General features: G+C 56.5%; 39 protein-coding genes and 1 pseudogene (1 of these 40 running past the window's edge). 23 read left to right on the top strand and 17 right to left on the bottom strand.

The features are described 5' to 3' along the window. Positions 1-677 carry the 3' portion of an NADPH:quinone oxidoreductase family protein gene (locus tag B4U49_RS16275; protein WP_078085661.1) on the top strand. It extends 307 nt beyond the left edge of the window, so the window shows 677 of its 984 coding nt (coding positions 308-984); its start codon lies off the left edge, out of view; it ends in the stop codon at positions 675-677. A 126-nt stretch (positions 678-803) separates the two neighbouring features. On the opposite strand, the gene B4U49_RS16270 is transcribed toward B4U49_RS16275, so the two are convergent. From B4U49_RS16270 to dinB, 4 genes are all read right to left on the bottom strand, one after another. Continuing rightward, positions 804-1265, bottom strand: coding sequence for a hypothetical protein (locus B4U49_RS16270; RefSeq protein WP_078085660.1), 462 nt, complete (start codon positions 1263-1265; stop codon positions 804-806). A gap of 2 nt (positions 1266-1267) precedes the next feature. After that, on the bottom strand, positions 1268-2038 hold the full coding sequence (locus tag B4U49_RS16265) for an RNA polymerase sigma factor (protein WP_078085659.1): 771 nt from the start codon (positions 2036-2038) through the stop codon (positions 1268-1270). A gap of 128 nt (positions 2039-2166) precedes the next feature. Next, positions 2167-2664, bottom strand: coding sequence for a DUF6116 family protein (locus tag B4U49_RS19295; protein ID WP_204903067.1), 498 nt, complete (start codon positions 2662-2664; stop codon positions 2167-2169). 21 nt (positions 2665-2685) lie between these two features. Beyond that, positions 2686-3768 carry a DNA polymerase IV gene (dinB, locus tag B4U49_RS16255; RefSeq protein ID WP_078085658.1) on the bottom strand — a complete coding sequence of 361 codons (1083 nt, stop codon included), beginning with the start codon at positions 3766-3768 and terminating at the stop codon, positions 2686-2688. An 83-nt stretch (positions 3769-3851) separates the two neighbouring features. On the opposite strand from dinB, the gene B4U49_RS16250 reads away from it, so the two are divergent. Further along, the gene (locus tag B4U49_RS16250; protein ID WP_078085657.1) at positions 3852-4376 is read left to right on the top strand and encodes a carboxymuconolactone decarboxylase family protein; all 525 of its coding nucleotides are present in this window, start codon (positions 3852-3854) and stop codon (positions 4374-4376) included. Between the two features lie 230 nt (positions 4377-4606). Here the strand turns inward: B4U49_RS16250 and B4U49_RS16245 are convergent, their stop codons facing one another. From B4U49_RS16245 to mutS, 3 genes are all read right to left on the bottom strand, one after another. Beyond that, on the bottom strand, positions 4607-7255 hold the full coding sequence (locus B4U49_RS16245; protein WP_078085656.1) for a TonB-dependent receptor: 2649 nt from the start codon (positions 7253-7255) through the stop codon (positions 4607-4609). A gap of 317 nt (positions 7256-7572) precedes the next feature. Next, the gene (gene fdxA / locus B4U49_RS16240) at positions 7573-7896 is read right to left on the bottom strand and encodes a ferredoxin FdxA (RefSeq protein ID WP_078085655.1); all 324 of its coding nucleotides are present in this window, start codon (positions 7894-7896) and stop codon (positions 7573-7575) included. Between the two features lie 142 nt (positions 7897-8038). After that, a complete protein-coding gene (gene mutS / locus B4U49_RS16235) occupies positions 8039-10693 on the bottom strand; it encodes a DNA mismatch repair protein MutS (protein ID WP_078085654.1) in 2655 nt (884 codons plus the stop codon). A gap of 331 nt (positions 10694-11024) precedes the next feature. Here mutS and B4U49_RS16230 point away from each other — a divergent pair, with 331 nt between their 5' ends. Beyond that, on the top strand, positions 11025-11270 hold the full coding sequence (locus B4U49_RS16230; RefSeq protein WP_078085683.1) for a DUF6482 family protein: 246 nt from the start codon (positions 11025-11027) through the stop codon (positions 11268-11270). 64 nt (positions 11271-11334) lie between these two features. On the opposite strand, the gene B4U49_RS16225 is transcribed toward B4U49_RS16230, so the two are convergent. Then, a complete protein-coding gene (locus B4U49_RS16225) occupies positions 11335-12252 on the bottom strand; it encodes a LysR family transcriptional regulator (RefSeq protein ID WP_078085653.1) in 918 nt (305 codons plus the stop codon). A 418-nt stretch (positions 12253-12670) separates the two neighbouring features. Between B4U49_RS16225 and B4U49_RS16220 the strand changes: the two genes are divergently transcribed. Continuing rightward, positions 12671-14572 carry a glycoside hydrolase family 3 N-terminal domain-containing protein gene (locus tag B4U49_RS16220; protein WP_158078644.1) on the top strand — a complete coding sequence of 634 codons (1902 nt, stop codon included), beginning with the start codon at positions 12671-12673 and terminating at the stop codon, positions 14570-14572. Between the two features lie 345 nt (positions 14573-14917). Here the strand turns inward: B4U49_RS16220 and B4U49_RS16215 are convergent, their stop codons facing one another. Beyond that, positions 14918-15901 (bottom strand): N-acetylmuramoyl-L-alanine amidase, encoded by a 984-nt coding sequence (locus tag B4U49_RS16215; RefSeq protein ID WP_078085651.1) that lies wholly within the window; start codon positions 15899-15901, stop codon positions 14918-14920. A gap of 742 nt (positions 15902-16643) precedes the next feature. On the opposite strand from B4U49_RS16215, the gene B4U49_RS16210 reads away from it, so the two are divergent. From B4U49_RS16210 to B4U49_RS16195, 4 genes are all read left to right on the top strand, one after another. Continuing rightward, positions 16644-19640 carry an outer membrane beta-barrel protein gene (locus B4U49_RS16210; RefSeq protein WP_193432857.1) on the top strand — a complete coding sequence of 999 codons (2997 nt, stop codon included), beginning with the start codon at positions 16644-16646 and terminating at the stop codon, positions 19638-19640. Between the two features lie 274 nt (positions 19641-19914). Beyond that, positions 19915-21321, top strand: coding sequence for an SH3 domain-containing protein (locus tag B4U49_RS16205; RefSeq protein ID WP_078085682.1), 1407 nt, complete (start codon positions 19915-19917; stop codon positions 21319-21321). A gap of 11 nt (positions 21322-21332) precedes the next feature. Beyond that, positions 21333-22427 carry a dipeptide epimerase gene (locus B4U49_RS16200; RefSeq protein WP_078085649.1) on the top strand — a complete coding sequence of 365 codons (1095 nt, stop codon included), beginning with the start codon at positions 21333-21335 and terminating at the stop codon, positions 22425-22427. A 33-nt stretch (positions 22428-22460) separates the two neighbouring features. Further along, positions 22461-23246: a MurR/RpiR family transcriptional regulator gene (locus tag B4U49_RS16195; protein ID WP_078085648.1), complete on the top strand. Its 786-nt coding sequence runs from the start codon at positions 22461-22463 to the stop codon at positions 23244-23246. Positions 23247-23330: 84 nt separating this feature from the next. Here the strand turns inward: B4U49_RS16195 and B4U49_RS16190 are convergent, their stop codons facing one another. Further along, the gene (locus B4U49_RS16190) at positions 23331-24734 is read right to left on the bottom strand and encodes a transglutaminase-like domain-containing protein (RefSeq protein WP_078085647.1); all 1404 of its coding nucleotides are present in this window, start codon (positions 24732-24734) and stop codon (positions 23331-23333) included. A 280-nt stretch (positions 24735-25014) separates the two neighbouring features. Between B4U49_RS16190 and B4U49_RS16185 the strand changes: the two genes are divergently transcribed. From B4U49_RS16185 to glcF, 10 genes and pseudogenes are all read left to right on the top strand, one after another. Continuing rightward, entirely contained in the window at positions 25015-26607 is a 1593-nt protein-coding gene (locus tag B4U49_RS16185) for a serine hydrolase (RefSeq protein ID WP_078085646.1), read from the top strand. 51 nt (positions 26608-26658) lie between these two features. Next, positions 26659-27729, top strand: coding sequence for a S66 peptidase family protein (locus B4U49_RS16180; protein ID WP_078085645.1), 1071 nt, complete (start codon positions 26659-26661; stop codon positions 27727-27729). A gap of 150 nt (positions 27730-27879) precedes the next feature. Continuing rightward, on the top strand, positions 27880-29274 hold the full coding sequence (locus tag B4U49_RS16175; RefSeq protein ID WP_078085644.1) for a Na+/H+ antiporter NhaC family protein: 1395 nt from the start codon (positions 27880-27882) through the stop codon (positions 29272-29274). Between the two features lie 57 nt (positions 29275-29331). Next, positions 29332-31392 (top strand): aminotransferase class I/II-fold pyridoxal phosphate-dependent enzyme, encoded by a 2061-nt coding sequence (locus tag B4U49_RS16170; RefSeq protein ID WP_078085643.1) that lies wholly within the window; start codon positions 29332-29334, stop codon positions 31390-31392. Between the two features lie 32 nt (positions 31393-31424). Then, a pseudogene (locus B4U49_RS19580) lies at positions 31425-32120 on the top strand (M15 family metallopeptidase); the annotation flags it as partial. Then, positions 32109-33257: an exo-beta-N-acetylmuramidase NamZ family protein gene (locus B4U49_RS19575; RefSeq protein ID WP_420811474.1), complete on the top strand. Its 1149-nt coding sequence runs from the start codon at positions 32109-32111 to the stop codon at positions 33255-33257. The pseudogene B4U49_RS19580 and the gene B4U49_RS19575, both read left to right, overlap by 12 nt. A 2-nt stretch (positions 33258-33259) precedes the next feature. Beyond that, a complete protein-coding gene (locus B4U49_RS16160) occupies positions 33260-34447 on the top strand; it encodes an acyltransferase family protein (protein WP_204903066.1) in 1188 nt (395 codons plus the stop codon). A gap of 37 nt (positions 34448-34484) precedes the next feature. After that, positions 34485-35939: an FAD-linked oxidase C-terminal domain-containing protein gene (locus B4U49_RS16155; protein ID WP_239692669.1), complete on the top strand. Its 1455-nt coding sequence runs from the start codon at positions 34485-34487 to the stop codon at positions 35937-35939. Continuing rightward, positions 35932-37059: an FAD-binding protein gene (locus B4U49_RS16150; protein WP_078085642.1), complete on the top strand. Its 1128-nt coding sequence runs from the start codon at positions 35932-35934 to the stop codon at positions 37057-37059. Before B4U49_RS16155 ends, B4U49_RS16150 begins: the two co-directional genes overlap by 8 nt. Further along, positions 37059-38342: a glycolate oxidase subunit GlcF gene (gene glcF, locus B4U49_RS16145; protein WP_078085641.1), complete on the top strand. Its 1284-nt coding sequence runs from the start codon at positions 37059-37061 to the stop codon at positions 38340-38342. The genes B4U49_RS16150 and glcF overlap by 1 nt, the downstream gene beginning before the upstream one ends. 138 nt (positions 38343-38480) lie before the next feature. Here glcF and murQ read toward each other — a convergent pair whose 3' ends face one another. The 3 genes from murQ to B4U49_RS16130 form a co-directional block, all read right to left on the bottom strand. Continuing rightward, positions 38481-39467 (bottom strand): N-acetylmuramic acid 6-phosphate etherase, encoded by a 987-nt coding sequence (murQ, locus tag B4U49_RS16140; protein WP_078085640.1) that lies wholly within the window; start codon positions 39465-39467, stop codon positions 38481-38483. A gap of 80 nt (positions 39468-39547) precedes the next feature. Next, positions 39548-40435, bottom strand: a complete 888-nt coding sequence (locus B4U49_RS16135; RefSeq protein WP_078085639.1) for a glucosamine kinase nucleotide-binding domain-containing protein — start codon at positions 40433-40435, stop codon at positions 39548-39550. Positions 40436-40450: 15 nt separating this feature from the next. Further along, complete coding sequence (locus tag B4U49_RS16130) at positions 40451-42043, bottom strand: sodium:solute symporter (RefSeq protein WP_239692668.1); 1593 nt, start codon at positions 42041-42043, stop codon at positions 40451-40453. A 229-nt stretch (positions 42044-42272) separates the two neighbouring features. Here B4U49_RS16130 and B4U49_RS16125 point away from each other — a divergent pair, with 229 nt between their 5' ends. Next, entirely contained in the window at positions 42273-43121 is an 849-nt protein-coding gene (locus tag B4U49_RS16125) for an SIS domain-containing protein (protein ID WP_078085638.1), read from the top strand. A 432-nt stretch (positions 43122-43553) separates the two neighbouring features. On the opposite strand, the gene B4U49_RS16120 is transcribed toward B4U49_RS16125, so the two are convergent. From B4U49_RS16120 to B4U49_RS16105, 4 genes are all read right to left on the bottom strand, one after another. Beyond that, positions 43554-46706 (bottom strand): efflux RND transporter permease subunit, encoded by a 3153-nt coding sequence (locus tag B4U49_RS16120; RefSeq protein ID WP_078085637.1) that lies wholly within the window; start codon positions 46704-46706, stop codon positions 43554-43556. A 12-nt stretch (positions 46707-46718) separates the two neighbouring features. Next, entirely contained in the window at positions 46719-47894 is a 1176-nt protein-coding gene (locus tag B4U49_RS16115; protein ID WP_078085636.1) for an efflux RND transporter periplasmic adaptor subunit, read from the bottom strand. Between the two features lie 342 nt (positions 47895-48236). Beyond that, positions 48237-49904 carry a GMC family oxidoreductase gene (locus B4U49_RS16110; protein WP_078085635.1) on the bottom strand — a complete coding sequence of 556 codons (1668 nt, stop codon included), beginning with the start codon at positions 49902-49904 and terminating at the stop codon, positions 48237-48239. A 107-nt stretch (positions 49905-50011) separates the two neighbouring features. After that, a complete protein-coding gene (locus tag B4U49_RS16105) occupies positions 50012-50638 on the bottom strand; it encodes a TetR/AcrR family transcriptional regulator (protein WP_143735711.1) in 627 nt (208 codons plus the stop codon). Between the two features lie 218 nt (positions 50639-50856). On the opposite strand from B4U49_RS16105, the gene B4U49_RS16100 reads away from it, so the two are divergent. From B4U49_RS16100 to B4U49_RS16085, 4 genes are all read left to right on the top strand, one after another. Then, positions 50857-52017, top strand: coding sequence for an acyl-CoA dehydrogenase family protein (locus tag B4U49_RS16100; RefSeq protein WP_078085633.1), 1161 nt, complete (start codon positions 50857-50859; stop codon positions 52015-52017). 43 nt (positions 52018-52060) lie between these two features. Then, positions 52061-53035 carry an NAD(P)H-dependent flavin oxidoreductase gene (locus B4U49_RS16095; protein WP_078085632.1) on the top strand — a complete coding sequence of 325 codons (975 nt, stop codon included), beginning with the start codon at positions 52061-52063 and terminating at the stop codon, positions 53033-53035. A 295-nt stretch (positions 53036-53330) separates the two neighbouring features. Then, positions 53331-56078: a winged helix-turn-helix domain-containing protein gene (locus tag B4U49_RS16090; RefSeq protein ID WP_078085631.1), complete on the top strand. Its 2748-nt coding sequence runs from the start codon at positions 53331-53333 to the stop codon at positions 56076-56078. A 228-nt stretch (positions 56079-56306) separates the two neighbouring features. Next, positions 56307-57671 (top strand): TonB-dependent receptor (locus B4U49_RS16085; protein ID WP_143735710.1); only part of this gene is annotated, 1365 nt, incomplete at its 3' end.

Raw genomic sequence — 57671 nt, 5'->3', positions numbered from 1 at the left:
AGCTCCTGATGCCAATGCCTGCAGAACTGGATTTTCCGCAGGCGGCGGGTTTCTGCATCACCTATGCCACGTCGTACTATGCATTCAAGCAGCGCGCACGTTTGCAGCCCGGAGAAACCCTGGTCGTGCTGGGCGCTGCGGGTGGTGTGGGCGTGACGGCGATCCAGCTGGGCAAGCTGATGGGCGCGCGGGTGATCGCTTGTGCGTCCACCGATGAAAAACTCGCTTTCTGTCGAGACCTGGGAGCGGATGAAACCATCAACTACAGCCGCGAAAACCTCAAGGATCGTATTCGTGAACTGACCGATGGCAAGGGCGCGGATGTCATTTACGACCCGGTGGGTGGTGGATTTACCGAGCAGGCCTACCGCTCCATCGCCTGGGGTGGCCGCTATCTGGTGATTGGTTTCGCCGCCGGGGATATTCCAAACCTACCCCTGAACCTTCCTCTCCTGAAAGCCGGTGATATTCTCGGTATTTACTGGGGGGGCTGGGCAGCGCGTGATCCCAAGGGCAATATGCAGAATTTTAGCGAGTTGCTGGGTTTTGTGCAGGAGGGGCGACTGCAGCCGTTGACCACTGAGATATATGACCTGGATGACTTTTCTGAGGCATTTGCGGCGATTGGCGAACGCAGGGCCCGGGGCAAGGTTGTTTTGACCATGAATCGGGGCTAGTACCGCAATCACACCCCGTATTTCTCAGGATCTAACAAGACGTAAGTGAACAGTATTAAAAAAGGGAGTAGCACCATGGGCGCTACTCCCTTTTTTAATACTGTGTTGATTTTTTATCGTGGGCACTTACGGTAGGAGTCGGCAGTGCTGTCTCGCTTTCGCCTGCAGGTCGGCCGGTAGCTTCTCCTCTGCGGGCGACTGCTGTTGTCGCCGCCACTGGGAACACAGCTGGATATAACTGCCGGCTTCTACTTCGGCACGCAGCGTATGCCAGCCATCGGCTGTAGCTCGTATTCTGCCGGGCTTGGGGCGGTAGCGTTCCAGCCCTTGTTCGCGGTTATTGCCCTGGGGAGCGATCTGCCCGGGGGTGGCGCCAAGGTACTGGGCCGGGTGCAACAGGGCAATGGCTATGGCGATGGCGCTGAAGCCCGATGCGGCTTTGGAGAGCAGTCGGCTGTCGCGCGCGTTGAACTTTTTCACCGGTTTGATGGCGCGGGCACTGGCGAGTAATTTCTCGTCGATGGTACGTGGAGAGTGGAGTTTGTCCGCGGCCCGCCGATAGGACGATTCCCACTGATTACTAGACATGTTCAAGCTACCTCTACAGAACGATCAGCAGTAGCGGGGGAGGCTGCTGCAACTTTCGATGTTTTCCCCCAGGGAAGTGTGACGCGGGGCTTTTGGGGCCCGGTTTGCTTCTTGTCGACCCGCTCCTCTGTGGCCTTGTTGTTGGCATTCTCTTCGGCTGCTCGCGCCTCGGCTTCCTTCGCCAGGGTAGCTGCAGATTTCCAAGGTTTACGGGCGCTGCCATAGAGAGCATGTTCGATACTGTTGCGGCTTTCTTCCAGTATCGCCCGGCAATGCGCAAGGGTAGTGCCTTCGATATCCGCGACCGTAGCCAGGGATAGGCCGCATTCGGTGAACAGCAGAAAAACATTGCGCTGCATTCTGGGGAGTTGCTGGATCGCCCTCAGTACATCGGATCCTTTCAGGGCGCTGTGCAGCGCATCGCCGTGAGCACGGGCGGAATCATCTGAACGGTTGTCTGTATCGGGGGTATCTTTGTCTGGTGTGCACAGTAATCGGTTCAGGCGGATATATAGCCAGTTTTTCAGGCGTCTCCGTTGCAGCTCAGGCGGCGTGTCCAGGAATACACTCCAGAACGCTTCCATCAGCTGTGTGCAGCGATGGGGCACCATCTGAGCGCAGTAGCGAAACAGCTCGTCTTTGTAGCGAAGGTAGATTTCCTGGAAAGCCTTGTGATCGCGCGTATCGCAATAGCGACTTACCAGTTCTTCGTCACTGAGAATGCACAACTTATCCGCAAACATGGGATTGGCCTCCTTGGCTTTATTTCCCATAGTCACTTACCCGGTTGTACATCTCCTGGGCACTTCCTTGCCAGGAGTACTTCGTTAAACGAGTAAATTATCCGTTAACGTCATTTCGCCCTGCCTATTACCGGCAAGGTGCGAACTTCCTATTTTGCTCAGTGTTTATCGTGTCCGTCGTGGGATGTCGAATTGTTTTCTTGGTCATTCATTTTTTCTGCGTGACCGGTTACGACTTTTTCCCTTCTATTTTCGCTACTTTGTGTTTCCGCAGCACTTTCGCTGGTATTTTCCGGTGCGTTACCGCGTTTCTTCCACGAGGCCAGAAAGAGTGTGGCCAGGCCCAACAGGATTTCGTCAACAAACGGGATCAGGTCGGGAATGATCAGGTCAATCAGGAACAGCGCGCAGATCCACTTGAATAATTGTGGATGTTTTAGCCTGCGGGCATAGTTCAGAAACCAGACCACCAGGGAACTCGGGACTACACGCTTCATATAGATAGTGACTGGAACTGCTTTCGAGACCGTGATGGGAGTATAGCCCGAGGCCGCATGACCAGCAGAACGCGCAAAGGTTCCGGGTGCAATATTGCGCATAATCTGGCGCAACAAGCTTCTGAACTGGTCAACGATTAACCCGCTTGGGCGCAACACTAGTCTCACAAGTGAGGAGTATCAGGTGGTCGGTGGGGGTTGCCCCCGGAATGGCAGTGGCAATTGCTCCGGTCCCAAATCGGCGCGTAAATCCTTGAGTTTTACGCCCACCCCGAGCAGACGAATGGGATCGCTGCGCTTGTCCCAACTTTGTTGCAACAGTTGTTTGAATTCGCTGATGCGTGCGGATCGACTGCTGCGCTCCTGGGTAGACTGGGTGAAGTCGTTGTACTTGACCTTGATGATGGCGGCACTGATTTCATAGCGGTCGCCCAGTTTTTCCATACGCTCCTGAAGTCGTCCGAAAAGATGGGTCATCTGTTCTTGCCAGTCGTCGAGATTTTTCAGGTCTTCAGTAAACGTGTGTTCCACACTGACGCTCTTGCGCGAGCCGTCGCCGCTAACCGCCCTGTCGTCGACACCCCGGCAGAGCTGATACAGACGATTGCCAAACTTGCCGTATTTCTGCACCAGTTCAACCAGGCTGTAGCGCCGCAAATCGCTGCAGTTGTGGATTCCCTGGCGGTGCATTTTTTCTGCGGTGACGCGGCCGACGCCGTGAATCTTCTTCACCGGTAAGCGCAGGACAAAGTCTTCCACCGAGTCGGGGTGAATGACTGTCAGTCCATCCGGTTTTTGCCAGTCACTGGCAATTTTTGCGAGAAACTTATTGGGGGCGACACCCGCAGAGATGGTAATTCCCAGTTCCCGATGGACGCGGGCGCGGATCTCTTGGGCGATCAGGGTTGCGCTGCCGTTGCAGTGAGCACTGTTGCTGACATCCAGATAGGCCTCATCCAGGGAAAGGGGTTCTATCAGATCGGTATAGGAAAGAAAAATTTCCCGAATTTGCGCGCTGACTTCCCGATATTTTTTCATGTTACCCGGCACTACAATCAGGTCAGGACAGAGCTTTTTGGCTTGGGAAGTCGGCATCGCCGAGCGTACACCAAAGCTGCGCGCCTCGTAGTTACAGGTGGATATCACCCCTCTGCGGTCGCTGGCGCCGCCCACGGCAACCGGGCGCCCCCGGAGATTGGGGTCGTCCCGCATTTCTACCGAGGCGTAGAAGCAGTCGCAGTCGCAATGGATGATTTTCCGCATGCTGTGATTATATCCAGTATTTGACCTCAGGCCACGCTCTAATCGATGAACTTGTGTAGGTCGCTCTATCTTGGAGGTGCACCATGAGCCATATGCCATTATTGGAAATGCCCGTGGAGGAGCGGGTTAGCGCAGTTTTGGATGACATCCGAACCACGCTGGGAATGGTACCGGGGATATTCCGGGCCTGTGCCAACAACCCGACGATACTGACCCTGCTGTGGGAGAGATACCAGCATGTGATGCTGACCGGTGCACTGTCGCCAAGGTTGAAGGAGGGGATCGCGCTTATGGTGGCGGCGGATGAGCATAGTGATTATGGAATTGCACTACACAGCGCGACGCTGGAGAAATTCGGCGTGGATCCGCGAGAAGTGTTGAAAATACGCACGGACCCGGATCACGCACACTTTGACCCCAAAAATCATGCACTGCTCGAAGTGGCTCGACATGCGAACAACCGCCCTCATGATCACGCAGGTGAGGTGATCGATATGGCGAGAAAAGAGGGAGCCAGCGATGCGGAAATCATCGAGGCGTTGGCAGTAGCGGGCCTGGCCTCTGAAGTAAGTCGGACCGCTGCATTCCTTTCGTTGCCCTCTGATTGATCAGAACTGACGACTGCTTCTGGCAAAAGGTAGCAATGTAGTTCTGTTTAAATACCCCCGCGATCGTATGCTCAAAACGACATGAAGTATTGGATTGAGGTAGCAACGATGGCACTTGACCAGCGTTGCTAAAAAAGGCCGGCACAAAGGTGCCGGCAAGAGAGACAGTGCGAGGACGAACATGGGGCGCCGGGCTGTAATTCAGCCCGTCGCCAAGAAGGGAAACATCCTTAGAACTTGTAATTGGCCCCGAGGAAGAATCGACGGCCATTTTCCCATTCGCTACCCTGCAGGGTGGGACCGCCATCCAGTTCGAAGATATCACTGACGGTCTCATTGGTGAGGTTGAGTGCCTCGGCGCGCAGGCTCAGCTTTTCATTAACGTAGTAGCTGAACTGGGCATCCAGTGAAGTTTGCTCGTCGCGATACAGACTGCCAAATGAAGTTTTCGCGCGGAAGAATTCCGAGCGGTAGTTGTACGCGAGACGCGCGCTGAACAGTTCGTTCTCGTAGAAACCACTGATGTTGAACATGTTCTCACTGTTGCCCGGAAGGGTAACGGGCCCACTCTGGGTTTCTGCGTCACTGACGTCGGTATAGGTATAGTTACCCACCAGACCAAAGCCATTATCGAAAGTGTACTGAAGCTGGGCTTCCAGACCGCTCAAGTCCACACTGGGGCCATTTTGTGGCCTGCGCATGGAATCGATCTGCACCACACCGTCAGGACTGATAACCTGCTCCGCCCGGATTTCATCGAAGATATAGTCGTCAATCTGTTTGGTGAACATTGTTGCCGCCACCATGGCGCCATCGGTGAAATACCACTCGGCACCGAAGTCGAACTGGGTAGCGCGATAAGGCTCCAGCTCCGGGTTGCCACCAGAGCCAGAACTTGTTTCTGGAGTCAGTGATACAGAGGAGGTCAGCTGGCTCGGGCTCGGTCGCGCGATTACTTTGGCCGCGGCGAATCGCAATACTACATCGTCGCTGGCATCCCAGGCCAGGTTCAGGCTTGGCAGTACGTCAGAGTACTCCGCTTTAACTTCATCGTAGGTATATTCTCCCTGATCTTCAGAGAAACTCCAGGCACCGGCAGTGGTGTCTGTGGTTACGTAACGCACGCCAACATTACCGCGCAGGCCTGTGGCATCATCGGCAAAGTCCGCTTTCACATACAGTGCATTTACTTTTTCATTGATATCGAAAATGGACGGGTACCAGGTCGTATCGCGGTTTGAGCAGATTTCCGTGCTGCCAGCTGCACAATTGGGCAGTGCATCGAAATACGCATTCAGCTTGCTGCGATCCGGGTCGAAGTAAGCCGATGGCCCAAAGCCGGTTTCACCGTGCAGGCCACTGACCAGGGCGCCGCTCCAGAAGTCCGCTGCAGTACCGAAGTACGCATCGTTACCGTCCGCGCCCAAATTGGAAGCGTAGGTGCGAATTCGGTCTTGCCCGGTGTCGCGGTCGCGGGTTTTGTAACCCACCTTGATCAGGTTGAATGGGCCCCCTTCAATGTCGAACTCGGCATCAATCTGGGCATAGGCCTCCTCGTCAGTCATGGTGATCTGCGACTCGAAGTAACCGTTTAACACCAGCTCGTCAGCGGGATTGGTAATCCAGGCACTATCATCGAAGCTGGCGCTGGGACGACCGTTGTTGGTATAGGTCCAGTCGACACGGCCATCATTTGCCTGATTGAACCACTCGTAGAACCAGTCATTGGCATTGCCCTCCGAGGTGGTGCGACCGGCTTGCCCATGCAGGCGAACAAAACCCAGATCGTAGTTGGCTTCGAGATCCAGAACATCTGTATCCATGCTGGAACCATCGCGATAAATCACATCGTATGCGACGTGACCACCGGCAAGTGCGCCATCGATATCGGACGATGTCACCACGTTGCTGTTAACCTGGGTGTTGGTGCCACCATCGCGTACCGCATTGCGGGACAGTGGTAGGAAATTCTGGTTCACATTGGAAGCGCCCAGTTCGGAGGCGAGGTAGTGGAGAGTCACGTCGAACTGCTCATTCGGCGCATATTGCAGATTCAAATCAATGCCTCGGCGCTCCCGCTGCTGCTGGAATAGGGCGGACCCCAGTCCCCAGGGCACGTACACTTCGTCACCGGTATCCTGTGCATTGGTGGGGATATAGTTCCCCAGTACCTCGGCACCATGACGCTCAACCGAGCGATCCTGAAATACCACCGCTCCCAGTACGCCGAATGTGCCAGCGTCGTTTTTCCACGAAGCAAATGCCGAACCGGAGGGATCCCAAACATCCGGTAACTCGCTGTACTGGTTTTCCAGGCTCACCGATGCGGTGCCGGAATCCAGGTCCAGTGGCTTGCGGGTACGCAGCATAACGGTACCGCCTACAGAGCCTTCATCGATATCTGCCTGGGGCGTCTTGTACACCTCGGCACTGGCGATCAGGTCGGATGGCAGCATGGCGTAATTAAAGCCGCGAGACAGTGCACTCAGCACCTTCCACTGGGAAGTGGCAACCGTCTGGCCATTCAGGAGGGTCATGTTCAGGGAAGAGTCGGTACCGCGAATGGAAACGTTCTCGCCTTCACCGAAATCGCGGTCGATGGATACGCCGGGTACACGTTGCAGCGCTTCGGCCACGTTTTTATCCGGGAACTTGCCGATATCCTCGGCAGTAATCGCATCCACCACTGAATCGGCGTCGCGTTTCATATCGATATTCTGTTCCAGGCTGGCCCGAATCCCGGTAACAACCACTTCCTCCAGGCCCTCATTGCTGCTTTGTGCCAGCGCTCCGGTGGAAGCAATGGCCAGAGCGCTCAATGAGCCCAGGCGAATAAGAGAATGGTTAGCAGATTGAATGGCTCGACTGAGCTTGAGCATCTTTATCCCTCGCGCATTTGTTATTGAGTTATTGACGACTGAAAGACAGCGTTGTCGCGAGGAATAAAATATTTATTGATTTTCCTATCGTCAAGAATTATTCATGCTAGATGCTAAATATTGAATAATATTCGTCTATTTGGCGCGCTATTTATCGTTTTCGGCGGACAAGTGTTGGGGCGTTGGCCATGCGCAAGTCTCTTAGCTCTTAGTCTGGTGTTTGGGCAACACCGTATAGATGAAAAGCGACCACACATAAAAAAACCGCCCAGGAGGGCGGTTTTTCAATTTCTTCTGTGGGGCGTGCAAAGACTCGCTCAGCGTTCCAGCATCTCCAGCTTGCCGGTTTTCCCATCCCATTCCTCTGCATCCGGCAGGGGATCTTTCTTCTCGGTGATATTCGGCCATACCTCCGACAGCTCCGCGTTCAGCTCGATATATTCCTGCTGATCGTCCGGTACCTCATCTTCCGAGAAGATGGCATTGGCAGGGCACTCAGGCTCGCACAGTGCACAGTCGATACACTCGTCCGGGTGGATCACCAGGAAGTTGGGGCCTTCGTAGAAGCAGTCTACCGGGCAAACTTCCACACAGTCGGTGTATTTGCACTTGATGCAGTTTTCCCCAATTACGAATGTCATGCTTGTCCCTCGATAATGCTGATGCGTTTCCGCTGCCCGGTCGGCTCCGTATGCCGGAACCTGACCTCATTCTTGAAAGCTGCGGATTTTAGCAATAACTGGCGCGAATTGTAGTGGCTTTTGAGTCGAATTGGTTGGGTGCTTATAACAGTTTGCGCAGAGCGTAGAGCTGTTCCAGTGCCTGGCGCGGTGTCATATCGTCCGGGTCCAGAGATTCCAGGGCCTCCACTGCCGGATGTGGTGCGCTGCCGAACAGGTCCACCTGTGCCGGAGCCGCGGTCTTTGTTTGCGTAGCTGGGGCCTTTACTGGCGGAACGGGTTGAGGGGGCGGCTCGTTTGCCGACGGCTGCGCGGGTGCGCCCGGGCCCGAGTCGCGGGTGGTGTTTCCCGCTTCCAGCGCGGCCAGGCGGGCCTTGGCTTCTTCCAGCACTTCCTGCGGGATCCCGGCCAGCTTGGCCACCTGCAGGCCGTAACTCTTGGATGCGGGACCTTCCTGAATACGATGCAGGAACACGATGGAATCCCCGTGCTCGGTGGCATTCAGGTGGATATTGGCTGCGTCGGGACACTGGTCGGGCAGCTCCGTCAGCTCGAAATAGTGGGTGGCGAACAGGGTAAAAGCGCGCACCCGGTCGGCCAGGAAGTGGGCGCATGCCCAGGCCAGGGAAAGGCCGTCGTAGGTACTGGTACCGCGGCCGATCTCATCCATCAGGATCAGGCTGTGCTCACTGGCGTTACGCAGGATATTCGCGGTCTCCGTCATCTCCACCATAAAAGTGGAGCGCCCACCGGCCAGGTCGTCGGCACTGCCGATACGGGTAAAGATCCGGTCCAGCAGGCCGATACGGGCACTGTCCGCGGGCACAAAACTGCCGCAATGGGCGAGCAGGGCAATCAGCGCGGTCTGTCGCATATAGGTCGACTTACCGCCCATATTCGGGCCGGTAATGACGAGCATGCGACGGGACTCGTGCAGATCGATGTCGTTGGCCACAAACGGGTCGTCCAGAACCTGCTCCACCACCGGATGGCGACCGCCTTCCACGTGAATGCCGGGTTGTTCGGACAGTTCGGGTTGGCTGAGGCGCAGCTGGTCGGCGCGCTCGGCCATATTCGCCAGTACGTCCAACTGGGATACTGCGGCGGCGGCCGTCTGCAGTGCGGCCAGATGTTCATTGAGGGTGGTGATCAGCTCCTCGTAGAGGAATTTTTCCCGGGCCAGTGCGCGACTCTTGGCGGAAAGCGCCTTGTCTTCAAACTCTTTCAGTTCCGGGGTAATAAAGCGCTCGGCATTTTTTAGAGTCTGGCGACGGATATAGTCGGCCGGTGCCTTGTCACTCTGTCCGCGGCTGATTTCAATAAAGTAGCCGTGCACCCGGTTGTAGCCGACCTTCAGGGTGGGGATACCGGTGCGCTCTTTCTCCCGCAACTCCAGCTGTACCAGATAATCCCCGGCGTTCTCACTGATCCCGCGCAGCTCATCCAGTTCCTCGTCAAAGCCCTCCGCAATCACACCGCCTTCGCGGATTACCACCGGCGGATTTTCTACCAGCGCGCGCTGGAGCAGCTCCACGGTTTCCGGCCACTGCCCCATCTCGCTGCTCAATTGGCCGAGCAGGGCGGCATCGGTTTCGCTGAGCTGGCGCTGCAGTTCCGGGAACTGGGCCAGCGACATACCCAGACGCGACAGGTCTCGCGGGCGTGCGGAGCGCAGCGCCAGGCGGCCGAGAATCCGCTCCATATCGCCGATGGGCTTGAGTGCTTCGCGCAGAGGCTCGAAGCGGTAGTCGCTAATCAACGCGGCAATCGCCTGCTGGCGTTGCTGCAGCGTATTCAAGTTGCGCAGGGGATTGTTCAGCCAGCGGCGCAGCAGGCGGCTGCCCATGGCGGTCTTACAGGCGTCGAAAACTGACAGCAGCGTATTGTCGTCGCCGCCGTTCAGGTTGGTATCGATTTCCAGGTTGCGGCGGCTGGCGGGGTCCAGGGCCACGGTATCTTCGCTGCGCTCGGTGCGCAGGGTGCGGATATGGGGCAGGTCTGTGCGCTGGGTATCGCGCGCATACTGCAACAGGCAGCCAGCGGCGGATAGCGCCGCGTGCATATGGCTGCAGCCGAATGCCTCCAGGTCCAGGGTGCCAAACTGGCGATTGAGCAGACGCAGGGCGCTTTCCAGGTCGAACTCCCAGGGCGCACGGCGGCGCAGGCCCGCGCGGCGTTCGATTTCAGCGGGGAGGCTGAGGTCTTCCGATACCAGCAATTCGGTAGGGCTGAAGCGCTGGATCTGTTCTACCAGAGCTTCCAGGGTATCCACTTCCTGCACTGCGAAGTACCCGGTGCCCACATCCAGCAGGGCCAGGCCAAAGTGGTCGCCCACCAGCACCGCGGAGGCCAGCAGGTTGTCCCGACGCTCGTTCAGCAGCGCCTCGTCGGTGACGGTGCCTGGAGTCACGATACGCACTACCTTGCGCTCCACGGGCCCCTTGCTGGTGGCAGGATCGCCAATCTGTTCGACAATGGCCACGGAGACGCCGGCCTTGATCAGCCGCGCCAGATAGCCCTCGGCCGCGTGGTAGGGAATGCCGGCCATGGGAATCGGTTGCCCACCGGATTTGCCGCGGGCGGTCAGGGTCACATCCAGCAGCTCCGCCGCGCGCTTGGCATCGTCATAGAACAGCTCGTAGAAGTCTCCCATGCGGTAGAACACCAGCTCCTGGGGATGCTCCGCCTTGATACGCAAATATTGCTGCATCATCGGTGTGTGTTCGGGCTTGGCGGTTTTAGCTGCGGTTGCGGGCATGAATAAAAAATCTTTATAAAACAGTGGGTTATTTGTTTTTCTGTGCCGGCCTCCGGGGCCGGGGACGGGACAGGAGCCTCCCGTTGCGGGCGAATGGCACAAGCGCGCAAGGATACCAAAGCGGCCTGCAAACCACTATCGGCTACACCGCTAGACCGTATGGTCGGGTTCTAGATGATCGGGAGTACGGACGAGGATAGGCGGCTGGCAAGGCTCGTGCGCAGTTTGGGGAAATCCCGAGGAAACCGTTATTTCCCGTTCCACTGTTGCCATCTTAAGCTGGTAAGAGGTCATGCTGGCAGTGCGTGCCGTGAGCGCCGAAGGAGGTAACATGAACCTACATATTCTTTCCCTGGAGGGACAGTTTTATCTCGTTGAGGCCGTAGATGAGAATGGCAGGGAGCTCTTGACGGACAGAAAGGATAGGCCCCACCGGTTTCACTGCCTGGAAGAGATCCGCGATCATTTTCACAGTCACAAACTCGAGGAGGTTTGGCTGGAACAGCTGACCCCGTATGAGGAAATGTGCGGGCTCGAGGATGAGACTTCGCCGCTTAGAGTTCAGTTGCACTGGTAAGCTGGCACGATTTGCTGGGTTTCTACCTGGCACGCGCCAGATGATCGTTTGCATGCGAGCCTGCTCAGGCAGGTTCCATGGCCTCGCTTGATAATACGTGTGAGATTTCGTCGATCAAGCGCTCACCCGCTGTCCCCAGTGCTTTACGCCGCGACCAGATAATATCGGTGCAATAAGGGGGGGAGGTCAGCTGGAAATCTGTGTCGAGAATCTTGATTGCACCGCTGTCGATATGCGGCCGTGCAATATGCAGTGGGGTAGACGCCCAGCCCAGTCCGGCAGTAAGCATGGTCATTAACAGCGTACAGCTCTCCAGATACCAGATACGATCACCGAGATCGTTTTTCGGCATTGATGTCGTGTCACTGCTTGTGCTGATACGGAGATGCAGGTGGTTGTGCAGATCCTGAATGCGAACGGTGTCCAGCGTGCTAAGTGCATGACTCTTGCCAGCAACCAAAACAAACGAACCGTTGCCCACACCGCGGAAGTCGAAGTCTTCCGGGTAATCGCTCTGGCTGGGAACAATTCCGATATCTGCCTTTCCCTCGCGTACCAGTATTGCGGCGCTTTCGCCAGATGCATGTAATAACGTCACGCTGACGGTGCCGAACTCCTCGTAAAAAGATTTCAGGCTTTGAGTCAGTAATTTAAGCTCGATCGCGGATTCATCGACCGCAATGGTGAGAGCTTCCTCCAGCCCGGCATTGAGGCTGCGACTCTTGGCGTCAAAGCGAGAGTAAGAATTGAGTAGTGAGCGTACATCGTGCAGTAGCGAGCGCCCCTGTGCGGTAAGTTTTGGCTCGCGACCGGAGCGATCAAACAGGTTGAGGCCTGTGTCAATCTCCAGGTTGCTAATCAATCCCGAAACCGTGGACTGCGCCTTGCCCAAAGAACGCGCCGCTGCAGAAAAAGATCCGCTGCGTGCCGCGGCCTCAAATGCTTCCAGCTGTTCAGGAGCAATAAAAAAGCGCGATCCCATATATGACCCGATAGTTTCTCTAATTATCGTTATGTGGTGGTTAGTCGATATTGGACCTAGTGAGTGTCAGTGTTTGTAACGATCTGTCACTACAGGCTGCTGAACCTGAAGCCATGTTGGGGCAGGCCGTGGCCACACATTTTCGTTTGATGGAATTCACTGTATCAGGGCGCGCTGGGGGAAAAGCAGGCGTTGATCTGTTTTGGTTGGTGGTCTTGTGTTGAGCTTTAACTTGATCCTCATCCTGTGAACCACTTGGGAGCATTTTCGCTTCCTTTTACTTTGTGCAAACTTCCTGTTGCACCGTGGCGCTAAATGTGAAGAATAAAATATTCAATATTGAACTTACATTTGTAATTGGTTATTTGTTATGCGGGTTAAAGGCGTTCTGTCCAGGGTCGCAGGGTTTTGCGCAGTGATGTCCATTGCCTCCGGGATTGCCGGATGTGAGAAGACAAGCGCAGAGCTGACGCCTCACACGGACCATAAACTGGATCTGCGCCAGAAGGTGGCGCAAAAGCTGATGCTCGATATCCGGTATTTCTGTCCAGACGTGCAGCGGCCTATGGCGGGCAAGGAGGGTAACCGCCAGTGCGATAACCCGGTGACAGAGCTTCCGTCGGAACTTGCCAGCATGATTCGGGATACCGACCTCGGTGGCATTATTCTGTTTGCCGATAACCTGGAACATAGCGCGCAAATCGTAAGACTCAATAGAGCCCTGCAGCAGGCTGCCGCGCAGTCGCGCAGTGGTTTGCCGTTGTTGATTGGTATCGACCAGGAGGGCGGCCGTGTAAACCGCTTGCCGAGAGATGAAGCCGCGGCTTTTGCCGGTAACATGGCCATCGGTGCGACCTATGCCCGCGAAGGCGACCGTTTTGCCAGCGCTACGGCAGAAGTGATGGCGGATCAGCTGCGCGCGCTGGGGTTCAATGTGAATTTTGCCCCTACGCTGGATGTAAACAGCAACCCGGACAACCCGGTAATTAATGTGCGTTCCTATAGCGAGAACCCACAGGTGGTGGCGGATCTCGGATCGGCGAGTGTCGCGGCATTTCAGCGACGCGGTGTTGCTGCAACGGTAAAGCATTTTCCCGGCCACGGGGATACCAGCGTCGACAGCCACACAGGGCTACCGCGGGTGGAGCGCTCCATGGATCGGGCTCGCGCGGTGGATCTGTTGCCCTTTCAACAGGTCATCCATAACGCGCAACCGGCGCTGACGATGACCGCACATATCCAGTATCCGGCGTTGGACACTAAAACGCTTACCTCCCTCTCCGGTGAGCAGATGCTTGCACCCGCGACGCTGTCTCGCAAAATCCTCACTGGCATTCTGCGTGAACAGATGGGTTATCAGGGGGTGATTGTGACCGACTCCCTCAATATGGCCGGCATCAGCGACTACTTTACGCCGGAAGAGGCCGTGGTAAATACCTTCGCTGCGGGTGCGGACATCGCACTGATGCCGGTCAAAATTCGTTACCCGGAGGATTTGGTACAGCTGGATCGTCTGATCGGCCGGGTGGTTTCTGCGCTGCAGGCTGGTGAGCTATCACTGGATGAACTGGATACTTCTGTGGCTCGGGTGCAACGCTTGAAGCAGGTCTATGTGGACAAACAATGGGCCCAGCTTGAAGAGGCCGAGGCTGTCGACGGTGCGGCAAAGGTATTGGCCTCTGCTGAGCATCGCGCACTTGCGGACTCCCTGGCGAGTGCAGCGCTGACCCATATTTTTGAGCCGCGACTGTCTGCATTACCCGTGATTGACGCGAAAACTCAGCGGGTACAGATACTTGCGCCCAATCGTGCCATAGGCAAGGCATTCAGTATCGCACTGGCAGGGGTAAGTGATGCGGAAGTTTCGCTACTTGCGCCTAAGCAGGCAGTGACGGAAGTTGCCCGGTCGAATGCAGATACCCTGATCGTCGCGAGTATTGTGCCGGCGGAAAGCGCGGTTGAACTCGGCGGAATGGAAGACCTTCCAGCATTACAGGAGCGTACCATCGACTCTGAGGCTCTCTACGATATTTATCGTCGGTCACTGCAAGCGGCGAATGCACGCGGGGCGAAAACGGTGTTTATCAGCATGCGCTCGCCATACGAGGCTACGCGCTTCGAGACCCTTGCGGATGTGCACCTGGCAAGTTTCGACTACAAGGCTTATATCGGACCCAATCAGAGCCTGGAGGGACCGATATACCGAGCTCTGGCCAATGCGCTTGTCAGCACGGAACCAGCCTCAGGCCAAATGCCGGTGACGGTTTCCGTAACCAGCAGACTACATACGGACAACGCTTACACGAGCGATGAAGGGTGAGGATACTACAACGCCAGCGAATACTATTTGTTCCCCCTTTGGTTGGTCATTTAGTGATATCGGTATAGATCTTCACACTTGCAGGTGCCGAAATTAGAAAAATAGCAGGTGCGTTCGCAGTTACAGGACCTGCCTGTATCAGGCGCCCGCTTTTTGACGGCTTCGTATTATCCGACTGCCTCGAGGCATTGGTTGGCGTGGGTATGGTGGATGGCGTCACCGGTTGCGCGATAGCGACGGAAGACGGGCTCTCCCTGGCGCTCAGTGAATTGCTTTATAAGGGGGGAAGGCACTGTCATCCTCCCTGATTACACAGGGAGGAGTTTCGACTGTTCCTGCGAGTCTTCAGGAGTCCTTGGCAGCCAGCACCGCCTGATTGATATCGGGGTAACCACTGAGCTTTTGTGGGAAATACTTTTCCAGTAGCGCGAGCAAAATTGCTCGACTGTGATTATCTACCTCACCATCCACTTTCCAAGGGCGGAAGTGGTACTGGAAGGCGCGGGTATAGAGAGTGATTTCTTCATCCGTTGCCGTTTCCGGATCAATTCCGTACCCATAATCTCTGAGCCACTGGGCAAATCGCAAGCGCACGCTTTCCCGGTCACTGCTAGTGTTGCCATTCAGGTAATCCAGGTGACGCGTTACTGTTTCATCATCAAACCACGCACCAATACCCGCTTCTGCCAGCTGCTGCCAGGGAAACTTGGGACCGGGATCAATTTTCCAGTGAGGGATAATGTCTCCGTGGCCTACCACGCGGGTAGGTGAGATATCCGGATAGCGCGCGAGAATATCCTTCGAGAGTGCAATCACCAATTCCATTTGTTTGGAGTCGAAGTCCGGGAAGAAGCATACTGCCTCTGTCTCAGCTTCCGGTGTAGATTCAGCGGGCGGGTGACAGTGACTTTTGTTAACTATCTCAATACCAATGGAGTGGTCGTTCAACTGGCTGCGGTCTTCCCAGATACTTGTTCCCGCATGCCACGCCCGGCGGGTTTCGTCCACTAGCTGATACACCCGCAGATCGTCGTGCGGGTAACTGGGATCGTTGCTTTCTGGAATCAGGTAATGAGAACTTACCGGCGAAGAACTAGGTTGGGTGAGTACCCGCAATGAGGTATCGAAGTCGATTGTGGTGAAATGCATCACCAGGAACCGAACACGCTCACTCGCATTTTTTGATTCGACGACTTCGATTTTGTAGGCGTCACTCGTGTGATTGAGGCCGCTACTTGTGTTGGTGCAGCCTGAATTCAGTAAAGCTGCGGATACCGCAGAAGCGAGGAGGGCGGCGCGCCCCAGTGTTTGTATTATTTTGCCTGACATAGTGAATCCTTCAGCGCCTTGCCCCCAAAGCTAAGTATTTTGAAACGTTTGGCGAATCACCGTCGATCGATTAGAGCGATAGGTGAATGGTCTGCTATGAGCGATCCCCAGCTATTCTCTGGCTCAGCATAAGTCATTCCTGTTGGCGTATTAACGTTCACTAATATCGTTTTACGCGCCAGATTGTTGTTTGCTTTACTCATTCTACAAATAAAATATTCCGACTGTGTAGTATTTTTGGAATTTTATAAGTGGATATGTGGCTCGTTTTTGAGTTACATCGTCGCTATCAGGAACATCGCGCCATTAGCTGAATCCTCAATCCTTACCTGACAGTTTCCACTAAATGGCGTTTAAAGTGTTTTTTGGGGCTGCTATAGCACCTGCGTAATTATTCCTTTTGAGTGATTCTTAATCTTGTGGGACCTCAGCGCGAGAATTCCTAGTGTTGATACATACGTCTAACCAAGCTGTCTAAGCTGTCTTTTTTATAATTTGAAGAAATTTTATTGAATTTTTTATGATTTTCCTCTCGCCTGAAGGGAATTTTTTTCGCAGAATGCTCTTGGAATATCTTATTCCTTGCGTTGAGTGCTAAAGATATATTTTATCGGTTTGACCGATAGATGCTACTGACTGAGAACCAATAACTACGCACCACTACCGGCGCTGATGGGAAGTTGAGAACAGATCAACTCTTTCCCCATGGGGACAAACACAATAAATGCCTGGGAGGCCATCCATGTTCCAGAAAACGAAATTGAGCTCCTCGCTCCAGACAGCAACCTCGACAACACTTACACGTTCTGCGGCCGCTGTAGCAGGCGTGTTGTTTTCCATGTCTGTTGCTGCTCAGCAATCCGGAAGTATCCAGGGTACTGTCTATCTCGATGAAAATGTCGAAGCGGCGGGCGTAACCATTACAGCAAGTAGCCCAGTAATGCCGAAGAGCAGAACCGTAAAAACAGATGCGGACGGCGAATTCAGACTACCGGCGCTGATTCCCGGCACTTACGTGCTTGAACTTACCACTGCAGACGGCATTACCCGCGCTGTCACCACTCGCGTCTTACTCGATCAGAAGTCCAATGTAAGCGTGGTGATGGTCCCTGAGTCCGCAGGTAACCTGGAAGAGGTCGAAGTGACGGGCCAGCAAGTGGTCGTCGGCGGCAATGCTTCCCTGTCTGACGCGATTGGTGAGGATGTTATTAGTCGATTACCAGTGGGGCAGGACCTTCGCGATCTTCTCAAGTTGGCGCCTGGTGTTCAGTACACCCAGGATAGTATTCGTGGCCCAAGCGCTGGTGGTCACGGTCAAGACAATGTTTACAAATTCGATGGGGTAAACGTCACCTTGCCGTTATTTGGTACTCTGTCCGCAGAGCCCTCCAGTCAAGACGTAGAGCAGATTTCTATTGAGCGCGGTGGCGCTCGCGCAATCGGCTTTAACCGTGCCGGTGGTGTTTCTGTGAATACGAAGACCAAGTCCGGCACCAACGAGTACAAGGGCAGTGTCGAATACAGGCTTCAGAACGCAGGCATGCGGGGTGAAACCAAGGAGGGGACTCGTGCTGAAACCGACTACAGCTGGATGACGGCCAATGTTGGCGGCCCGATCATTGAGGATCAGTTGTTTTTCTATGGCTCCTACTATGGGCCGCGTGAATTCCGCGACAACAAGGAAACTGCATACGGCCCCACCAAGGATTACTCAAGTGAGCGCGATGAGTACTACGGCAAGCTGACTTGGGCCCCGATCGATAGCGTATTACTGAATGCTGCCTATCGTACTTCAGAACGTGTCAACGAGGGTGCATCGATCTCATTTGATGAGGCGGATTCCGTGTCCGTTGGTGAGATGTCTGGCATGGACATTCTGTCCGTGGACGGCTCCTGGGTAATCAATGACAGCACCACCGTGAGCTTCCAATACAGTGATTACGCTCTGGAAACCATTGCGGTTCCGGATACTCGTCTAGCGGTCCAGCCCGCCGTGGGGCAGGCGCTGGATATCGCTAACCTAGATCAGATGGGCTACTTCTACGTACCCGACCTGAGCACTGATGATCCCGCGTGGAATGCACTTGTACAGCCGTTTGTCGACCAGTATGGCTACATTGAGGATGGGGTGGCGACAGGCGGTGGTGGTGTCGGTGGTTATTACCAGAATGACGAGATTAGCTTCTATCGCGAGAGTTTCGAGGTTGCTCTGGATCACACCATGGAAATAGGTTCCACTTCCCATGATTTGCATGTCGGTTACCAGTGGTCCGAGGGGCAAGAGCGCCTGCTGCGCACATCTAATGGCTGGGGTAGCATTCGTGTCATCGATGGTGCAGAGGATACTAATGCGCCGGATAATGCGCGTTTTTACGGCTTGACTGAGCAAATGAGTTTGGCTCAGGCTGATGGTAGTCGAGTCCCGCCGATTGATTCCTTTGTCGTGACTCAGAATTTTGAGGTCAACGATTCTATTTCCTGGGGTGATTTCATTTTCGACGTCGGTTTTCTGATGAGTCAGGACACTCTTTATGGTCAGGGACTGCGGGAGGTCGGCGGTAACCTTTCAGGGTATGAGTTGTCCCCAGGCACAAAGTACGAGATGCACAAGGTGGACTGGAAGGACATGATCCAGCCACGTTTAGGTGTCACTTGGTCTTACAATGACTCGGATACCGTGTTCGCGAGTTTCGCCCAATACAACCCTGCTGCAAGCTCCCTGGCTCGTGCCGCTTCGTGGGATCGCGGTACCCAGCAGACTCTGGAAGTTTATTGGGATGAAAATGGGGAGTTTATCCAGTCCTCTGGTCGTGAAGGTTCCACAGGTAAGTTTTTCCAAGATGGAATAAAACCGCGCCGTGTCGACGAGTTAACTATTGGTACCACCAAGGAGTTGGATCACGGCTTCAGTGTGCGCTCCCACATTCGCTATCGTGAAGGTTCTCACTTCTGGGAAGATACCTGGAATGGTTCTCGTACTTACGGTTGCTACGGTGTTGATGAGAATCAGGATGGTGAAGGTGATTTCTGTGTGCCGGATTCAATTGCGGCGAAGGGGCTGTATATTCCGGACCTGGATGCCAAGCTTGCAGAAGTTGAGAGTCCGTCCGCAACTTATGTTATTGCGGAGCTTGATGACGCTTACACCAAGTACTTGGAGTTCAGCCTGGAGGCAACCTGGGTTGGTGAGCGAACCTATCTAAATGCATCCTACACGCGTAGCCGTTACCGGGGTAACTTCGACCAGGACAACACCACTTGGACGAACGATGCCAACTCCTTTATTGGCTCCTCTTGGTTGGCCGATGGTAAGGGTCGCCAGGTATGGGATAACCGGGAGGGTACTCTGCGCGGTGATAAGCCCAACCTGTTTAAGGTATTTGGTCAATACACCCTGGACTGGAATGCAAATGTTGGTGCCTACCTCGTGTATCAGTCAGGCCAGCCTTGGGAAAACTGGGATGGCACGCCCTACGGTTACTCCAGTGCTACCAGTCGTTTTGCCGAACCAGCAGGTAGTCGTCGAACAGCTAGCCACTGGCAGATGGATCTGAGCTATACGCAGAACTTCAACGTTTTTGCCGATTACGCGCTGAAATTCCGAGCGGATGTATTTAACGTATTCGATCGCCAAACTGGCTACAACGTGGATCCGGAAGTGGGTTATGTTGCTTACGGTGAGCCTCGCAGTTACTACGCGCCGCGCCGAGTCCAATTGTCTGTTGGTATGGACTTCTGATCGGGAAATATTCTACAAAACTCTCCTAGATCGTATTTTTTGCCCCGGCTTTGCCGGGGCTTTTTTTGTCAGTTACTTTTGAGCGGCAAGCTAACCTTAAAAACTATAAAATTATTTTTATTGGTTCGTATTGAATAATTTATTCGTAATTGGATATGGGTTTGCAGTAAGATATGCAGGTACCAATTAAAATAACTGATCGTATCTAAATATGGATTGTGCACTGGGTTTTCTACCAGATCTGAAGCGCTGCTCTCGTACCTGGATCGCGAGCATGCTGTGCATCACCATCGCCTCATGTGGAAGCGCGCATGACGGCGGGGTGGTATCTTCAACCGAAAATAATGGCGTTCAGGCGGGTGCAAAGCAGTTGCCCACTTTCCAGACGGACGTCCCGGATCTGCATGAAGAAATGTTAGGACTGGAGTTTTGGACGCGGCGCATCCACTCAGATGTTCGCCGTATGGAGCCTGTCGAAATCCAGGCATTCAATCAGGAAAATCTTTCCACAGATCAGTATCTCCATAATCTCGAACAGTTCCCGGATACCATGACGCAGGCAGATGTTGTTGCGTTGATCGATCAGGTGAGTCGCCCAGCGTCTTCACCACGTTACTTTACTGACGGACGTCAGCTTTCCGACAGTGACTATGCCGGGCTTGAGGCGAACGTGCAGCGGCCCGCTCTGGCTGACGAGATAGCTGTCCGCTGGGGTGTGGTTGTCGAGCGCGCTAGTATGCGCAGCTATCCGACAGACACGCGGGTCGTGAAGCACCCGCAAGACTATGACCTGGACCGCTTTCAGGAGACCGGGGTATTCCCCGGCCAGCGCCTCGCCATTTTGCATGAAAGCGCTGATGGCCAATGGTTGTTTGCGGTGAATTACCACTATGCAGCCTGGCTGCCAAAGCGGGCAGTGGCGGTAGGCGAGCGCAGTAAAATTAATCAATGGTACCAATCCTCCCCGAGATTGACTGTCACCGGGTCGCAGGTAAAAACCAATTACAACCCGGTAGATCCCCGCACCTCGGAAGTTGTTCTGGATATGGGCGTATCACTGCCACTGATGAGTGCGGCGGATGTGGGGCATAACGTGAATGGCCAGAATCCACAGGCCAGCTACATTGTGGCATTGCCGGTACGCGATACAGAGGGGAGATTGGAATTTGAGCCCACCTTGATCGGGCGTGGCCAGGACGTTAGTCCCGGCCTGCTTGAATATCGCCCGTCGCTTGTGCTGGAGCAGGCATTCAAGTTCCTCGGCGAGCGCTACGGCTGGGGGCATGATTATAACGGGCGTGATTGCACGGGGTTCGTGGGGGAAGTGTATAAATCCTTCGGTATTCTGATGCCGCGTAATTCTGGCCAGCAGGGAAAAAGCGACTTCGCGCCGACAAAACGGTTTGCACCGGAAGATCACGCGGCGCGAGCGGAGGCGCTCGCTGCCCTTCGAGTCGGCGATCTCATTTACATTCCCGGACACGTCATGATGTATATCGGCGAGGTTGAGGGAGAGCCTTACGTAATCCACGATGTTACCGGGCTCAGCTATTACCAGAGCGACGAATCTCTGTATCGGGGCACGCTTTCCGGCGTTTCCATTACACCGCTCAGCCCAATGCGGCTCAGCAAAGACAAAAGCTATATCGATGGCATCTATGCCATAAAAACCATTATCTGATTGGTGCTGCCATGAAAATCGTAGACGTAAAGCTGGGCATGCTGCGGGTTCCTCTGGTAACCCCGTTCAAAACCGCATTGAGAACCGTCGATGCTGTCGAGGATGTGGTGGTTATGCTGGAGACCGACACGGGACACGTTGGCTTCGGCAACGCCCCGGCTACCGCGGTGATTACCGGTGATACTCACGGCTCGGTGATCGAGGCTGTACGCACGGTGTTTACCCCATTGCTGTTGGAGCGCGACGTGGCAGACCTGAATCGTCTCACTCGCCAGATTCAGGGGGCAATGATCAATAACACCAGTGCCAAAGCGGCGGTGGAGATCGCTTTGTTTGACCTGTTTGCGCAGAGCTATAAAACACCGCTCTATCGAATCCTCGGCGGTGGTGAAAACAGCCTTACCACCGATATCACCATCAGTGTCGACTATATCGAAAAGATGGTGGCAGATGCTGAAAGTGCGGTGGAGCGAGGCTTTGAGATCCTGAAACTCAAGGTAGGTAAAGATATCGGCCTGGATATCGAGCGAATCAGAGCGGTGTACGCGGCAGTAAAAGGGCGCGCCTTGCTGCGTCTGGACGCGAATCAAGGCTGGAGCCCGAAACAGGCGGTGCTCGCCATTCGTGGCCTGGAAGAGGCGGGGGTGCTGCTTGAGCTCGTGGAGCAGCCGGTCAAGGCGAACAATCTTGAGGGGATGCGCTATATCGCGGAACGCGTCAGAACGCCGATTATGGCCGATGAAAGCGTTTTCGGGCCGCAGGAAGTGATGAAGGTCATCGACCAGCGGGCGGCTGACATCATCAATATCAAACTGATGAAGACCGGCGGTATTTCCAATGCGCTGAAGATTGCCGATATCGCGGACCTGCACGACGTGGAATGTATGGTGGGCTGTATGCTGGAAACGAGCATCGGCGTTTCCGCAGCGGCGCATGTGGCGGCCGCCAAGGCCCCGGTAGTGTCCAAGTTGGACCTGGATGTGCCATCCCTGTGCAAATTTGACCCCGTGGTCGGTGGCGCGTCCTACAAGGATGCGGATATCATTCTGAATGAAACCCCGGGCCTCGGTATTGAAAAAATCGAGGGCTTGCAGCTGTTGGCCTGATGGCCGGCGTGACGCGGAGTGATAACGCACCCCATGACCTGTCTTTTGAAAATGCGCGCGATGCGCGACCAGATGTCGGTAAATGAGCGCAAGCTCGCGGACTTTATTCTGGATAATACGCAGTTATTGCGCGACTACTCGTCTTCCCAGTTAGCGGATGCAGTGGGCGTCAGTCAGTCCAGTGTGGTCAAGTTTTCGCAGAAGCTGGGCTATCGGGGCTATCCGAGCCTGAAGCTGGCGGTTTACGAGTCGTACGCCGGTGCCGGGATGGCGGCTGATGAGGAAAAGGCCAGGCACTTTTCGCAGTCCGATAGCCCGCTCAGTACCCTTGGGCAAAAAAAGCTGGAGGTACTGGAGAATACCGTCAGTATCAATGAGGCGGAACAGCTGGCCGCAGCAATCAGCGCAATCCGCGATGCCCGCTGTATACAGATTTCCGCTTGCCCCGGCTCGGTATCGGTCGCGCGTTACCTCACCCATCAACTACTCGAACTCGGCTGTTGGGCGGTGTTCGATGAGGGTGGACAGCTGCAGCAGCGTATTGCCGATTCTCTGCGCGATGACGATCTACTGTGTATTCTGTGTGATTTTGGTGGTGAGGAATCGCTGGTAGAGGTGGCGAATCGTGCGCGGGAGCATGGTGTCAAGGTGTTGAGCCTGACCCGCTATAACTACAATGCTGCCAGTATCCATTCGGATATTCGCTTGTATGTAGTGCCCTCGGAAGATGAAGAGGCGCTTCAGCGCTTGTTGTTCCGTTCGGCCCAGCTGCATGTGATTGAGGCACTGGTGAGCGGTCTTCTGGAGAGCCCGCAGTAAGATGTCTGCTTGAAAAATGTGATTGGCGTCGGGCGTTAGCCTGTCCAAAAAAGGCCACCGGGCGATGTCCGGTGGCCTTTTTATTTAGCGCCGTGGTTTATCTCCGCTGGTTTTTACCAGCTCCCACTGCATCTCGTAGTCCCACTGATCAAAGTACAGGTTGCCACCGCGCCACTCTACCTCACCTCGCTGGCTGTCGACCGTTTCCGAACGGAAGTGTTGTTTGGCCGGCACCAGCGGGCGGCTGTAGTCGGTGTTGAATATCAGTCGGTAACTGTCCAGGCCGCCGAGGTAGAACCAGCGCTCTGCTTCGTTTTCGCTGTCCAGCAGGCCGTGGGTGACGTCCATCGGCATCCATCCGTAGGGCGCCAGATAAAACTCGCCCCAGTCATGCATGGTGTCGAAACTTGCGGGAGAGAATTCCCAACCGGACTGCCAGCGCGCGGGGATGCCATTCATGCGCATCAGCGTAATCAGTAAAAGCGTCTGCTGGCCGCAGTCCGCGTGACCGGCATGGGCGGCGTACTGACTGATATTGCGGATGGTGGAATATTCGCGGGCGCCGGCCCAGGGAATCTCATCGACGTAGGCAAAGAGCTTCTGGGCAATGCGATAAGGGTTGGTCTCGTCGCCCACAATGCGTTTCGACAGGGCGCGCAGTTCGGGAGTGAACTGGATGTGCGGTGTTCGCTCTGCAAGAAATGGCGCGAGCTTTTTATGGTTCCCAGAAGCAACGTCCACAGGCGCAGTTTTTGCTGGCTCAAGCTTGAAATATCGGGACAGGCTGTCAAACGCGTATTCCACCGAAAAGCGGGTGGGTGTTCCTGCGCGGGCAGCCTGCTCGAAATAAATGGTGCGTTGCGGTGTCCCTGCCGGCGCCAGCGTGAAATCTGTGGGGGAGCTATTCAGTAGTGCGATATTTTCCTGGCGCTCGGGCAGTTCCTGCGGAAAGGGTAGCCAGGCTCGCACCATTTCTCCGTCGGGTACGGTATCTGCATCCACTGTGAGGGAGTAGGTGATGGCAAGGCGCTGGCGCAGGGGCGCAGCATCGTCATCGTGTGTCTCGATGACCGCGGTGTGGTGCGGGTGCAATTGGTATAGCGGGGCCTTGTCTGTGAAGCGCCGGTAGTCCGCGGTGCGCGCTGCGGCTTCAGCTGAAATGTGAACCAGGTTATAGGCCGCTTTATTGAAATAGCGTCGCTTGCCGTTGATGGTTTTGTATTCCAGCAGTCCGGCCTCGTCCCAGTGTGTTATATCGTTTTCTGTGGCGTCCGGAATGTAGCGCTGGATGGAAGCCAGTAATTGCTCTGGTGGGATCGTGAATTCCATCTCGATACGGCGCATGCGCTCGGCCTCAAAGGCGAGTGCGGCGCTGTCTGCGGTTGCCGGTTCCTTTTCCTGCATTGCACGGATATCCAGTTTGGCTTGCTGATAATGACCTTGATCAACCTGAACCTGTATTGCTGCGAGAGCACTTTGCTGTGCCATTGCTTGCTGGGCTATTGATAGTGGTGCGGCAAAGAGAGTGCCAGCCAGCAGTGTTACAGTCAGGCACGGGCGGCTTGGTTGGTTTGTGCGATAGGGATTTTTCAGGGCCAAGGTGCACTCCATTGATTGCGAGCCGACACGGTAACGGTTTGGGGTATCCGTCGATTCGGAATAATTTATTATTTACTTAAAAATCCATGATTGATAAATTATTCTGATGCGTTTGCTGCGTCAAGAGCACATTCCGCATTCCGCGCACTTTTAAGGAGGCTCTGGCTATATGAAACACTTCACCGCAACCGCCGCCCGTATTTCCTGCATACTCGGCATGGCGCTTGCCGCGGGTTGCCAGCCGGAGCCCTGGAGTCAACATGACCCCGAAGCATACATAGAACGCGTGCTGGAGCAGGAGCAGGTGCCCGGTGCTGCTGTGGCGATCTGGCACAAGGGCGAGCCCGTATTGCTGCGTGGATTTGGCGTTACGAATGTGGATAGCCCCAAATCGGTCGATGGGCAGACCCTGTTCAAGCTGGCATCCACCACCAAAGCGTTTACCACCGCGGCTCTGGGGCTGCTGGTGGAGGAGGGCAAGCTGGAATGGGAAGGGCGTGTGGTGGATTACCTCCCGCAATTTCGCTTCGGGGATCCCTGGATCAGCAATGAGTTCCGCGTGGTGGACCTGCTGACACATCGCTCAGGGTTAGGCCCCGGCGCCGGTGACCTGATGCTGTGGCCGCAACCCAACGCATACACACGCGCCGATGTCATGAATGGGCTGGCGCATCTCCCTGTTACCCGCGGTTTTCGCGCGGACTACGCCTATGACAACTTGCTGTATATCGTGGCCGGTGAGCTGATCGCAGAAATTTCCGGCATGTCCTACGAGGCATTTGTACAGCAGCGCCTGCTTGCCCCCATGGACCTGGAAAACTGCTATGCCGGACCGGTGCCCGCTGATGCCCGCGGCAATCTGGCTGACCCCCATCGGCTCGAAGATATTGGCATGGTGGTGGATACCCCCAATCTTGCCGGTTATGACCCCATCGTGCTCGCTGCGGCCGGCGGTATGCATTGCAGCGCCGGGGATATGCTGACGTGGCTGCGCGTTTTGCTGAATGGTGGTGAACTGGAAAGCGGCGAGCGTTTGTTCACTGAGCAAACCCGCGACCGCTTGTGGCGTCCGGAAACCCTGATGCCATTTTCCAACCAGCGTGCGGAGCGCGACGGAGGGCATTTTTACGCCTATGCCCTGGGATGGCGGGTGCAGGATATGCACGGGAAAAAAGTGATTCATCACACCGGTTCCCTGTCCGGTATGTACGCCTGGGCAGCGATAGTGCCGGAAGAGGAGCTGGCACTGGTGGTACTGATGAACCGCAGCGCTGGCGCCGCGCGCCAGGCACTGATCTATGGCTTGCTCAAGCCCTATCTGGGGGCGCCTGAGCGGGACTGGCTGGCCTATTTCCAGGACCTTTACGGTGCCCCCGCCGAGGCGGTGGAACCGGAAGAGCTGGTCGCGCCGGTGGGCTATAGCGCGGTTGCAAACGAGGAGTTGCCCGGGCTCTATCGCGACCCGTGGTTTGGGGATATCGGTATAACCCAGGAAAACGGCAAGCTGCGCTGGCGTGCGCTCAAATCGCCTCGCCTGACCGGTACATTGACGGCCGCCAGTGACGGCGTGTGGGCGCTGCACTGGGACGACCGCAGTCTCAATGCGGATGCCTGGGTGGTTGCCGACCGCAGCGAAGCCGGTGTTTTGTTGCTCTCTATGCAAGCGAAGTCGCGCGGCACAGACTTCAGTTACGATTTTCACGATCTGCGTTTTGAAAAGGTGGCCGAAGCCGTGCGGGTAGAGACTGTCAGCAGTCACTAGTGCGATAACCGCGTTTGAAAACAATAAATTGATCAGTTCCAGGAGTCTGTCATGCGGCGACGTACGCTAATTCAATCCTTGATGTCAGCTCCCCTGTTGGGGGCAGCAGCTGCCGGTGTAGCCAGTGGCAACCAAAGTTTGGCCTCCTCAGGCTTCAGTGGCGGAGATGCCGACCTGCGGCGTCCGAAGCGGTTAAAAAAAGGCATGACGGTAGGCCTTGTGACACCGGCCAGTAATGCCTGGGAAGACGAAGATATCCGTTTTGCCGGTGATGTTGTGCGTTCACTGGGCTTTGAAGTCAAAGAGGGCCAGCACCTGTATCGCCGTACCCAGTATCTGGCGGGCCCCGATTCAGCCCGGGCAGAGGACTTCAACCGTATGTTTGCGGACAGGGACGTGGATGCGGTTTTCTGCCTGCGCGGTGGTTACGGCACGCCGCGCATCCTGCCAATGCTGGACTACCAGCTGATACGCAATAATCCGAAAGTGTTGCTCGGGTATAGCGACATTACCGCGTTGCTGAATGCCATCTACCACCGAAGTGGCGTGGTTACGTTTCATGGACCGATCGCCGCGCAGAACTTTACCGAATACACCCTGGCCGAGTACCAGAAGGTGCTGGTGCACGGGGAGCGCCCGGTACCGCTGGGCACTCCGCCGCCCTTCGAGACCGCTCCTGGCAGGGTGGAGAAACGCAACCGAATTACCCGCTTTACCGGCGGCCGCGCCCGCGGTCGGTTGATCGGTGGCAATCTGTCGCTGATGGCGAGCCTAGTGGGCACGCCCTTTGAACCAGATTATCGCGGGAAAATACTGTTTCTGGAGGACGTCGGCGAGGCCCCGTATCGCGTGGACCGGATGCTTACCCAACTGTGGCTCGCCGGAAAGTTGCAGCAGGTGGCTGGTATAGTATTTGGCAAGTTCACTGATGCTGAAACCAGCGGCAATACATTCAGTATGGAGCATGTGCTTCGCGAACGTACTGGGGAGCTCGGTGTACCGGTTGTGCGAGGCCTGATGATAGGGCATGTGGAAGACCAGACCACGGTACCAGTGGGTGCGATGGCCGAACTGGATGGTGACGCTGGAACGCTGGTATTGCGGGATGCCGTGGTCAGCTGATTGTGACGGAAGCGCACTTCGGTAAGGTGGCAGCTATCGGTTTAGACGATAACTGCCGCCATTTCTTATCGGCGCTCAGCTGGTAGCATGTGACAACTTGCGTTGCACAAATCGCTGCCGATCAAAAATATAACAATAGCAGTACTATTTATGACTGAACTTTCCTGGCTCACGCTGTTGCCACCGTTTATTGCCATTGGTCTGGCACTATTGACCCGGCAGGTTTACCTGGCGCTGTTCGCCGGTATCTGGCTGGGGTTCTTTTTGCTGAATCACGACGGTTTTTTTGCCTCTTTGGCCCAGGCGCTGGATGGTGTGTTGGCGGTTCTGGCCAATCCCGGTGACGCGCGGGTAGTGATGTTCACCCTGGTTATCGGGGCATTCATTATCACCCTGGAGCGCTGTGGAGCAGTCAGCGGCTTTGTACGGTTTCTCGAGCGCAGTCGCTGGGTCACCAACGGCAAACGGGCGCAGTGGATGGCATGGCTGGTGGGCATCGTTATCTTTATTGAGTCGAATATAACGGTGCTGGTAGCGGGCACCGTATCGCGCCCGCTGTTCGACCGTTTCAAAATCGCACGGGAAAAACTCGCATACATTATCGACTCTACCTCGGCGCCGGTGTGCATGTTGATTCCATTGAATGCCTGGGGAGCTTTTAACCTCGGGCTTTTGGATGGACTCGGTGTGGAGGAACCGTTAAAAGTTCTACTGGCGAGTATTCCATTAAACCTGTATGCAATCGCTGCTGTTGCGCTTACGGCCTACACGATTTCCCGCAATTACAATCCGGGCCCTATGGCCGAGGTGCAGGCGCGCACCAGTGGCGGTGAACTGGACGGTATCGACATCAGTGCGAGTACGGGTGAAAAAAGCCATATCAAGCCGCGGGCCATTAATATGCTGCTGCCGGTACTGGTGCTGATTCTGGCGATGCCGTTCAGCTTGTGGATCACCGGCGATGGCAAGATTTTTGAGGGCTCCGGATCCACTTCCGTACTCTGGGCGTCCCTGGCTGCCCTTACTACGGTTTCCGTGATGGTATTGTTGCAGCGCGGTATGTCGTTGGATGAGCTCAGCCACACCTGGATGGAAGGCGCCGGTCGCATGTTGCCGTTGGCGATCATTCTGGTACTGGCGCTTGCTTTGGGTGCCATCTCGAAAACCCTGGGGACGGGGCAGTATGTTGCGGGATTGGTGGGGGATTCGATTCCCCTGGCATTGCTGCCCGTGGTTATTTTTCTGGTATCCGGGGTAATTGCTTTCTCCGTCGGTTCGAGCTGGGGAACCTTTTCAATCATGTTGCCGATCGCTATTCCCGTGGCCAGTGCGCTGGGTGCGGAACCGGCGCTGTTCGTCGCCGCGGTGCTGTCTGGTGGCATTTTTGGAGATCACAGTTCACCTATTTCCGATACCACCATCGTGTCGTCCCTGGCGGCCGGCACCGAGCATATCGAGCATGTCCGCACGCAGATACCTTATGCGCTGCGTGCCGGTGCGGTGAGTGCATTCGGGTTTATCGTGCTCGGTTACCTGATGCTGTAAGGCTGGATAGGGAGAGATAGGGATGCATAGCAAGGGTTGCCAACAAGGGAAAGCACAATGACGCAGTGCCCTTGTGAAATAGTACTACTTACCAGCGACAATGCATTTGCCGCTCGCTGGACAGAAGAGCTGAAACCGCTCGCCGACCACGATATGGATGCGCCCGTCGCGCTGGCATTCACGCACGTCAGCGAGGAAGGGTTGGAATCGGTGCTCGCACGTGGTGCCCTGCAGATCCTGGTGGTGGACGATAAGGGGCTCAGTGACGACAGTGTGGCCGCTATCCTGGCGCGGGTGCGGGCGCGGCGGGCGGAGATCGACAGTGTAATACTGACTGGTGCGGATGAAGCCAGCGGCGCAGGCTTTGAATGTGTGATTTCCCGGGGCGAGTCCAATTACGGCGTGGTGTACCGCACCTTGCGGCGAATTCTGCTGGAACGCATCGCAACCCCTTTTGCCGATGCATTGCGGGAGTATGTCTACGCAGCGCGAGATTCCTGGCATACCCCTGGACACTCCAGTGGTGATAGTCTAAGCACCAGCCCATGGATCGCTGATTTTTATCGATTTATGGGCGAGCATATCTTCAATACCGACCTTTCAGTGAGCGTAAAAATGCTGGACTCGCTGATGGACCCCATCAGTGTGATTCGTCAGGCCCAGCAACTTACCGCCAAAGCATTTGGTGCGCACCAGAGTTACTTTGTCACCAATGGCACCTCCACCTCAAACAAAATCGTGCTGCAGCACCTGCTGCGTCATGGCGATCGGGTAATCGTCGACCGCAATTGCCACAAGTCTGTACACCACGCGATGATTATGAGCGGTGCGCTGCCTGTTTACCTCGAGTCTGCCGTTAATCAACACTATGGCATTTACGGTCCGGTGCCTAAGCGGGAAATCTTTAGTGCCATCGACGCCAACCCCGGCGCCCGTTTGCTGGTACTAACTTCATGTACTTACGATGGCCTGCGTTACGACCTGCGCCCGATCATTGAATACGCGCACGCCGCGGGACTGTTTGTCCTGATCGATGAAGCCTGGTATGCACACGGTCGTTTTCACCCGGTGCTGCGCCCGACGGCGCTGGAATGTGGTGCCGACTTTGTTACCCAGTCAACGCACAAGATGCTGTCGGCTTTTTCACAGGCGAGCATGATTCACGTCGGAGATTTTTCTTGGCGGTCTTCGAACAACGGACGCGATCGCGAAGGGTTCGACACAGCCGGATTTCGTGAAGATATCAATATGCACACCTCAACCAGCCCGCAGTACGGCATGATTGCCAGTCTGGATGTGGCGCGCAAGCAGATGAGTATTGAGGGCTATCAGGTACTGGATCGCACTTTGGGGTTTGCGGAAGAAATTCGTCAGTTTGTCGATCAGAATACCGTTTTTCAAAGCCTTAACGCGGAAGACCTCTGTGGCCGTGTGTTGGCCAAGGACGACATTCGCCTCGACCCTACAAAAGTAACCATTGATGTGGGATGTGCGGGTGTTAGTGCACCGGACGCGCAGGCTGCGTTATTTACCGAATTCGGAATTCAGGTAGAGAAGAACACCCACAATACACTGTCTTTCCTGGTCACTATCGGCACCACCGAGAGCAAGGTATTGCGTCTGAAGCAGGCACTGCGCAAGTTGTCGGATGAAGCGTACAGTATGCGGGCGCGCCGGGTTGCTTCCATTGGCAATGATGGAGAGCCTGTACGCGGACAGCGACTGCCCGACCTCAGTGCGATTGTGGCCCTGCCGCGCACAGCATATTTTGCCCGCGGGGAGAAACTTGCGTGGGAAGGGGATGGACGCGCGGCATTAATCGGTCGCGTTGCCTGTGATGAAGTGGTCCCGTATCCGCCGGGTATCCCTCTACTGGTGCCCGGCCAGGAAATTACCGAAAAAATTCTCGATGCCATCATCGCGTTCACCAGCGAGCGTGCCGATCTGGAAATGCACGGCCTGCGTCGCGTGGATCTGCTCCCGGCGCTGCGTGTTTTGACCGAGAGTGAGACCGTTTCAGCGATGCAGGAATACGCGGAACTATTCACGTTGCACAACACCGCGGCGTCGTCAGAGGTTCTGGCGTCCCGTGTTGGATCATCCGGGGAGGCAGTGTGAAAAAGGGATGGAAGCAAGGTGCGTTTTTCGCCCTGGTTGGCGCAGTGGTCATTGCCGGTGTTGGGCTCACCGCGTGTTATTCGCAGGATGAAAGTCGCCAGGTGGAAGCGGCCAGTGCGGTTACCCCGGAAAATCCAGATTTTGTAGCAGTGCGCGGTCGCAATATCAAGGTCGCCATGCGCTATGTAACGGCCAACAACCTGGTGGGCGAGCCTCTGGATGGGTACCGGGAAAACCTCTGTCTGTTGGCGCCGGCAGCCGCCCGCGCGCTGGAAAAAGTAGCGGATCGGCTGGCGCAAGAAGGGCTGGGTCTCGAATTGTTTGACTGCTATCGCCCCCAGCAGGCTGTCAATCATTTCGTGCGCTGGGCCGCTGCTCCCGAAGATCACAGCACCAAAGCGGATTTTTATCCTCGCGAGAAAAAATCCGAGATGTTTGAACGCGGCTATATTGCTGAACGCTCTGGGCACAGTCGTGGTGCCACCGTGGATTTGACCCTGTACCAGGTTGATACCGGTGAGGCACTGGATATGGGTACCGGTTTTGATTTTATGGATGAGCGCTCGGCGACAGAATATCCGTTGAACGATACCGCTGCACGTGCCAATCGCCTGCGCCTGCGTGAAGTTATGACTTCTGAGGGATTTGTCAATTATACGCAGGAGTGGTGGCACTACACGTTCAAACCCGAGCCTTACCCGGACACCTATTTTGATGTGCCCGTGGCGCAAGCCGTGCTGACGGATGGCGACACCCGCACATCTGCGCTACGTACCGGTGCAGAGCAGGCCGACCTCTACCTGCCGCTGCTGCGCAATCAGAAAGTGGGGCTTGTGGTAAACCAGACTTCCCGCGTTGGCGAGTTGCACCTGATTGACTTTCTGCAGCAACGGCAGGTGAGTCTGCAGAAAATATTCGCACTGGAACACGGTGTACGCGGTAACGTGGAAAATGGTGGCAAAGTCGAAGATGGTATCGACGGCCCGAGCGGGCTGCCAATTGTCTCCCTGTACGGTGGCAACTACGCACCGAGCGCGGAGAATCTGGCGGAACTGGATTGGCTGGTATTTGATATCCAGGATGTAGGGGTGCGCTTCTACACCTACATCAGTTCTCTCCATTATCTGATGCAGGCCTGTGCCGATCACCAGGTGCCGCTGATGGTGCTGGATCGACCGAACCCGAATGGGGACTATATCGATGGGCCGGTGCTGGAAAAATCTTTTCAGAGCTTTGTGGGTATGCACCCCATCCCACTGGTACACGGTATGACGGTGGGTGAGCTGGCGCAAATGATTAACGGGGAAGGCTGGCTCGAAGGTGGTGCGCAATGTGCGCTGACCGTGATCCCGGCGGCGAACTACCGCAAGAGCATGGCGTACAGCTTACCTGTGCGTCCATCGCCGAACCTGCCTAATGACTTGTCCATCCGGCTGTACCCTTCGCTGGGGCTGTTCGAGGGCACCACGGTGAGTGTCGGGCGCGGTACTGCATTTCCATTTCAGGTGCTGGGGCATCCGGACGATCGGCAGGGCACCTTCGCGTTTACCCCGCAGCCGGTGGCCGGTGCCAGCGAGAATCCCAAGCACAAGGGTACATCACTGAAAGGCGACGATTTACGCAATGCGGATTCACGTGTGCGCTTTTCACTCGAGCCTTTACTCTCCTGGTCCCTGCGCACCGGAGTGTCGCCCGAGGTGTTTTTCTCACGCCCCCGCTTTTTCGACAAACTCGCGGGTACAGACCAGTTGCGCAAAGCCATCATGGACGGTGCCAGTGCGGAAAAGATTCGTGATTCCTGGCAGGCGGATCTCGCTGCCTATCGCGAACAGCGGCAGCCTTACCTGCTGTACCCGGAGAAATAAGAGTGCGGCGGCACATCAACGATATCCTGCAACAAGTACCTGGCGGTCGGCTGATGTCGGTGGACCTGCTGCGGGGGCTCGCCATTGCCGCCATGGTTCTGGTCAACAATCCCGGCAGCTGGTCTTACGTCTACGCGCCTATGGCCCATGCAGAGTGGCATGGCTGGACACCGACCGATGTGATTTTCCCACTGTTTCTGTTTGTGGTTGGATTATCCATGGTGCTCTCCTGTGGGCGCAGCAGACCTTTTCCCGCGGTCGGCTGGACGCAGTGGAGCAGGGCCATCAAGCTGTTTGCCCTGGGACTGTTTCTGGCGGTATTTTTTTACAATTTTCGTGATAGCGCTTACAGCTGGGTGGAGGATCGCCTGGAAGGCATTCGCTGGATGGGCGTATTGCAGCGCATCGCACTAGTTTACATTTTCTGCTGTTATCTGGTGCGCTGGCTTTCTGTGCGAGGACTGGTGATCGCGACCGGGCTCTGTTGTCTGTTACCGTGGCTGATGATGGTGTTTTTGCCCTATCAGAATGCCGCCGGTGACACCTTTCAGGGGCAATTGGTATTCGGCAATCATTTCTCTGCCTGGCTCGACCAGTGGCTCCTTGGCGCCGAACATGTGTATTACCGCAGCGCCGAGCCTTTCCCATTCGATCCCGAGGGGGTGCTGACCACCTTTGCGGCTGCTTCCACCTGTCTGCTGGGAGTGTTGGCCGGTCTCGCCTGGAAGCAAGCGGGGGCGGATCGCACATCACAATTGCGCCTGTGTCGAATCTGGGCATTGGGCGGCGCTGCTATGTTGATAGTGGGGCAGTTACTGCATCCGCTGGTGCCCATTAACAAGGCGCTCTGGTCGCCGAGTTTTGCGCTGGTTACCGCCGGTGTGTCCGCGCTGTTGCTGGCTGGTCTCTATTATCTGGTGGATATCCGCGAACGCCGTCGCGCACTGGCGCCGCTGCTAGTGTTCGGCGTCAATGCCATTGCCCTGTTTATGCTCGCGGGCGTGGTAGGAAGACTGCTGATCATGCTGCCCGTAGGGGATACCACGCTCAAAGGCTGGTTGTTCCATACTGTGTTCCAGCCTTTATTTGGCAGCTACGGTGGATCGCTGGCATTTGCGGTGTCTAGCCTGGCACTGTTTTATCTGGTGATGTGGCAGATGTACCGTCGTCGTATTATCTGGAAAGTGTGAGCTTCGCTGTATTGACTCTCTGGTTGAGGTGGACCGCGTGACCCAGTGTGAAGATTCCAGTATGCAGGCATTTCTCGCCGCACTCCGCAGCGTGTTTCCCGGCGAACGCTTGCTGTGTGGGCGCGAAAATACCTCTCCGTTTGAGTGCGATGCGCTACCGGTCTATTGTCAGGAGCCGCTTGCGGTGGCCCTCGCTCACAGTGAGCACGATGTGGTTGCGGCGGTCCGTTTGTGCCATGAATTTGGCGTGCCTCTGGTTTCCCGCGGTGCTGGCACCGGCCTATCCGCGGGTGCCAAGCCCTTGGCGCAGGGTTTACTTCTAGTCACGGCACCCATGAACCGGATTCTTGACCTGGACCCGCACGCAATGACTGCGCGGGTGCAGCCTGGGGTAATCAATCAGCAGATTTCTACTGCCGCAGCGCCCCACGGACTTTACTATGCGCCGGATCCATCCTCCCAGATCGCTTGTTCCATTGGCGGTAATGTCGCAGAAAATGCCGGCGGCGTGCACTGCCTGAAATACGGCGTCACCGTGCAGAATGTGCTTTCTGCGCGCGTAGTTTCCGCCGCAGCGGGCCATGTGGGTGAAGTGCTGACTCTGGGCGGTGATTGCCTCAGCCAACCAGGTTACGACTTGCTGGCACTGGTGCATGGGAGCGAAGGTGGGCTGGGTGTCATTACCGAAGTCACCGTCAAGTTGACACCACTACCGGAAAAAACACATACCCTGATGGCGGACTTTGACAGCGTGCGCACCGCTGCAGACGCGGTATCCGCCATCGTGCGGGCTGGCGTGATTCCCGCCGCACTGGAAATGATGGACAAGCTCGCTATTTCAGCCACCGAAGCATTTTGCCACGCCGGCTATAACCTGGAAGCGGCAGCGATACTGCTGATTGATCTGGACGGACACCCCCTGGAAGTCGACGCGGAGCTTGCGGTGGTGGAGCAGGTGTTGAGTGCATCGGGCGCAGTGCAGGTGCAGCTGGCCACCGATACGTTGCAGAGGGCCCGTTGGTGGAAGGGGCGCAAGAGTGCTTTCCCGGCCATTGGCCGATTGAGTCCGGATTACTACTGTATTGACGGTACGGTGCCCCGGCACCGTATCGGCGAGGTGCTGGAAGCGACCGCGCGGTTTGCCGATCAATACCGCCTTCGGGTTGCCAATGTATTCCACGCAGGAGATGGCAACCTGCATCCGATCATCATGTTTGACGGCAGCGAACCGGATGCCCTGGAGCGCACGGAAAAACTGGCCGCGGACATCCTCGAATACTGTATCTCCGTGGGCGGTACCATCACCGGCGAACACGGCGTGGGTATCGAAAAAATCAACCAGATGGCGGTCCAATTCACCGATGCCGAGCTGGAACAGTTTCGTGCAATCAAGCGCGCCCTGGATCCTTTCCAGTTGTTGAACCCCGACAAGCAGATTCCCACTCTGGCCCGCTGTCAGGAATATCGCGCGTTGAGGCACGCTCGTGGATGAAATAATAAACCCGTCCAAGGATCAGGATTATTCGGAGCGCCTCGCGGCACAGGTACGCGAATGCTATTCCGCAAACATGGGGCTTGAGGCCGCTGAGATCCCTCGCCCGCACCTGGTGGTGGGAGGTAACGGCAGTCGTGTCGCACTGGGATTACCGGGCGATGCCACCCTCGCAATTGGTGCGCACCGGGGCGTCATCGACTACCAGCCTGAGGAACTCACCCTGCGTGCCCGCGCGGGTACACCCCTGAGCGAACTGGAAGCGTTACTGATAGAGCATAACCAGAGCTTCGCTGCGGAAATACCGCAACCTTGCGCAACAAGTACCCTGGGTGGCGCCATTGCTTCCGGCTGGGACGGACCTTCCCGCGCGTTTGGTATGGCACTGCGCGACAGCCTGCTGGGCTGCAGGCTTATCAATGGCCGCGGTGAAATCGTCAACTTCGGCGGGCAGGTCATGAAAAATGTAGCGGGCTATGATCTGGCGCGCCTGCAAGTGGGGGCGCTGGGTACCCTGGGGGCGATTCTGGATGTCACTTTGCGCCTGCAACCTCGCACTGAACATATGGCCTCGGTGAGTTTTGAGGTCCCGCGCGACGAGTTGGGCCGGTGGTGGCGCCGCACACGCGAACTGCGACCGTTACTTACCGGTACCTGTTATCTGGATGGACGCCTGCACCTGCGTATCAGTGGGCGAGCCGTCGCGGTGCAGGACCTGATCACGCAATTGGGCGGCGACACTGCGGATTTCGACTGGGCATCCTTGGCGAATTTACAGCTGCCGTTTTTCTGCGGTGAGCGACTCGCGTGTGTGCATTTGCCCCGATATGCCCAAATACCGGTGCGTGCCGGGCAGGCGCTGATTGAGTGGGAAGGTGCACGGGTTTGGGTGCGGGATGGCGATCACCACGCGCTCGCCCGTGAAGCTGCCGACCTGGGTGGCTTCGTCCAGGTATTGCGCGGACCGGTGATCTCTGTTCAGGCGGATGCCCCGGAGTGGCATCGCGCACTGCGCGACGCGCTGGATCCGCAGGGACTGTTTAATCCGGTACTCTTCCGGTCGCGATTTTACAGCAGCGCCGATCCGTCCGGCCGCTTGGGTCAGGGAGTGGGGCACTAATGCAGGTCAATCTGATCGAAGGGCTTCTGGACGAGTCTGAGAAACAACGCGCCGAGCAGGTATTGAATGCCTGCGTACACTGTGGTTTTTGCACTGCAACCTGTCCCACCTATCTACAGGGTGGCAATGAGCTGGACAGCCCGCGGGGACGCATTTACCTGATCAAGGAAATGCTGGAGCAGGGTGCCGCGAGCGAGGCCACTCGCACCCATCTCGATCGGTGTGTCACCTGCCTCAGTTGCGAAACCACTTGTCCCTCCGGCGTGGAGTATCACAAGCTGGTGGCAATCGGCCGCCATGCCAGCGAGCGCCTCGCACCTCGCAGTCCCTGGCAGAAGACACTGCGCTGGGGGCTCAGAAACCTGCTGGTAACTCCGGGTCTTTTTGCCGGGTTTATGGGAATAGGTCGCCGGTTTTCAGCACTGCTGCCGGCGGGTATCAAACGCGTTTACTTTCCTCCGGAGAAAAAAAGGGTATCAATCGCCAGCCCGGCGCTCACCGCAAGCACCGTACTTCCGGTGGTTGATGCCGGCGCGGTGCTGATCGTGCGCGGATGTGTGCAGCCCTCGCTGAGGCCGCAAACCGACGCTGCCCTGGAAAAGATATTGCGACATTGTAGTGTGCCGGTCTGCATTAGTGCGGTAGCCAGCTGCTGTGGTGCAGCAAGCTTCCATACCAGCGGCGAAGCGCAGGCGCGGGCACTGGCGCGCGCAAATATCGATGCCTGGTGGTCCCTTTACGAGCAGCAGCAAGCTGAAAGCCCGCCTCTGCGTGCCATTGTTTCTACTGCATCTGGCTGCGGCGTGCACCTGAAAGATTATCCGCATGTGCTCGCGGATGACGGGGAATACCGGAAAAAGGCGCAGATCCTCGCTGAATTGATACGCGATCCCGTGGAGCTGCTGGAGTCGGTATTCGATGTGTCCATGCCCGAATTCGGAGACGCGCTCGGCGGACAAAAGCTCGTATTTCATTGCCCCTGTACCCTGCAGCATGGACAGGCACTGCCCGCACGGGTTGAGGCCCTGTTGCATCGACTGGGGGCAGAACTACCGGTAGTGGCTGATAGCCACCTTTGCTGTGGTTCCGCGGGCACCTACTCAATACTGCAGCCCACAATGTCCAAACGTTTGCGCAAGGAAAAATTGCAGGCTCTGCAGGCGAGCGATCCCGAAACCATCCTTACCGCCAATATCGGATGTCAGCTCCATTTACAGGCCGGAACCGAAACGCCAGTGCGCCACTGGTTGGAAATTCTGGCGGACAGGCTGCCCCCTTCCTGAGAATTGCATCATGTTTGCTTCCTGCATTGATCCCGGTGTCGATGCAGGCAGCTGCGCTGTGCCCTGATGGCAGCGGCTTCGATGATACACTCGCATTCTGCTCTAATGAGGTAGAGGTTTCTGGTCGTTCTTCTGAATTCAGGCAACAGGCTCTTCGACTTCCCGGCCTGCATTATTTGCGTGGTCAAACTTGTGTTCCTGATCCGCTGCGTTGATATCCCGCAGTGCCCGACGCAGAAAACCGCCGGCTTTTTCCAGGGCGTGTTCGGCATCGTGACGGTTCAGACCGCTCAGTATCATCATGATGGCCAACTTGGCATTGTGTTCGCAATCCTGAAGTACACGATCCGCCTCCGTCAATTCCACACCGGTGGCTTCCATCACAATCCGACGGGTGCGGCTCACCAGTTTTTCATTGGTGGCTTTTACATCCACCATCAAATTGTAGAAACTTTTGCCAATTCGAATCATGCTGGCGGTGGTCAGCATATTGAGAACCAGTTTCTGCGCGGTGCCGGCTTTCATGCGGGTGGAACCGGTTAAAATTTCCGGGCCAACCTCCGGCAGAATCGCGATATCTGCTTCGGCGGCAATGGCGGCAGACTTATTGCAGGAAAGGGCCACAGTTGTGCAGCCCAGGCTTCGAGCATAACGCAGCCCCCCAATCACATAGGGCGTACGGCCGCTGGCGGCGATGCCGACCACCACATCTTTTTCCGTGAGCTGAACGTTGCGGAGATCTTTACCACCGAGGGTAAAGCTGTCTTCTGCGCCTTCCTGGGCACGATATACGGCTTCCTCACCACCGGCGATCAGTGCCACTACCATTTCTTCACTGACGCCGTAAGTCGGCGGACACTCCACCGCATCCAGGATACCGAGGCGTCCGCTGGTGCCCGCTCCCATATAAATGAGTCGGGCACCGCTTTTAAAGGCTTTGGCGATAGCGTCGACGGCTTGGGCGATCTGGGGTATTTCCCGGTGTACCGCTGCGGGCACTTCATGATCCGCGGCATTGATTTTTTCAAGAATCTGCTCGCTGGGTAAAAGGTCTATATCCAGCGTGTCTGCGTTGCGGGCTTCGCTGGGGAGCGTGGCCAGTTCTTTGATCAATTGCGTGTTCATTCTTGCTTGTTCCTTGATGCTCCGGGTTGGCAGGCGGCTTTCATCCGGAGCGCTTTTTCGGAGATGACGATGACCGGAATTCAATAGAGGGAGTCGCTACTGAATTGCACTACTTTCTTTCTCGCCAGCATGCAGGCACCGTCCAGCGCGGTTCCCAACGGCGGAATTTGCCGTTTTTGATGGTCCGGATGTAAATGGGGACTGAGCTTGTCCGCGAGTCCGCCAAGGATGGCCAGCGGCAAGGCGTCTTCTCCGCTGGCAGCCTGAATCAGACGATCGACTTCTGCAGCGGTTTTACTGATGATGTCGCGTGCCAGCGGGCAGTCTGGGAGATGACTGAATGCCGCCGGGGCAAGCGCCGCGTATTCACGGGATCCCGCTCGCTGTAGCCACGGCAGGATTTGTGTACGATCTTCACCAACCTCGGTCATTACCTGTTGGCAGAGAGCAGTTATGGCTTTGCCGTGCGTGTCCAATTCCCAGAGCAGTGCGCGAACCAGACTTTTTCCAATGGCTGCGCCGCTGCCTTCGTCGCCAACTGCGAGCCCCCAACCACCGTACTGGCGGATCTCACCGTCGCGTCCAAGCCGCATGGCCACCGAGCCGGTGCCGACGGCGATCATGACAATCGGCGTACCCGCCCCGGCACCGAGAAGCGAGGTCTGTGCGTCCGAAGAAATCTGCACACTGGCAAACCCCAGTGCGCGAAGACGCTGGCAAAGCTTCTCCGCGGAAGCCGGGTTTCCGGCGCCGGCGACACCACAGGCCAGGTGAACCTGGCCCGGGCGAACCCGCTCCCGCGCCAGCACCTGTCGGCTCAGACCTGCGATATTGTTGATCGCACCGTCGAGGTCTTGGGTCAGTGAGCTCGCGCCCGATTTGAGCGTGATTCGCTCCCCTTGCGCGTCCTCGAGGCGGGCCAGTGTTTTGGTGCCGCCACCATCTATCCCTAGAAAATATGCGCTCATAGTGTGCGTATTCAGTTATCCATTGACCGTGGTCTGGTTGCTGATAGTCGTGTCGTTTTCGGCTATTTCGGGAGAAGGCTTGCCCAGATTGCACACCGCAAAGGAAACCAGCGTGCCAAGGCAAAGTTGCCAGGGGAAAGCAATAACGAATGGCTCGTCAGTACCGGTAAGCGGGGTAATCATCCAGGGTTGTTGCAGCAGGGTAACCAGGAAGCCGACAGCGAGCGCCCAGCCAACGCTGCTGGCGTTGCCGCGCCCGGTAAACAATGCAGTGAAAAACACACCCAGTAGTCCGGAATATGCGAACACCATTACCGAGAGGGCGAAGGTAATCAGAGGCAGATCGCTCATCTGCTGCCAGTAAAAACACAGTATCGCCATGCCACCCAGAGTGCCGGCCACAATCGCCATACCCCAGCGCCCCGCGCGCACGAAGTGCGCAGCCGTTTTTTGTACCTTGCGCTGATTCAACCAGTGTCGATACAGGTCTTCAGTGAGTACGCTTGCCATCGAGTTCAGGCTGGAATTGAGTGTAGACAGCGCCGCAGCGATCACCCCGATTGTGACCAGGCCGCGCAGACCGGCGGGCATTTCGTGCAAAACGTAGTGCATAAACACGGTGACGTCGCCACCGCTGGGCTCGGAAACACTGGCACCGGCCATCAGTTCGGGAGACTGGTAGAAAATATGCAGTAGCAAACCGATTCCCATAAATACCGCCATGACAGGTACCACCATGACGACGGAATACAGCACCGCGCGCGCGCCATCGCGGGGAGTTTTGCAGGTGAGGACCCGCTGGGTAACATCCTGGTCGAGGCCGAATGCCGCAATGTTCAGCAGGACAAAGCCGGTAAGTGTGGCCCACAGGTTAAATGGATCACCCAGGTCCCAGCTGGTATCTACCAGTGTCAGTTTGGAGGTACTGCCATCTGAAGGAGAGGCGAGTGCCGCAACAATCTGCCCCAAGTCCGCAGGAATCTGCCAGAGCAACACCGCCACCACTGCGATGGCGGCACTGACGTAAACACCACATTGCACTACATCGCTCTGAATCACCGAGCGCACGCCCCCGATGAGTGTCTGTAACAAGCCTGCCGCACTGAGTAGAATGACGGCCGTTACTACGTGATGCGCGGCGATATCATTAAACAGGATCATGGAAACCGCGATGGCCGCCATATACAGGCGAGCGCCACTGGCAAAGACCCGGCCGAGCAGATAAATGCCTCCAGCGCGATGTTTTGCCCGTTCCCCGAAGCGGGATTGCAGTAACTCGTACACGGTGGTGACACGGTTGGCGTAAAAACGTGGTATCAGGTGGCGGGCCACAATCACTGCGGCAATTACCGCACCGACATTGGTGAACAGGTAGGTGAGGTCACCGCGGTAGCCAAGATCGGGTCCGCCGAGAAAAGTCGCAGCGGATTGTGTGGTGGCCAGAGTTGAGATGGCCACCATCCACATCGGCATACTGTTGCGGGCCAGAAAGTAGTCGCGGCTATCCCTGGCGTCGCTCTGGCTGAAGTACCAGGCGGACGCGGCCAGTACTAACAGGTACAGCGCGAAAATTCCCCAGTCCAGTCCGGTAAACTGCAGTTCCATCATTCAACTCTCATTTTTTCCCGCTGGTGTCGGCATTCGGGGGTAATTATTTATTCCTGTTATTCTATGCAATTGGTATCATTTATTCGTATGAGGTGCAAAGCATTTTCCATCGGTGGTACCGATAGTGGTAACCTGATTGGCAACTGAGGTACCCGATGAACGGCCCAGGTTATGGGGCATTGTTACATTCGTCGCGTCGAACACTGCGACACCGAGATAGACCGTAGTTATGGGATCACTGGCTAAAATTCGTGCGATGCGCGACTCCATGTCGAATCACGAACGTCGCATTGCCGATTTTCTTTTGGATAACGTGGAAATCGTGCGTTCGCATTCGTCCAAATCACTGGCTGAGCAGGTTGGTGTTTCCCAGTCGAGTGTCGTGAAGTTCAGTCAGAAGCTGGGATACAGGGGCTATTCCGACTTCAAACTGTCATTGAGTGAATCCGTCGCACGCTCCGCAATGCTGCCCCAGGCGATCCATGGCGACATTGCTTCTGACGATGATCTGGCTACCGTTGCCCGCAAACTTATTAGTCGCAAAAACATCGCCTTGAATGAAACGATAATGGCGAATTCGGAAGAATCTCTCGTCCAGGCCGCACAGGCGTTGCGCCAGTCAAAGCGTATTTTGCTCTTTGGGGTCGGGGCGTCATCGCTGGTAGCGCGGGATGTAGCTTACAAATTGATGAAGCTGGGCAAGTCGGTATTGATCGAGAGCGACACCCATGTACAAGTGGCCAACGCCGCAACCCTGGGTGAGGGTGACCTGGTTTTTGCGATCTCGGAATCCGGTCTTACCCAGGATGTAGTGCGCGTTGCGCAAGCGGGTGCGGCACAGGGCGCTGGCGTTTTGTCACTGACACGCTTTACCCGGAACCCGCTCACTGAATTGTCCACACATAGTCTGTACTGCGTTGCCAATGAATCGGAGGCGCGTAGTTCATCTATTCTCGCCCGCACGGCGCAGTTCATGATCACTGACCTGTTGTTTATCCTCATTTCGCAAAAAGACGTTAAGGCCAATGAGTTGTTTGAGCGCAGTCGTCGGGCGGTTGAGGTACTCCGCAGTACGTAATGGTGAGGGTGTGGGGGTGTCCACGCTGGGTGCGGAGATGCGAACACGAGGAAATTAATGGGGTTGTATTATCTGGGTGGGAATAATATATTCTTGTTGTTCGCTAATTTTTGGAATTGTTGAGCTTCATGTGGCAAGCCCATTTCGCGAACTCTGATTCAGGCCCAGTAAACTCCTGTTTATTTCTACCTGAGTCATTCACCTTGTACTTCCAATTCTTATTTCCTCCTTGTTGAATTGGCATGGGAGCTCTTTAGGGGCTCCATTTTTTCTCCCATCTTTGAGTTTTTCTCCGCCAACTGAGTTGCCCGGGTGCAACGCGATATCTTCTTTAGCAGTCTGACACTGCAGTCGAATTGGAAACTGGCGCCCAATAAAAAAGCCCGAGGAAGATTCCCCGGGCCTTGTGTTGTTTCCTGATCGTAGTGATTGCTAGTTGTTGATCTGGTTTAGTGGCGGCACCGAATGCGGCTTGCTACCTAAACCACGCACTAGCCTGGCTTTACTACGCGCTGCGAGACCGTTGATATCCACGCCAATACCGTACATGGCCGGCACCAGCAGCAGGGTCACGAAGAAAGCGACAAATACACCGAATGCCAGTGCTACCACAATGGGTTGCAGGAAGGCCGCCTGAATACTGCGCTCCAGCATCATCGGCAACAGACCGACGATGGTGGTTATGGTGGTCAGGAGAATCGGGCGGAAGCGCGCAACGCCGGCTTCTACTACGGCCTTGAGTGGTGCCATACCCTTTTCTCGCAGGCGGTTGCAGTGATCCATCAGCACCAGGTTGTCATTGACCACCACTCCCGCGGCGGCGGCGATACCGAAATAGCTGAAGATTGCCATGGTCATACCGGTTACCGCGTGGCCGAAGATTGCGCCGATAAAAGCGAACGGGATGGCAATCAGGATCAGGATCGGCTGCGAGTAGCTGCGGAAGGCGATGGCCAGCAGGCTGTACATACCGAAGAAAGCCATGATGTACAGGCCCAGCACTTCCTGGATAAACCGTTTCTCACCCTCTGCTTGACCTACGGCACCGCGGACGATTCCGGGGTAACGCTTTTCCCAGTTGGGGAAGAAGTTTTCATTCAGGTCCTTCATGATGTCGCCGCGCACATCATCTTTCAGGTCTGCCATCACACGTGCCGCGCGATTGCCATTCCAGCGCTGGATACGTTTGATGCCCGGCGCATAATGCAGTTCGGCCACCGCGAGCAGGGGTACCTCGCGTCCGTCCGATGTGCGTACACGAAAGTCTTTCAGGCTTTCGATGGAACGACGGGACTCCAGCGGATAGCGCACCATCACTTTGACGTCCTGACCGGCACGGGGCAGTCGCTGTACTTCTTCACCAAAATACGCCTGGCGTACCTGACGGTTCACGTCCGCCAGGGTCAGCCCCAGTTTGGTTGCGCCCGGCTTCAGCTCGATCCGGATTTCCTCGGAAGCCCCCTCCAGGTTGTTGCGTACATCGTAGAGACTTTCGTAAGTGCGCAGCTGCTCTTCGAGGTCAGCAGTTGCCGTTCGCAGCACATTCAGATCGGGGTGGCGGATGGAAAGCTCGAATCCGGGACCGCCATTGTTGAAGGAGTACTGTACCGAGACCTCTTTTGCGTCCGGGATATCACCCAGCAATTCACGCAGTCGCAGTGCGGCGTCTTTGGCAGACATATCGCGCAGTTCTGGTGGTGCCAGTTTGACGATGGCCATGACGCTGTCGCGGCGGGAACGGGTGTACCAGTTTTCGATCAGCACACCTTTGCCGTCCGTGCGTTCGTTCACTTCCTGCTCTAGGCGCTTCTCCGCGTCCTGCAGTTGTGCCAGCACTTCCAGTGCGCGGCTATAGGGCGCACCCTCGGGCATGACGACGTTGACGATCACCTCGTCGGACTCGATTTCGGGCATAAAGCCCTTTTTCACCCAGCCGCTGCCGAACATACCGAAGCCAATCATCATAACGGCGACGAAAATACTCAGCGTGAGGTAGCGGCGATCAACGGCCCACTGGCCAATGCGACGATAGTGGTTCTGGGCAAAATAGATAATGCGGTCGGCAATACTTTTCTGGATGCGACCAAACCAGCCGAGCTTGGTGCGTGGTTTCAGATTGCGCAGGTGTGCCGGCAGGATAAACAGGGACTCGATCAGTGAGAACAGCAACGCGAGAATCACCACCCAGGTGATATGGCGGGTAAATTCACTGGTGGAGCCACTGATAAAAATCCACGGCAAGAAAGCGAAGATGGTGGTCACCACCGCAAAGATCACCGGTTTCGCGACAAGCTGGGTGCCGAGCACCGCAGCGCCCAGGCGGCCTTTCTCGTCATTGCCGTGTTCCGGGTTATGGGATTCCGTATGAATACTTTCGCCCACCACAATTGCGTCATCCACAACGATGCCGAGCACAAGCAGGAAGGCAAAGGTGGACAGCATATTGAGGGAAACCCCCATGCTGGGGAGCAGCACAAATGCACCGGCGTAAGCGGTGGCGATACCAAAGGCGACCCAGAAAGCGACTTTGGGGCGCAGGCTGAATACCAGTACCAGCAGCACCAGGAACAGGCCCATAAATGCTGAGGAACCAATGGTTTCCAGGCGGCCCTTGAAGTCCTCGGCATTGTCGGTCCACAGGGTAAGCTTTGCCCCGGCGGGCAGAGTATCATTGCGCTTGGCAATCCAGTTACGGATGGACTCGGAGGCTGTGAGGATGTCCATGGTCTCGGTGCTCATCACCTGCAGAAGCACCGCTGGTTCCCCGTTCAAAGTCGCGAGGATTTCATTGTCTTCAAACCCGTCCACCACGGTGGCTACATCCGCGACCCGGATGGTGCCGCCATCGGCGGTCTGGCGCACGATGATATTGCCGAACTCCTGCTCGGAGTCTGCCTGGTTGCGCACCTTTAACTGGTAGGTGCCCACTTCGGTACGCACTGTACCGGCGGACTGGTTGATAGAGCTTTTGCGGATTGCATCGGCCACTTCCTGAAAGGTCATGCCGTAGCGGCGCAGGGCCTCTTCACTGACCTCGATGGAAACTTCTTCCATGCGTGTGCCGAACAGGTTTACCACGGAAACGGCGGGCAGGGTGGCCGCCTCGCGCCGCAGCTGTTCGGCCAGGCGCTTCAGTTCCCGCTCGCCGAGGTCTCCGTGTACCGCAACCCGGATAAACTCCTGGCGGTTTACCCATTGGTGCACCTGCGGGGGTTCTATATCCCGGGGGAAGGACGAGATACCGTCTACACGGATTTTCACGTCGTTCATAAAGCGAGAGAAGTCCACGTTACTCTCGGCAAGGATATACACCTCACCGGAGCCTTCAGAGGAAGAGGAGCGCACCCACTCGATATTGTCCATATCGCTGACGGCTTCTTCGATACGCGCCACAATTTGCTCTTCGACTTCCTGCGGCGCAGCGCTCGGCCAGGAAACACGGATCTCCAGGCCCGGGAAGCGAACCTGCGGGTCCATCTCCCGCTCCATGCTGTTAAACCCGATCAGGCCTGCGACAAAGATAAAAATCATGGCGAGATTGGCGGCCACGGGATTGCGTGCCCACCATGCAATCAAATTGTTCATCGACCGGCTCCCTTAGTTCCTGGCCAGGTGGGTGATCGGCTGCACTTTCATGCCGTCGACCGCGTTGGCGACCGTGGAGGTAACCACACGCTCGCCGTCTGCAATTCCGCCGGCGAGTACTACACGGTTTTCGGAGGTGGACAGCACGTCGACGGTGCGGATATTCAATTGATCGTTTTCATCCACCACGTACACCTTGTCGGCACTACGCAATGCGGAACGGGGAACGACCACTGCCTGCTGTTCCTGTTCGCTTTGCGCTTCGGCAGTGACAAACAGGCCTACTGCCAGTGGTGCTCCGTGGCTGGCACCCGCGCCGTAGGGGTCTTCCACTTCTGCCACGGCATAGATAAGGCGTGTTTGCTGATCCACAGCCGCCTGAGTGCGGACGATACGCCCCTGCCAGGAGTGCTGCTGCGCGCCAATTTGTGCGGACAGGGTCACTGCCGGACCGGAATTCTTGTCACTGGCTTCAAAGCCCATGGGGAGGTTCAGTTCCAGTAGTTGGGAGTCGGTAAGTGGCAGGCGTATTTCAACGCGATCGGTGGCGAACACGTGGCCGAGGACGGTACTCGGCGTGACGTACTGGCCGATACCGATGTCACGGCTTGCTACCCGTCCGCGAAACGGCAAGCGGATTTTGGTGCGCGCAAGATTCAGTTTTGCGTCGGCGAGTTCGGCTTTGGCGGAACGGAGGTTCGCTTCCGCTTCCAGTACCTGTGGTTTATTCACCTGCAATGGGGAAGGTTGTTTGTTCGGGTTCAGCTCGAGCCACTGCTGCCGCTTGATTTTGGCTGCGGCCTGGGCCTGGAGGAGAAGGACTTCTGCCTGTGCTACACCGGCCTCGGCGCGGGCAAAAGCGAGGCGGTAGTCTGAGTCGTCCAGCTGGATAAGGGTTTCGCCGGATTCAAATCCCGCGCCCTCGGCAAAGCTGCTGGCGACAGCTACCACCCGGCCCGATACTTCCGGCGTCAGTTGAATTTCTGTATGTGCACGGACCTCTCCCTGAGTGGTCACTGCGAGATGCACGGCTTCCTGCCGCGCCTCGGTGTACACCAGTGATACTGGCCGTTGCTCTTCTATTTTTTTCTCTGGCGCCGGCTTGGAGGCAGACATAAGTTGTACAGCGCCAAACCCCAGTGTAAGTACGATCACTGGCGCGGCAGCCTTCATGATTCGTTTATTCATTGCTCTCATCCTGCCTGGTTCGAATTAATCGCCAACAGTCCCGTTGGTGTGTGTGGGTGATAAAACCACGGAATTGTGAAGTCTTGCCACGGCCCAGAGTCGAGAGGAGCTGGATCCGCGGTAAATGGTCTGTGTAACGATTTTATTGACCATGTGAGGTGCGCGTTTGGATGCACCGGGGAAAAATAATTTTTCCAGGGCGTTTCAGATTGCCCGTAATGGATTGGTGGGGGAGGGGAAAGGGCGGCAACCCCGGGTCTCATTACAAGACGATTACAGAGTTGCCGTGGTAGATACGTTCGCCGCGTTGGAATCCGGGTGAAGTGCCGTGCATTAGAAAGGTCAGGCGCCCGCAACGTTCCCGGATGCAGTTTTTTCCATACGGTCGTCTATTTTTCGTGGCAGGGTGCCTTCGAGAATCAGGTCCGCCGCCTTCTCTGCCACTGCGATGACCGGCGCGTTGGTATTGCCGCTCACGATGTTGGGCATGATGGAGGCATCGACCACACGCAATCCCTCCACGCCGTGGACCTGCAGATTCTGGTTAACCACGGCCATTTCATCAGAACCCATACGACAGGTGCCTACCGGGTGGTAAACACTTTCCGCATGCTGACGGATAAAGGCTTCGATGTCACTGCGGGACGCCAGTCTTTTTTCCGGTAGCCACCAGTGCTTGTGGTACTGGCCCAGGGCCGGTTGTTCGATAATGTCCCGCGCCTGTTCCACGCCTTCGATCAGAACTTCCAGGTCTTCCTGGGCATCGAGATAGTTGGCGTCTACCAGCGGCAGTTCCTCCGGGTTGCCACTCTGCAGGCGCACACTGCCACGACTCAGGGGGCGCAAGCCGCATATGTGCAGCGAGTACCCGTATCCCCCGGGTCGGTGTCGACCGTGATCAAATAACGGGGCAGAGGTCAGATGGAACTGCAGGTCTGGATAGTCCCCGGCGAGAGAAGAGCGGGTAAATCCGCCGGCCTCAGCACCATTACTGGTAAGCATGCCAGTGTTGCGCCACAGGAACTCGGGCAGGCTGGCAGCAGCCTTGAGCGACGGCCAGAGGGAATTAGAGAAGGTGATCGGACGGTTCACCTTGACCACCTGTGTGACATCCAGGTGATCCTGTAAATTCTCGCCAACCCCCGGCAGGTCCACAATGGGCGAAACGCCGGCCTGCTGTAGATGCTTTGGATTGCCAATACCCGATAGTTGCAATAGATGCGGAGACTGCAGCGCACCGCCACTCAGGATGACTTCGCGACTGGCGAGTACTGTGCGCCCATCGGTCAGTTGCACGCCACACGCGCTGGTGCCACGCAGTAAGACTTTCGCCGCGCGCGCATTGGTCAGCACCGTGAGATTGCTGCGTTCACTGGCGGGGTGCAGGTAGGCGGTGGCCGCAGAGCAGCGCCGGCCATCGCGTTGTGTGACCTGGTAAAAGCCGAATCCGTTTTGCTCGGTGCCATTGAAATCGTTGTTGGCAGGGTATCCGGCACTGACCGCAGACTCGATAAACGCGGCCCCGGCGCGGGTCTTCCAGCGCAAATCGGATACTGTGAGCGGACCACTGTCATTGTGCAGTGGACCGCGACCGCGCTGGTTGCCTTCCGCCTTGAGAAAATAGGGCAGCAGGGTGTCCCAGTTCCAGCCCGGATTGCCTGCTGACTCCCAGTCGTTGTAGTCCCCGGGGTTACCGCGAATGTATACCATCGCATTGATCGCACTACTGCCGCCGAGGGTTTTTCCGCGCGGCCAGAAAAGTGTGCGATTGTTCAGGTGACGCTGGGGGGTGGTGTGGTGGGGAAGGTTGTACTTGGTACCGGCAACCAGAAAGCCGATGCCGATGGGCATATGGATCAGCAGACTATTGTCGGGAGGACCTGCCTCCAGGATGCAGACACTGAAGCGACCATCGGCACTGAGGCGATTTGCCAGCACACAGCCAGCGGAGCCTGCACCCACGATCACATAGTCAAATTCCGTATTGGAAAGTTCGTCCGTCTGTTTCATCACCGCTCGCCTCTTATTATTTCACCTTTATTCAAATGGGTCGGTCTGGGTTATCTGAATGCGTATTCGGGGCCCGGCAGCCTGGTGTTATTACTGATGGTGGCGCGCTAGCTGCCGCCGGCGATCAGCTTCAGGCTGATTTTGCTGTGCTCTAGCAGCTGATCGAGATGAATACCCTCCGGGTTCACCAGCCACTGGTAGATGCCGCCAAATATGAGCGCGCAATACTGTTCCGCAAAGGCTTCCGGCGTGAGCGGGCTGGTGCGAAAGGTTGCGCACTCCGCAATCCAGCGCGCCGCCTGCTTGCGCTGGGCGTGGTGGATCTCCTGCAGCTTCTGGGTGATTTCTGAATGGTGGTCAATGGTGTGGTAGTAGAGCTTGAACATGGCGCGCAAATGGTGGGGATTTGAGCGTACAAAATTTTGCAGTGCCGAGACGGCAGCAATGACGGTATCGATACCGGAGGTCCCGGCGGTAGAGCGATCCAGTTCTTCACACCAGCGCAGGTGCAGATGCTCGATCAGCGCGGAATAGAACACGTCCTTGGTTTTATAGCGGTAGGCCGCCAGGCCGCGGCTGTAGCCGGCAGTGGTACCAATTTCCGCCAGTGTGGCCCGCTGTGGCCCCTGGTCCACGATCAGGTGAACCGCGGCCTCGAACATCTGGCTGTCCGATTGGGCGCTGCGCTCTGCCTGGGTCATTCGTGTCGGTTTTGTGGCTGTATCGGTGCTCATGGAAATTCCTTGCGGTCTGGGGTCCGTTGGAATGAGGACCCCGGCGTCAATTTGCGGTGCATGAATACCGGATTGCGCCAGTTTGTGCCAGTCTAACCAACAAACATACTTGTAACAAGCAAGTAAGTCTGTGTATGCTGCTGAAAACTCACAGGTGGTGCAGATACGAAGGCCAGTGGTTACCAACGGCCGGTGGTTAAAAAAAGGAGATCGGTGCGGTGAAGCGAAGACTGTTTGAGAGTGATCACGAAATGTTTCGCGATTCTGTACGCAAGTTCCTGCTGGCGGAGGCGGTGCCGCACATGGAGGAATGGCGTCGCAAGGGAGTGGTGGATCGCGAGATCTTCCGCAAGGCCGGGGAAAACGGCTTTCTGTTCATGTGGGCGGAGGAGCGCTTTGGGGGGCTGGGCCTGAATGACTTCCGCTACGAGCAGGTTTTGATCGAGGAACTGTACCGGGCGGGTTGCGGAGATATTTTTATACCCACCCACAACCGGCTGGTGGGCCGTTACCTGGGTAACCTGGCCTCGGAAGAACAAAAAGATCGGTTCTATCCCGGCTGTATCAGTGGTGAGACCATTCTGGGGATTGCCATGACCGAGCCAGATACCGGCTCCGACCTCGCGGCCATGAAAACCCGCGCGGAAGATTGTGGTGATCACTGGCGTCTCACTGGTGCGAAAACCTATATCTCCAACGGCATCATCGGTGACCTGTTTGTGGTGGCTGCGAAAACCAGCGATGCCGCCAAGCACGGTGTCGGTCTGTTTCTTGTGGAGCGTGGCATGGAGGGATTCAGTCGCGGCCGCAACCTCGACAAGCTGGGGATGAAAGCCCAGGACACTGCCGAATTGTTTTTTGACAATGTGCGCATCCCTAAAAATAACGAGCTCGGTGATCCGGGCAAAGGGTTTTACTACCTCATGCAGAATCTCGCGGAGGAGCGTCTGCAAAGTGCCACCTGTTCTATTGCCAATGCCACGGCTGCACTGGACGAAACCCTGGAATTTACCCGTGAGCGCAAAGTGTTTGGCAGTCCGGTTGCCAGTTTCCAGAATAATCGTTTTCAGTTCGCCAGCATGCGTACCGAACTGGATGTTGCGCAGGTGTTCGTCGATCAATGTGTGCAGGAGTTGAACGCCGACGCATTGACCGGTGCCGATGCAGCCAAGGTAAAGCTGTTTTGTTCGGAGCTCGAGGGGCGAGTTGTCGATCAGTGCCTGCAGTTCCATGGCAGCGCCGGCTATATGGATGAGTACCGTATTTCACGCCGTTACGCGGATGCGCGCATTTCTCGAATTTATGCCGGAACCAGCGAAGTCATGCGGGAAATCATTTCCCGGGACATGGGACTGGATTACCGCAAGAAGCCTGCGTAAGCGGGACGCAATCGCAACGAATTTTTATGCCGGAGAGCTGACCGTGAAAACAAAAATTACTGAAATGCTTGGTATCGAGTACCCGATCGTCCAGGGGGGCATGATGTGGGTGGGCCGCGCGGAGCTCGCTTCCGCCGTATCCAACGCCGGTGGCCTCGGTATCCTGACCGCGCTCACCCAGCCTTCGCCGGAAGATCTCTACAAAGAGATAATGCGCTGTCGGGAAATGACCGATAAGCCTTTCGGTGTAAACCTCACCATCTTGCCGACCATCAATCCGGTGCCTTACGACGAATATGCACAGGCGGCCATTGATGGTGGAGTAAAAGTGATAGAGACCGCAGGCCGCAATCCCGCCGACTTTATTCCGATGTTCAAGGAAAATGGGGTTCGGGTGATTCACAAGTGCACGTCAGTCCGTCACGCCTTAAAAGCGGAGTTGATTGGCTGCGATGCAGTAAGTGTGGATGGGTTTGAGTGTGCCGGTCACCCGGGGGAAGACGATGTCACCAACCTGGTGTTGTTGCCCGCGGCGGCAAAGAAACTGAGCATTCCGATTATCGCGTCCGGTGGCATTGGCAATGGCTACCAGCTGGCCGCTGCGCTAATGCTGGGTGCGGAGGGGGTAAACATGGGCACCCGCTTTGTTGCTACAGAAGAAGCGCCGGTGCATCGCAACGTGAAGCAGGCCATGGTGGATGCGGATGAACGCCAGACCACATTAATTTTCCGCACGCTCAACAATACTGCGCGGGTTTTCCGCAACTCCATTGCGTCTGAAGTGGTGTCCATTGAAGGGCGCCCGGGAGATACCGACTTTGCCGACTTGCAGCCGTTGGTGGCCGGTGCCCGCGGGCGCGAACAGGTGCTGGAAGCGGGGGATGTGGAAGGCGGCATCTGGACAGCGGGTCAGGTGATCGGCTTGATCGATGATATCCCGAGTTGTGCAGAGCTGTTACAGCGCATGGTCAGCGAAGCGCGCGAGGTGATTCGCGCTCGTGCTCAATCGCTGACCTGAATTATCACGCTGGTCGCAACGGGAGGCCTCGCCGCCGCGCGCGGGCGCTTCCTGCTTAGGTCTGGTTGACAGCGTAGGGCGCGCGGCATATTTTCAAACCAATAATAAATACAACACTGGCAGCACTGTCCTGTTTGGATGAAGTTGTACAAGTCCGCTGCCATATAGTGATAAGAGAGCTGGATAATGGTTCTTCCCCCGGACAAAATCGGGTTTGGTCGCTTGCGATCTGTGAATCCTCACAGGTCGCGGGGGGATATTTTGCCTGCCGGCCAGTCTCTCGAGTGGTGCTGCGATGCCTGATTCAGCACGCACGCATTACACTCCTGCACCAGATCAGGGCGCGCGCAAGGTCATTGCGCAGCCCGCCAAGCTTTCCTGTCCCCAGACCCCACCCTTCCAGATTTTCCGTTCCGCGCTGTGCCAGCAACTCTGCGATGGTGCCGGCGCGCGCGTTTCACTGGTGAGGGCGCCGGCAGGATTTGGCAAATCCACCCTGATGCGCCAGACATTCGAACAGCTCGTGCAAAGCGGTGTGCCTGCGGCCTGGGTACGGTTGGACATGGCGGACAATGACAGCGCGCGGCTGCTGCATTTTCTGGCGCGCGCGTTGGACCAGTTATCCCCCGACAGCGAGCAGTGGGAGGCGGATTCACCGGGCGGGGCGGCACTGGACCTGCTCGACCGTGTGGAATCCCTGCCGGTTCCATTTGCCCTGTTCCTGGATGATATCGAAGTCCTGCAGAACGGGATTGCGCTGGCCTTTGTGCGCCAGCTGGCAGAGCGCTTGCCGTCCGGTGGACGCTTGATACTCGGATCGCGCACCCAGCCGGACATCGGATTGGCACGCCTGCGTGCTCGTGGACAATTGCAGGAGATCGATGCCAATAATTTGCGCTTCAGCGCAGATGAGACCACCCAGTTCCTGCAGCGCGAGTGTGGCCTGGAGATAGACCCTGAGGATATTGCGACCCTGCACCAGACCACCGAAGGGTGGGCGGCTGCACTCTGGCTGGCGTATCTCGCCCTGGAGCAGTGTCGTGACCCAGCGGGACTGGTCGCCGGTTTTTCCGGTTCCAGTGCCCTGGTGGCAGATTACCTCGGCGAGGAGGTGCTGGCGCGGCAGCCTGAGGCGCTGCGTGATTTCATGCTGCATACCAGTATCTTGCCGCAGCTCAGCGCAGAACTCTGCGATGCGGTGTGTGGCGAGGCGGGCAGCCAGGAGAAGCTGCTGGCGCTCTCGCGCAGTAGTTACCTGCTGGAGCCCCTCGACGAGGAGGGGCGCTGGTTCCGCTACCACAGCATGTTTGCGGTATTCCTCCAGGGGCAGTTGCAACTGCGTCAGCCGGATCGTATCCCGCGGCTGCACCGCGCTGCTGCGGACGCCTATCTGGCCCAGGAGCGGGTGGTGCCCGCCATCGAGCAGGCTCTCAAGTCTGGCGATATGGACTATGCACTGCCGCTCTTTTCTCGTCATGCAGAACGCTTGTTAGGAGATGGCAGGGGCCTGCTGTTGACCCGTCTGATGGGGCTGGTGTCCGCCGGACAACTGGCGCAGTGGCCGGGGCTACAGGTTGTCCATGTATGGGCGATCGCGTTTACCCGCGGCGCCGCCGATGCCATGGCACAGCTGAATGAATACGAGCAGGGCGCCCCGGCGGATTCCGAGGTACACGAACACGGTATGGCGCTGCGTCCCATGCTGTTGTCCATGCTGGATCGCCATGAAGAGGCCTACCGGGTAGCGTCTGAAAATATACAGCGCCTGCCGGCCAATCGAACCTTCCCGCACGCCATTTTGCGTACCTCGCTGGCGTATGTCGCACTGGTAATCGGGCAGTATCGCGAAGCTCAGGATCTGCTCGATGAGGGGCGTCGCCTGCAGGTTATCGACTGCACACCGTTTACCCATATTTTTGCGCAATGTGTCGAGGGCGCCATCGAATTGTTGCAGGGACGGTTGCGCCAGGGCACCGCGCGCTTCCGGCTTGCCGCCGGTGCCAGTGAGCGCAATGGTCGCCTGGTGACCAACGGCAATGCGATGGCCGCGATTCTGCTGTCGGAAGTGTGGTACGAGAGTGGCCAGTTCAGTGAGGCCGAGCGCCTGCTTCAGGTCTACGTGCCGCTGGTGCAAGAGCAGGGGGTCCCGGACCACCTGATCTGCGGCCACCGCAACCTCGCGCGGATCCTCTATGCGCGCGGCGATCACGATGGGGCCTTCCAGACAATTACCGAACTCGAATATTTCGGCTACCGCAATGAACTGCCGCGCTTGGTGGCCAGTGCGCGTCTGGAGCGCAGCCGGATCTTCCTGCTGGAGGGTGACAAGCAGTCCGCACGGGATGAACTGAAGCGCGCCGCCAGCGCTGGCGACTGGGAGCGGTTCGAGCGCTGGTCACTGTTCGGTAGTGACCTGGACACCCCGCAGGATGCAGAACTGCGCTGGAAAATACACTTTGCCGATGCCCAGACTGCGGCGCGCAGCCTCAAAGGCCTGATCAGCGCCGCGGAGTCCTCCGGTCGCGGTCGCAGGGCGCTGAAGTTGCGCTTGATGTATGCCCTCGCGCTGTTTCGCGCCGGCGAAGAAAAGCCTGCGCTGCGCCAGGTGCGCGATGTACTCAAGATCGCCGCGTCCGAACACTATGTGCGCCTGATCCTCGACGAGGGCGAGCTGGCACTGCAGCTACTGCAGCGGCTCGCTGTGCAGCAGGGGGTGGCGTTTGATCTGGAGCAGTTTCAGCGGGACCCGCAGGCCCTGTTCCGGCAGCTGGTGAGGGACCTGAAAGCCGCTACCGGACCGGAGGCCGCCACTGCGTCGCGCCCCCAGGGAGTCGACGGTCAAGCGCTGGAAAAACTGACCCGCAAAGAGTTTGAGGTGTTGCGCCTGCTGGGTGAGGGCCTCTCCAACGGTGCCATCAGTGAGCGGATGTTTGTATCGCAAAACACCGTGCGTACCCACCTGCGAAATATCAATGCCAAGCTGCATGCCCAGAGTCGCACCGAGGCCCTGGCCATCGCACGCAAGCTGCAGCTCATCTCCTGATTCCTTTTTGTCCCACCCCCTGCTGGATGCAGGTGAGCCCGAAACTGCACCAGAGTGGTTCGGCGTAGTCCCGGAAAACGATGTAATTTCATCGGAATGGACGAATTTTTTACTCGGCCACCTTCGCATACTGACCTCAATCCGAAGAAATGGATGTTTTGCGAAGGCGCGGCCGGGCCGTAACCAGTGCCGCCACTAATAAAGATAAAGACTGAGGAGAGATCTCCCATGGCGATGAAAAACAAGTCCACCAGAATATCCGTAAATACCCTGTTCAGAATCAGTGCCATAGCCTCGGCTATCGCCGCTGCTGCACCTGCTATGGCGCAGGAAGGGGAGGGACGCCAGCTGGAAGAGGTAGTGGTTACTGCCCAGCGGCGTGCAGAAAGTATGCAGGATGTACCCGTAGCAGTTACTGCGGCCACTTCTGAAGACCTGGCCATGGCCCAGGTGGACAGCATCGCCAACATCCAGCAGATCTCTTCCAGTATCAAGTTTGACGTCACCAACAGTGCTGCCAACAGTGCCAACATCATGATCCGTGGTATCGGCACCGTGGGTAACAGTCGCGCCTTTGAGGGGGCTGTGGGTGTATTTGTAGACGGTGTATATCGCACCCGCGCCGGTCAGGCGATGCAGAACTGGCTGGATATCGGCGGTTTGGAAATCCTGCGCGGTCCGCAGGGTACGCTGTTTGGCAAGAACACTTCCGCAGGTGCCCTGATCCTGAACAGTGTTGCTCCCACGACCGATGCGGTCACTCTGGATTACGAAATGGGTGCCGGAAATTACGGCAAACAGATGGCGCGTGGCGCAGTCAATCTGCCGCTGAGTGATGACCTTGCAGTGCGCGTTGCCGGTCTCTGGGGTCAGCAGGATGGCTATATCGAAGATCCCAACGGAGGCAGCTACAACGAGCGTGCACCGCGCGCACTCAAGGCGCAGTTCCTGTACGAGCCGTCCGATACTTTCTCTGCCCACCTGATCGCGGACTGGTCCGACGAGATTAACAACTGCTGCTACGGACAGGTGGATGTGGTTGATGGCCCCCTGCAGGGTTTTATCGACACAATCCTGATACCCGCACGCGGACTGGAAGCACCTTCTTCCGATTTCGAGGACTACGAGCAGGTACTGAGCGGCAAGACCGACCAGAACATCGAAGACCAGGGTGTGGTGCTTAAAATGCGCTGGGAACTGGCTTCCGGTAACACTCTCAACTCTGTCACCAGCTACCGCGACTGGAGTATCTCCCAGTGGAATATGGACGCCGACTTTACCGGTGCCAACATTCTGGTGATCAATGAGTCCCTGAACACGGAAATGGTCTCACAGGAATTCACCCTGAACGGGGACATGGATGCGTTCGGTCCGTTTATCGGTGCCGACTATGTGGCGGGCGTATACCTGGCGAAAGAAGATATCTCCGCACACCACGAACTGGAGTGGGGCGACCAGGCGCAGGCATATTTTGACCTGTACCTCGGGTTTGCCGGAATCCCGGCTGGCTATGCGGATGCTTCCGAGGGGCAGTGGAGTAATGCGGACATGCCGGCTGACAGTACCACCTACGCGGCCTTTACCCACTGGAAC

This window comes from Microbulbifer mangrovi (genome assembly GCF_002009015.1).
GTDB classification, from domain to species: domain Bacteria; phylum Pseudomonadota; class Gammaproteobacteria; order Pseudomonadales; family Cellvibrionaceae; genus Microbulbifer; species Microbulbifer mangrovi.
Note: the sequence above shows the minus strand (reverse complement) of the source record. Positions and strands in the feature narration are given on the sequence as shown.

What these genes read in the sequence shown, in the direction of transcription:
- B4U49_RS16270 (WP_078085660.1), bottom strand. Translation starts at nt 1,265, where the DNA reads ATGTCTAGTAATCAGTGGGAATCGTCCTATCGGCGGGCCGCGGACAAA.
- B4U49_RS16265 (WP_078085659.1), bottom strand. Translation starts at nt 2,038, where the DNA reads ATGGGAAATAAAGCCAAGGAGGCCAATCCCATGTTTGCGGATAAGTTG.
- dinB (WP_078085658.1), bottom strand. Translation starts at nt 3,768, where the DNA reads ATGCGGAAAATCATCCATTGCGACTGCGACTGCTTCTACGCCTCGGTA.
- B4U49_RS16250 (WP_078085657.1), top strand. Translation starts at nt 3,852, where the DNA reads ATGAGCCATATGCCATTATTGGAAATGCCCGTGGAGGAGCGGGTTAGC.
- B4U49_RS16245 (WP_078085656.1), bottom strand. Translation starts at nt 7,255, where the DNA reads ATGCTCAAGCTCAGTCGAGCCATTCAATCTGCTAACCATTCTCTTATT.
- fdxA (WP_078085655.1), bottom strand. Translation starts at nt 7,896, where the DNA reads ATGACATTCGTAATTGGGGAAAACTGCATCAAGTGCAAATACACCGAC.
- mutS (WP_078085654.1), bottom strand. Translation starts at nt 10,693, where the DNA reads ATGCCCGCAACCGCAGCTAAAACCGCCAAGCCCGAACACACACCGATG.
- B4U49_RS16230 (WP_078085683.1), top strand. Translation starts at nt 11,025, where the DNA reads ATGAACCTACATATTCTTTCCCTGGAGGGACAGTTTTATCTCGTTGAG.
- B4U49_RS16225 (WP_078085653.1), bottom strand. Translation starts at nt 12,252, where the DNA reads ATGGGATCGCGCTTTTTTATTGCTCCTGAACAGCTGGAAGCATTTGAG.
- B4U49_RS16220 (WP_158078644.1), top strand. Translation starts at nt 12,671, where the DNA reads ATGTCCATTGCCTCCGGGATTGCCGGATGTGAGAAGACAAGCGCAGAG.
- B4U49_RS16215 (WP_078085651.1), bottom strand. Translation starts at nt 15,901, where the DNA reads ATGTCAGGCAAAATAATACAAACACTGGGGCGCGCCGCCCTCCTCGCT.
- B4U49_RS16210 (WP_193432857.1), top strand. Translation starts at nt 16,644, where the DNA reads ATGTTCCAGAAAACGAAATTGAGCTCCTCGCTCCAGACAGCAACCTCG.
- B4U49_RS16205 (WP_078085682.1), top strand. Translation starts at nt 19,915, where the DNA reads ATGCTGTGCATCACCATCGCCTCATGTGGAAGCGCGCATGACGGCGGG.
- B4U49_RS16200 (WP_078085649.1), top strand. Translation starts at nt 21,333, where the DNA reads ATGAAAATCGTAGACGTAAAGCTGGGCATGCTGCGGGTTCCTCTGGTA.
- B4U49_RS16195 (WP_078085648.1), top strand. Translation starts at nt 22,461, where the DNA reads ATGACCTGTCTTTTGAAAATGCGCGCGATGCGCGACCAGATGTCGGTA.
- B4U49_RS16190 (WP_078085647.1), bottom strand. Translation starts at nt 24,734, where the DNA reads ATGGCACAGCAAAGTGCTCTCGCAGCAATACAGGTTCAGGTTGATCAA.
- B4U49_RS16185 (WP_078085646.1), top strand. Translation starts at nt 25,015, where the DNA reads ATGAAACACTTCACCGCAACCGCCGCCCGTATTTCCTGCATACTCGGC.
- B4U49_RS16180 (WP_078085645.1), top strand. Translation starts at nt 26,659, where the DNA reads ATGCGGCGACGTACGCTAATTCAATCCTTGATGTCAGCTCCCCTGTTG.
- B4U49_RS16175 (WP_078085644.1), top strand. Translation starts at nt 27,880, where the DNA reads ATGACTGAACTTTCCTGGCTCACGCTGTTGCCACCGTTTATTGCCATT.
- B4U49_RS16170 (WP_078085643.1), top strand. Translation starts at nt 29,332, where the DNA reads ATGACGCAGTGCCCTTGTGAAATAGTACTACTTACCAGCGACAATGCA.
- glcF (WP_078085641.1), top strand. Translation starts at nt 37,059, where the DNA reads ATGCAGGTCAATCTGATCGAAGGGCTTCTGGACGAGTCTGAGAAACAA.
- murQ (WP_078085640.1), bottom strand. Translation starts at nt 39,467, where the DNA reads ATGAACACGCAATTGATCAAAGAACTGGCCACGCTCCCCAGCGAAGCC.
- B4U49_RS16135 (WP_078085639.1), bottom strand. Translation starts at nt 40,435, where the DNA reads ATGAGCGCATATTTTCTAGGGATAGATGGTGGCGGCACCAAAACACTG.
- B4U49_RS16130 (WP_239692668.1), bottom strand. Translation starts at nt 42,043, where the DNA reads ATGATGGAACTGCAGTTTACCGGACTGGACTGGGGAATTTTCGCGCTG.
- B4U49_RS16125 (WP_078085638.1), top strand. Translation starts at nt 42,273, where the DNA reads ATGGGATCACTGGCTAAAATTCGTGCGATGCGCGACTCCATGTCGAAT.
- B4U49_RS16120 (WP_078085637.1), bottom strand. Translation starts at nt 46,706, where the DNA reads ATGAACAATTTGATTGCATGGTGGGCACGCAATCCCGTGGCCGCCAAT.
- B4U49_RS16115 (WP_078085636.1), bottom strand. Translation starts at nt 47,894, where the DNA reads ATGAATAAACGAATCATGAAGGCTGCCGCGCCAGTGATCGTACTTACA.
- B4U49_RS16110 (WP_078085635.1), bottom strand. Translation starts at nt 49,904, where the DNA reads ATGAAACAGACGGACGAACTTTCCAATACGGAATTTGACTATGTGATC.
- B4U49_RS16105 (WP_143735711.1), bottom strand. Translation starts at nt 50,638, where the DNA reads ATGAGCACCGATACAGCCACAAAACCGACACGAATGACCCAGGCAGAG.
- B4U49_RS16090 (WP_078085631.1), top strand. Translation starts at nt 53,331, where the DNA reads ATGCCTGATTCAGCACGCACGCATTACACTCCTGCACCAGATCAGGGC.